The sequence below is a fragment of the Rhodococcus rhodochrous genome (genome assembly GCF_014854695.1).
Taxonomy (GTDB): Bacteria; Actinomycetota; Actinomycetes; order Mycobacteriales; family Mycobacteriaceae; genus Rhodococcus.
Window position 1 is genome coordinate 2402228 of record NZ_CP027557.1, and the last position, 57671, is coordinate 2459898.

General features: G+C 69.6%; 56 protein-coding genes (2 of these 56 running past the window's edge). 48 read left to right on the forward strand and 8 right to left on the reverse strand.

Translation table 11 applies throughout. The features are described from left to right. On the reverse strand, window positions 1–253 hold the 5' portion of the coding sequence (locus tag C6Y44_RS11325) for a hypothetical protein (RefSeq protein ID WP_120282400.1). Its footprint begins 251 nt before the window's first position; only the first 253 of its 504 coding nucleotides appear in the window; the start codon lies at window positions 251–253; the stop codon falls past the left edge of the window. A gap of 112 nt (window positions 254–365) precedes the next feature. Between C6Y44_RS11325 and C6Y44_RS11330 the strand changes: the two genes are divergently transcribed. After that, window positions 366–665 carry a protease inhibitor I42 family protein gene (locus tag C6Y44_RS11330; RefSeq protein ID WP_006551419.1) on the forward strand — a complete coding sequence of 100 codons (300 nt, stop codon included), beginning with the start codon at window positions 366–368 and terminating at the stop codon, window positions 663–665. A 33-nt stretch (window positions 666–698) separates the two neighbouring features. On the opposite strand, the gene ypfJ is transcribed toward C6Y44_RS11330, so the two are convergent. Beyond that, a complete protein-coding gene (gene ypfJ, locus C6Y44_RS11335) occupies window positions 699–1616 on the reverse strand; it encodes a KPN_02809 family neutral zinc metallopeptidase (RefSeq protein WP_159418472.1) in 918 nt (305 codons plus the stop codon). 139 nt (window positions 1617–1755) lie between these two features. On the opposite strand from ypfJ, the gene aspS reads away from it, so the two are divergent. The 3 genes from aspS to C6Y44_RS11350 all read left to right on the forward strand — a co-directional run bounded on the left by aspS (window position 1756) and on the right by C6Y44_RS11350 (window position 5362). Then, window positions 1756–3543: an aspartate--tRNA ligase gene (gene aspS, locus C6Y44_RS11340; protein WP_159418471.1), complete on the forward strand. Its 1788-nt coding sequence runs from the start codon at window positions 1756–1758 to the stop codon at window positions 3541–3543. Between the two features lie 181 nt (window positions 3544–3724). Beyond that, window positions 3725–3994 carry a DUF4235 domain-containing protein gene (locus C6Y44_RS11345; protein ID WP_006551422.1) on the forward strand — a complete coding sequence of 90 codons (270 nt, stop codon included), beginning with the start codon at window positions 3725–3727 and terminating at the stop codon, window positions 3992–3994. A 204-nt stretch (window positions 3995–4198) separates the two neighbouring features. Then, on the forward strand, window positions 4199–5362 hold the full coding sequence (locus C6Y44_RS11350; protein ID WP_060653204.1) for a hypothetical protein: 1164 nt from the start codon (window positions 4199–4201) through the stop codon (window positions 5360–5362). A 31-nt stretch (window positions 5363–5393) separates the two neighbouring features. Here the strand turns inward: C6Y44_RS11350 and C6Y44_RS11355 are convergent, their stop codons facing one another. Continuing rightward, window positions 5394–7031 carry an alkaline phosphatase D family protein gene (locus C6Y44_RS11355; RefSeq protein WP_159418470.1) on the reverse strand — a complete coding sequence of 546 codons (1638 nt, stop codon included), beginning with the start codon at window positions 7029–7031 and terminating at the stop codon, window positions 5394–5396. Between the two features lie 95 nt (window positions 7032–7126). Here C6Y44_RS11355 and C6Y44_RS11360 point away from each other — a divergent pair, with 95 nt between their 5' ends. The 8 genes from C6Y44_RS11360 (at window position 7127) to C6Y44_RS11395 (ending at window position 17686) form a co-directional block, all read left to right on the forward strand. Further along, window positions 7127–8539: a replication-associated recombination protein A gene (locus tag C6Y44_RS11360; protein WP_159418469.1), complete on the forward strand. Its 1413-nt coding sequence runs from the start codon at window positions 7127–7129 to the stop codon at window positions 8537–8539. Window positions 8540–8677: 138 nt separating this feature from the next. After that, on the forward strand, window positions 8678–11344 hold the full coding sequence (gene alaS, locus C6Y44_RS11365; protein WP_159418468.1) for an alanine--tRNA ligase: 2667 nt from the start codon (window positions 8678–8680) through the stop codon (window positions 11342–11344). Between the two features lie 2 nt (window positions 11345–11346). Further along, entirely contained in the window at window positions 11347–11865 is a 519-nt protein-coding gene (ruvX, locus tag C6Y44_RS11370) for a Holliday junction resolvase RuvX (RefSeq protein WP_026061030.1), read from the forward strand. Then, complete coding sequence (locus C6Y44_RS11375) at window positions 11862–13763, forward strand: endolytic transglycosylase MltG (RefSeq protein ID WP_159418467.1); 1902 nt, start codon at window positions 11862–11864, stop codon at window positions 13761–13763. The genes ruvX and C6Y44_RS11375 overlap by 4 nt, the downstream gene beginning before the upstream one ends. Continuing rightward, window positions 13753–14607, forward strand: a complete 855-nt coding sequence (locus tag C6Y44_RS11380; protein ID WP_159418466.1) for a shikimate dehydrogenase — start codon at window positions 13753–13755, stop codon at window positions 14605–14607. The genes C6Y44_RS11375 and C6Y44_RS11380 overlap by 11 nt, the downstream gene beginning before the upstream one ends. Window positions 14608–14769: 162 nt before the next feature. After that, window positions 14770–15921, forward strand: coding sequence for a thiolase family protein (locus C6Y44_RS11385; RefSeq protein ID WP_159418465.1), 1152 nt, complete (start codon window positions 14770–14772; stop codon window positions 15919–15921). Window positions 15922–16068: 147 nt separating this feature from the next. After that, complete coding sequence (locus tag C6Y44_RS11390) at window positions 16069–16425, forward strand: YciI family protein (protein ID WP_120282408.1); 357 nt, start codon at window positions 16069–16071, stop codon at window positions 16423–16425. Window positions 16426–16438: 13 nt separating this feature from the next. Further along, window positions 16439–17686, forward strand: coding sequence for an RNA polymerase sigma factor (locus C6Y44_RS11395; protein ID WP_159418464.1), 1248 nt, complete (start codon window positions 16439–16441; stop codon window positions 17684–17686). On the opposite strand, the gene C6Y44_RS11400 is transcribed toward C6Y44_RS11395, so the two are convergent. After that, window positions 17679–18059 carry a DUF1622 domain-containing protein gene (locus C6Y44_RS11400; RefSeq protein WP_060653210.1) on the reverse strand — a complete coding sequence of 127 codons (381 nt, stop codon included), beginning with the start codon at window positions 18057–18059 and terminating at the stop codon, window positions 17679–17681. The genes C6Y44_RS11395 and C6Y44_RS11400 overlap by 8 nt on opposite strands. Window positions 18060–18211: 152 nt before the next feature. Between C6Y44_RS11400 and C6Y44_RS11405 the strand changes: the two genes are divergently transcribed. The 4 genes from C6Y44_RS11405 to aroB are packed head-to-tail and all read left to right on the forward strand — an operon-like array spanning window position 18212 to window position 21754. After that, window positions 18212–18841, forward strand: a complete 630-nt coding sequence (locus C6Y44_RS11405; RefSeq protein WP_159418463.1) for a prepilin peptidase — start codon at window positions 18212–18214, stop codon at window positions 18839–18841. A gap of 48 nt (window positions 18842–18889) precedes the next feature. After that, on the forward strand, window positions 18890–20077 hold the full coding sequence (aroC, locus tag C6Y44_RS11410) for a chorismate synthase (RefSeq protein ID WP_159418462.1): 1188 nt from the start codon (window positions 18890–18892) through the stop codon (window positions 20075–20077). A gap of 4 nt (window positions 20078–20081) precedes the next feature. Then, window positions 20082–20648, forward strand: coding sequence for a shikimate kinase (locus tag C6Y44_RS11415; protein ID WP_159418461.1), 567 nt, complete (start codon window positions 20082–20084; stop codon window positions 20646–20648). Next, window positions 20645–21754 carry a 3-dehydroquinate synthase gene (aroB, locus tag C6Y44_RS11420; RefSeq protein ID WP_159418460.1) on the forward strand — a complete coding sequence of 370 codons (1110 nt, stop codon included), beginning with the start codon at window positions 20645–20647 and terminating at the stop codon, window positions 21752–21754. Before C6Y44_RS11415 ends, aroB begins: the two co-directional genes overlap by 4 nt. A gap of 25 nt (window positions 21755–21779) precedes the next feature. Here the strand turns inward: aroB and C6Y44_RS11425 are convergent, their stop codons facing one another. Together C6Y44_RS11425 and C6Y44_RS11430 are read right to left on the reverse strand one after the other, a co-directional pair. After that, a complete protein-coding gene (locus C6Y44_RS11425) occupies window positions 21780–22382 on the reverse strand; it encodes a TIGR03086 family metal-binding protein (RefSeq protein WP_120282414.1) in 603 nt (200 codons plus the stop codon). A 116-nt stretch (window positions 22383–22498) separates the two neighbouring features. Beyond that, the gene (locus C6Y44_RS11430; protein ID WP_120282415.1) at window positions 22499–23101 is read right to left on the reverse strand and encodes a B-4DMT family transporter; all 603 of its coding nucleotides are present in this window, start codon (window positions 23099–23101) and stop codon (window positions 22499–22501) included. A gap of 75 nt (window positions 23102–23176) precedes the next feature. Here C6Y44_RS11430 and C6Y44_RS11435 point away from each other — a divergent pair, with 75 nt between their 5' ends. The 16 genes from C6Y44_RS11435 to C6Y44_RS11510 all read left to right on the forward strand — a co-directional run bounded on the left by C6Y44_RS11435 (window position 23177) and on the right by C6Y44_RS11510 (window position 40898). After that, window positions 23177–24274, forward strand: a complete 1098-nt coding sequence (locus tag C6Y44_RS11435) for a M24 family metallopeptidase (protein WP_120282416.1) — start codon at window positions 23177–23179, stop codon at window positions 24272–24274. Between the two features lie 34 nt (window positions 24275–24308). Then, on the forward strand, window positions 24309–24872 hold the full coding sequence (gene efp, locus C6Y44_RS11440) for an elongation factor P (RefSeq protein WP_120282417.1): 564 nt from the start codon (window positions 24309–24311) through the stop codon (window positions 24870–24872). Further along, on the forward strand, window positions 24873–25382 hold the full coding sequence (nusB, locus tag C6Y44_RS11445; protein WP_120282418.1) for a transcription antitermination factor NusB: 510 nt from the start codon (window positions 24873–24875) through the stop codon (window positions 25380–25382). 208 nt (window positions 25383–25590) lie between these two features. Then, entirely contained in the window at window positions 25591–26208 is a 618-nt protein-coding gene (gene pyrR / locus C6Y44_RS11450; protein WP_024100783.1) for a bifunctional pyr operon transcriptional regulator/uracil phosphoribosyltransferase PyrR, read from the forward strand. Then, on the forward strand, window positions 26205–27146 hold the full coding sequence (locus tag C6Y44_RS11455) for an aspartate carbamoyltransferase catalytic subunit (RefSeq protein ID WP_033096598.1): 942 nt from the start codon (window positions 26205–26207) through the stop codon (window positions 27144–27146). Before pyrR ends, C6Y44_RS11455 begins: the two co-directional genes overlap by 4 nt. Before the next feature lie 44 nt (window positions 27147–27190). Beyond that, window positions 27191–28504, forward strand: a complete 1314-nt coding sequence (locus C6Y44_RS11460; protein WP_159419243.1) for a dihydroorotase — start codon at window positions 27191–27193, stop codon at window positions 28502–28504. A gap of 8 nt (window positions 28505–28512) precedes the next feature. After that, on the forward strand, window positions 28513–29004 hold the full coding sequence (locus C6Y44_RS11465) for a PH-like domain-containing protein (RefSeq protein WP_039587126.1): 492 nt from the start codon (window positions 28513–28515) through the stop codon (window positions 29002–29004). A 117-nt stretch (window positions 29005–29121) separates the two neighbouring features. Beyond that, a complete protein-coding gene (gene carA, locus C6Y44_RS11470; RefSeq protein ID WP_039587127.1) occupies window positions 29122–30306 on the forward strand; it encodes a glutamine-hydrolyzing carbamoyl-phosphate synthase small subunit in 1185 nt (394 codons plus the stop codon). After that, window positions 30306–33650 carry a carbamoyl-phosphate synthase large subunit gene (gene carB, locus C6Y44_RS11475; protein ID WP_039587129.1) on the forward strand — a complete coding sequence of 1115 codons (3345 nt, stop codon included), beginning with the start codon at window positions 30306–30308 and terminating at the stop codon, window positions 33648–33650. The genes carA and carB overlap by 1 nt, the downstream gene beginning before the upstream one ends. Next, a complete protein-coding gene (pyrF, locus tag C6Y44_RS11480; protein ID WP_064060291.1) occupies window positions 33647–34489 on the forward strand; it encodes an orotidine-5'-phosphate decarboxylase in 843 nt (280 codons plus the stop codon). The genes carB and pyrF overlap by 4 nt, the downstream gene beginning before the upstream one ends. 429 nt (window positions 34490–34918) lie before the next feature. After that, window positions 34919–35239: an integration host factor, actinobacterial type gene (gene mihF, locus C6Y44_RS11485; protein ID WP_006551450.1), complete on the forward strand. Its 321-nt coding sequence runs from the start codon at window positions 34919–34921 to the stop codon at window positions 35237–35239. A gap of 64 nt (window positions 35240–35303) precedes the next feature. Continuing rightward, a complete protein-coding gene (gene gmk / locus C6Y44_RS11490) occupies window positions 35304–35855 on the forward strand; it encodes a guanylate kinase (RefSeq protein ID WP_039587131.1) in 552 nt (183 codons plus the stop codon). 75 nt (window positions 35856–35930) lie between these two features. Beyond that, complete coding sequence (gene rpoZ / locus C6Y44_RS11495; protein WP_016691680.1) at window positions 35931–36233, forward strand: DNA-directed RNA polymerase subunit omega; 303 nt, start codon at window positions 35931–35933, stop codon at window positions 36231–36233. Continuing rightward, window positions 36230–37513, forward strand: a complete 1284-nt coding sequence (coaBC, locus tag C6Y44_RS11500) for a bifunctional phosphopantothenoylcysteine decarboxylase/phosphopantothenate--cysteine ligase CoaBC (protein WP_192378843.1) — start codon at window positions 36230–36232, stop codon at window positions 37511–37513. Before rpoZ ends, coaBC begins: the two co-directional genes overlap by 4 nt. Window positions 37514–37647: 134 nt before the next feature. Beyond that, entirely contained in the window at window positions 37648–38862 is a 1215-nt protein-coding gene (gene metK / locus C6Y44_RS11505; RefSeq protein ID WP_120282422.1) for a methionine adenosyltransferase, read from the forward strand. Window positions 38863–38879: 17 nt separating this feature from the next. Further along, window positions 38880–40898, forward strand: a complete 2019-nt coding sequence (locus tag C6Y44_RS11510; RefSeq protein WP_159418459.1) for a primosomal protein N' — start codon at window positions 38880–38882, stop codon at window positions 40896–40898. A gap of 39 nt (window positions 40899–40937) precedes the next feature. Here C6Y44_RS11510 and C6Y44_RS11515 read toward each other — a convergent pair whose 3' ends face one another. Then, window positions 40938–41714 (reverse strand): hemerythrin domain-containing protein, encoded by a 777-nt coding sequence (locus C6Y44_RS11515; protein WP_225623780.1) that lies wholly within the window; start codon window positions 41712–41714, stop codon window positions 40938–40940. Between the two features lie 210 nt (window positions 41715–41924). On the opposite strand from C6Y44_RS11515, the gene C6Y44_RS11520 reads away from it, so the two are divergent. The 9 genes from C6Y44_RS11520 (at window position 41925) to C6Y44_RS11560 (ending at window position 52113) form a co-directional block, all read left to right on the forward strand. Next, window positions 41925–42956 carry an esterase/lipase family protein gene (locus tag C6Y44_RS11520; protein WP_120282424.1) on the forward strand — a complete coding sequence of 344 codons (1032 nt, stop codon included), beginning with the start codon at window positions 41925–41927 and terminating at the stop codon, window positions 42954–42956. Window positions 42957–43166: 210 nt separating this feature from the next. Further along, a complete protein-coding gene (gene fmt / locus C6Y44_RS11525; protein WP_192378844.1) occupies window positions 43167–44090 on the forward strand; it encodes a methionyl-tRNA formyltransferase in 924 nt (307 codons plus the stop codon). After that, window positions 44087–45568, forward strand: a complete 1482-nt coding sequence (locus tag C6Y44_RS11530; protein WP_120282426.1) for an RsmB/NOP family class I SAM-dependent RNA methyltransferase — start codon at window positions 44087–44089, stop codon at window positions 45566–45568. The genes fmt and C6Y44_RS11530 overlap by 4 nt, the downstream gene beginning before the upstream one ends. A gap of 118 nt (window positions 45569–45686) precedes the next feature. Beyond that, window positions 45687–46106, forward strand: a complete 420-nt coding sequence (locus C6Y44_RS11535; protein ID WP_225623781.1) for a hypothetical protein — start codon at window positions 45687–45689, stop codon at window positions 46104–46106. Next, window positions 46096–47694, forward strand: a complete 1599-nt coding sequence (locus C6Y44_RS11540) for a sensor histidine kinase (protein WP_159418455.1) — start codon at window positions 46096–46098, stop codon at window positions 47692–47694. The genes C6Y44_RS11535 and C6Y44_RS11540 overlap by 11 nt, the downstream gene beginning before the upstream one ends. Beyond that, window positions 47691–48353: a response regulator transcription factor gene (locus C6Y44_RS11545; protein WP_060653230.1), complete on the forward strand. Its 663-nt coding sequence runs from the start codon at window positions 47691–47693 to the stop codon at window positions 48351–48353. The genes C6Y44_RS11540 and C6Y44_RS11545 overlap by 4 nt, the downstream gene beginning before the upstream one ends. Continuing rightward, window positions 48350–49852 carry an SLC13 family permease gene (locus tag C6Y44_RS11550; RefSeq protein ID WP_159418454.1) on the forward strand — a complete coding sequence of 501 codons (1503 nt, stop codon included), beginning with the start codon at window positions 48350–48352 and terminating at the stop codon, window positions 49850–49852. The genes C6Y44_RS11545 and C6Y44_RS11550 overlap by 4 nt, the downstream gene beginning before the upstream one ends. Window positions 49853–49897: 45 nt before the next feature. After that, window positions 49898–51136, forward strand: coding sequence for a glycerate kinase family protein (locus C6Y44_RS11555; RefSeq protein ID WP_120282430.1), 1239 nt, complete (start codon window positions 49898–49900; stop codon window positions 51134–51136). Window positions 51137–51183: 47 nt separating this feature from the next. Continuing rightward, on the forward strand, window positions 51184–52113 hold the full coding sequence (locus C6Y44_RS11560; protein WP_159418453.1) for a 1-phosphofructokinase family hexose kinase: 930 nt from the start codon (window positions 51184–51186) through the stop codon (window positions 52111–52113). Between the two features lie 182 nt (window positions 52114–52295). Here C6Y44_RS11560 and C6Y44_RS28085 read toward each other — a convergent pair whose 3' ends face one another. Further along, window positions 52296–52514, reverse strand: coding sequence for a hypothetical protein (locus C6Y44_RS28085; RefSeq protein ID WP_225623782.1), 219 nt, complete (start codon window positions 52512–52514; stop codon window positions 52296–52298). Window positions 52515–52676: 162 nt separating this feature from the next. On the opposite strand from C6Y44_RS28085, the gene rpe reads away from it, so the two are divergent. The 7 genes from rpe to uvrC all read left to right on the forward strand — a co-directional run. Continuing rightward, complete coding sequence (rpe, locus tag C6Y44_RS11570) at window positions 52677–53360, forward strand: ribulose-phosphate 3-epimerase (RefSeq protein WP_060653315.1); 684 nt, start codon at window positions 52677–52679, stop codon at window positions 53358–53360. After that, window positions 53357–54376 carry a bifunctional diaminohydroxyphosphoribosylaminopyrimidine deaminase/5-amino-6-(5-phosphoribosylamino)uracil reductase RibD gene (ribD, locus tag C6Y44_RS11575; RefSeq protein ID WP_120282433.1) on the forward strand — a complete coding sequence of 340 codons (1020 nt, stop codon included), beginning with the start codon at window positions 53357–53359 and terminating at the stop codon, window positions 54374–54376. Before rpe ends, ribD begins: the two co-directional genes overlap by 4 nt. Window positions 54377–54415: 39 nt before the next feature. Then, window positions 54416–55021: a riboflavin synthase gene (locus C6Y44_RS11580; protein ID WP_059381377.1), complete on the forward strand. Its 606-nt coding sequence runs from the start codon at window positions 54416–54418 to the stop codon at window positions 55019–55021. Window positions 55022–55095: 74 nt separating this feature from the next. Further along, window positions 55096–56346, forward strand: coding sequence for a bifunctional 3,4-dihydroxy-2-butanone-4-phosphate synthase/GTP cyclohydrolase II (locus tag C6Y44_RS11585; protein ID WP_159418452.1), 1251 nt, complete (start codon window positions 55096–55098; stop codon window positions 56344–56346). Beyond that, the gene (ribH, locus tag C6Y44_RS11590; RefSeq protein WP_159418451.1) at window positions 56346–56828 is read left to right on the forward strand and encodes a 6,7-dimethyl-8-ribityllumazine synthase; all 483 of its coding nucleotides are present in this window, start codon (window positions 56346–56348) and stop codon (window positions 56826–56828) included. Before C6Y44_RS11585 ends, ribH begins: the two co-directional genes overlap by 1 nt. After that, window positions 56825–57379, forward strand: a complete 555-nt coding sequence (locus C6Y44_RS11595) for a PH domain-containing protein (RefSeq protein ID WP_159418450.1) — start codon at window positions 56825–56827, stop codon at window positions 57377–57379. Before ribH ends, C6Y44_RS11595 begins: the two co-directional genes overlap by 4 nt. Window positions 57380–57388: 9 nt before the next feature. Beyond that, window positions 57389–57671, forward strand: partial view of an excinuclease ABC subunit UvrC gene (gene uvrC, locus C6Y44_RS11600; RefSeq protein WP_159418449.1) — the 5' end (the start) only. 1931 nt of this gene lie beyond the right edge of the window; 283 of the gene's 2214 nt are visible here — the first part of the coding sequence; its start codon is at window positions 57389–57391; its stop codon lies off the right edge, out of view.

Consider the following 57671-nt stretch of genomic DNA (forward strand, 5'->3'; position numbering starts at 1 on the left):
CGAAGCTCTCGTCGCCGCGCACCTGCGGGCCGATCTTGTCGACGACGACGTCGGCGATCGTCGAGACCGTCCACCTCAGCACGCCCCCGTAGAGCGGGGGAGTGATCTGTGACGGCGAGTCGGAACCGGCGCTCGACACCAGCGCCGCGACCTCTTCGGTCAGTTCGCTGTAGCCGTTCTCGTGTGCGAGAGCGAGAAGGCGTCCTCCCATCACCGCGTCGCTGCGTGTGATTCCGGCTCGTTCTTCGTGCATGCAGAACGAATGCCCCGTTTTGTGTCCCATCACACATCGCGGTTGCAACGGGTGTGCGAGCGCCGTCGTCACGAGAGTGAGGAAAATCACATTCGCGGGTTATCCTGAGGTCATGAAGCACATCGCCACTGGTCCGAAAGATGTCACGGTCGGTGTCGGGGACACGATCGAGCTGCACCTTCCCGAGAACACCTCCCGGGACTACTGCTGGTCGACGTCGAGGGTCGGAGAGGGGCTCGTCCTTCGCGACATCCGATTCCTGCCGTCGAAGAACCCGTTGCCGGGGGGGACCGGCGAGCGGGTCTTCTGTTTCAAGGCGCGCCGCGCCGGTACCTGGCCCATCTCGCTGCGCATGCGGAAGCATGCCGACCTGGTCGCCGACCGCGCGAACATGACCGTCACCGTCGCGTGACGGCGTCCCGGCGCTCGCCCTGCGGTGCGGGGCTCAGCGCAGGGCGGGCGGGTTGTCGAGATCACGCGCCGAGTAGGTGTCGCACGCGTCGACCCGGCCGGTGCGGTATCCGGCCAGGAACCAGGCCTGACGCTGCTCGGACGACCCGTGAGTCCACCCCTCCGGGTTCACCCGACCGGTGGCGGCCCGCTGGATCCGGTCGTCGCCGACGGCCGATGCGGCCGACAGCGCGTCGCGGATGTCGGTGTCGGTGAGCGGCACGAGGAAGGGCTCTCCGGTGGTCGGCTCGGGCAGCTTGTCGGCGTGGTAGGCCCACACCCCGGCGTAGCAGTCGGCCTGCAGTTCCGTACGGACGGCGCCGGATTCGGGGCCGCGCGGGTCGGCCTGTGCGCGACCGAGATCGCCGAGCTGGTTCTGCAGGTGGTGCCCGAACTCGTGCGCGACGACGTATTCCTGCGCGAGCGGACCGCCGCTGGCGCCGAACCGGGTCTCGAGTTCGTCGAAGAAGCTGGTGTCGAAGTAGGCGGTCTGATCCGCCGGGCAGTAGAACGGCCCGATGTCACTGGTGGCGTTGCCGCAACCCGTCGACGTGGCCGACGTGAAGATCTCGACCTCCGGCTGCACGTAGGCCACCCCGGTCTGGGTCGCGAACTGCTGCTCCCACACCGAGTCGAGCGACCCGACGGTGTAGAGCACCCGGCAGTCGACGTTCTCGTTCGCGGCGCTGCCACCGATCTCGCACTGTTCGAGTGCACTCTCGGCCTGCGGATCGGCGGAGGTGTCGGGCACTCCCGAGCCGAGCAGCGAGGACGGATCGCCGCCGAACAGCAACGCCAGGATGATGACGATCAGGCCGCCGGCCCCGCCACCGAGAGCGAGCTTCCCGCCGCGGCCACCGCCGCCGGTACGGACACGGCCCGCATCCATGCGTGCACCTTCTCTGAACGTCATCGCCGCCGCTTTCTCCTGTGTTCGTCGGATTCGGACAAGCTTGGCACGAACTATTCGGTACGGGTGCGCTCGGGCCGATCGTGTCTTTCGTAGGATTACAGCCGACGAACCCGTCGCTGATCGTTTCGAAAGGAATTCCGTGCTGCGCACCCATCTCGCCGGCTCGTTGCGAGCCGAGCACGCCGAGCAGACAGTCACCCTCACCGGTTGGGTTGCCCGGCGACGCGATCACGGCGGGGTCATCTTCATCGACCTGCGCGACGCATCGGGTGTCTCGCAGGTGGTCTTCCGCAGCGCCGGCGTCCTCGAGCAGGCGCACCGGCTCCGCGCGGAGTACTGCGTCCGGATCACCGGCAAGGTGGAGGTCCGCCCCGAGGGCAACCAGAACTTCGAGATCCCGACGGGCGCGATCGAGGTCGACGCCTCCGAGCTCGTGGTTCTCAACGAGGCCGCCCCGCTGCCGTTCCAGCTCGACGACCAGGTCGGTGAGGAAGCGCGCCTGAAGTACCGCTACCTGGATCTGCGTCGCGAGAAGCCCGGCAAGACCATCCGTCTGCGCAGCAAGGTCAACGCCGCGGCCCGCGCGGTGCTCGCCCACCACGAGTTCGTGGAGGTCGAGACCCCGACCCTCACGCGCTCCACCCCGGAGGGCGCGCGCGACTTCCTGGTGCCGGCCCGCCTGCAGCCCGGTAACTTCTACGCTCTGCCGCAGTCCCCGCAGCTGTTCAAGCAGCTGCTCATGGTCGGTGGCATCGAGCGCTACTACCAGATCGCCCGCTGCTACCGCGACGAGGACTTCCGCGCCGACCGTCAGCCCGAGTTCACCCAGCTCGACATCGAGATGGCGTTCGTCAACCAGGACGACGTGATCCTCCTCGCCGAGGAGGTGCTGCACGCGCTGTGGCGCCTGGTGGGCTACGAACTCGAGACCCCGATCCCGCGGATGACCTACGCCGAGGCCATGCGCCGTTTCGGCACCGACAAGCCGGATCTGCGTTTCGGCATCGAACTCGTGGAGTGCAAGGAGTTCTTCAAGGACACCACCTTCCGCGTCTTCCAGGCCGAGTACGTCGGTGCCGTCGTCATGCCCGGTGGCGCGAGCCAGCCGCGTCGTCAGCTCGACGCATGGCAGGAGTGGGCCAAGCAGCGCGGTGCCAAGGGTCTCGCCTACGTGCTCGTCGGTGAGGACGGCACGTTGAGCGGTCCGGTCGCCAAGAACCTCACCGACACCGAGCGCGAGGGTCTCGCCGCGCATGTGGGCGCTAACCCCGGCGACTGCATCTTCTTCGCCGCCGGTCCCACCAAGCAGATGCGTGCACTGCTCGGCGCCGCCCGCGACGAGATCGCCCGCAAGCTCGATCTGATCGATCCGAACGCATGGGCGTTCGTGTGGGTGGTCGACGCCCCGCTGTTCGAGCCGGCGGCCGATGCAACCGCGAGCGGCGATGTGGCCCTCGGTCATTCGGCGTGGACCGCGGTGCACCACGCGTTCACCTCGCCCAAGCCCGAGTACATCGACACCTTCGACACCGATCCGGGTTCGGCGCTGGCGTACGCCTACGACATCGTCTGCAACGGCAACGAGATCGGTGGCGGCTCGATCCGTATCCACCGCCCCGACATCCAGGAGCGGGTGTTCAAGGTGATGGGCATCTCGGAGGAGGAGGCGAACGAGAAGTTCGGCTTCCTGCTCGAGGCGTTCAAGTACGGCGCGCCCCCGCACGGCGGCATCGCCTTCGGCTGGGACCGCATCACCGCGCTGCTCGCCGGGGTGGACTCGATCCGCGAGGTCATCGCGTTCCCCAAGTCCGGTGGCGGTGTCGATCCGCTGACCGATGCTCCCGGCCCGATCACGCCGGAGCAGCGCAAGGAGACGGGCATCGACTTCGTGCCCGAGCCCGAGACCGAGGGTGCCGACAAGGCCTGATCACCCGTAGCTGTCGATGGCGCGGTGTCGCCCCTCTCCGGACGGGGGCACCGCGCCGTCGTGTGTGCCGTCCGGCGGTGTTCCCGGGTGAGGTTCGTGGGCCCGATGAGGTTTGTGAGGATCGAGCCCGGGTATTCCGTCGGTCCGGCGCCAACGGGGGCGACGGATCGAGGAGGTATCCATGGCCGACGCACGCGTGATCTTCTACAAGCCGCTCGCTCTCGCAGCCAGTGTGGGAGGTGGCATCCTCGCCGGAGCCGTCTTCAACCAGGTGTGGAAGAAGGTCGGCGGCAGTGACGAACGGCCCGAACCCCAGGATCTGTCGCAGCGCACCCGGGACGTGCTGATCGCGGCCGCCCTGCAGGGTCTGATCTTCGGTGTCGTGAAGGCTGCGGTGGATCGTGGCACCGCCCGTGGTTTTCAGAAGGTGACACACGTTTCACCGGAATGATCGTGACGTGTCCCGATCGTGATCGGCGCCCGCGGAGCGGAGCGACCGGATCGGGAACGGGGACACGCCCGGATGAACAGCGATTTCCCCTCGCAAAGCAGACAAAAGCGACCTGGTGGGCCGGGCACGGGTGAAGAAGGTCCTGCTCGATCCGAGCATTGTGGAGGACCTCGTCGTGACCGAGAACCTGTAGATTGGGCAGTGATGACCGCAACATTGGCAGACCCCGTGTCCGAGGTGGTTCACGCCGCCGAAGCGCTGCTCACCCGCCGTACCGGCGCCACGGTGACCCTGACCGATCCCGTGGATCTCGGGGGCAGTGGACGTTCGGTGGTCGTACGGGTACGAGTGGCCGCCAATCCGTTCTCGCTCCCGCGCACCCTGGTCCTCAAGCAGGTGCCGCCCTCGCGCGGTACAGGTCACGTCGACTTCCGTGGTTCCGAGACGGACGAGCAGATCGCCTTCCTCCGTGAGGCGGTCTCCTACCAGTTCACGACGGCCCTCGCGAAGGATCACCGTCCGGGCGCCGAGCTGCTCGCCTACGACTTCGACGCCCGCCTGCTGGTGCTCAGCGACCTCGGCGACGCGACCACCCTGTCGGAGGTGCTGCGCAACAGTTCCGAGGCCGCCGGGAACACCCTGATGGCCCTGGCCCAGGCACTCGGGCGCATGCATGCGGCGACCGTCGGTCGCGAGGAGGACTTCGCGGCGCTGCTGCGGCGCGCCGATGTCGCGCGGGTCGCCGACGCCGTGTCCCAGCAGGCCCTCGATGCCGTGCGGGGTGTGCCCGAACTCCTCGAGGCCGACTTCGGCCTGTCGGTGCCCGAGTCGGTGCGCGAGCGTGCCGAGCGGGCGTCCAAGCTGTTCACCGGCGGGCGTTTCCGGGCCTTCAGCCCGTCCGACCTGTGCCCCGACAACATCGTGGTCGGCGACGAGGGTGTGCAGTTCCTCGACTACGAATGGGGCGGCTTCCGCGACGCGACCCTCGACATCGCGTACGCACTCAGCTCCTTCCCGCTGTGCCTGTGCTCGGTGCCGCTGTCCGTCGATCGCATCCGTGCGATGGCCGACGCGTGGCGCGCCGAGGTCGTCGCCATGTGGCCGCAGCTGGCCTACGACGAGGTACTCGAGGAGCGGCTGCTCGACGCCCTGCTCGCGTGCATCTGGCTGAGCACGCACCTGTTCCTGCCCGAGGACCATGCGCGGATCGCCTCGGTACGCGAACACGGACTGTCGGTGCCGCGCATCCCGGCGCTCCGCGCCCGCTGGTCGCTGCTCGCCGAGTTCGCCACCGCGACAGGCCACGACGACGTCGCCGCACACGCCCGCGACGTGCTCGCTCACCTCGAGGACCGCGCCGCCGGTTAGAGCGGTCGATCGGGCAGGCGCCGACCGGCGTCTACACCAGCGGAGCGGCGGGCTCGATCTTCGTCGCGCCGTCGGCCACCCGGTATCCCGCGACGCGGTGCGCGGCCGCGTTCGGATCCGTGCGCTCGCCGATGAAGAACCACTCCATCTGCGTCGCGCCTGGAGTCACGTCGAGTACCCCGTAACCGTGCGAATCGAGTTCGACGAACCGCACGTGCCGGTTGGTCGCGGTCGCCGTCGCCTCCAGCGCGGGCGACAGGCTCCGCGGGGGCACACCCAGCAACTCGTCGATGTTCGCCGACGTCACCGACGGAACCACGAACTCCGTGGCGACTGTGCCGGCACCCGGATAGTCGGCGGCGTCCACCGGGACGTCCATCGCCCACGAGGTGTGGATGTCGCCCGTGAGGAAGACGACGTTGCGCAGTCCCGCCGCCGTGATGGTGTCGATCAACCGTCGACGGTCGGCGGTGTAACCGTCCCACTGGTCGGTGTTGAAGGGCAGACCTCCGGCCGGCACTCCGACGAGTTCGGTCAGTGCTCCGGTAGTCCGCGGATCGAGGGGCGGCAACACGATCGGCGAGAACATCACCGAATTGCCGATCAACTGCCACCGGGTGGGGGAGCTCGCCAGGCCGGCGGTGAGCCACTCCATCTGGTCCCGTCCGGTCATCGTGCGACCCGGATCGTCGACCTGCCGTCCGGCTCCGAGGACCTGCTCGGAGCGATAACTCCGCAGATCCAGCATCGACAGTTCGGCGAGCCGTCCGTACCGCAGGCGCCGGTAGAGCCGTCCGCCGTTCGGGCGAACCGGCATCCACTCGTCGTAGGCCTGCACCGATGCGGCCTTGCGGGGCGCCCAGTCGCCCTCGACGAGGGGATCGTGATTCTCCGCCCCACCCGCCCAGGCGTTGTTCGCCGACTCGTGGTCGTCCCAGATCACGATCCACGGCACCTTCGCGTGCAACGCCTGCAGGTTCGGATCGGTCTTGTACTGCGCGTGCCGGATCCGGTAGTCGGCGAGACTCACGATCTCGTGGGCGGGCTCGTGCGTCCGGACGCCCCGGCCACCGGCGACGGGGAACTTCCCGGCCGCGTACTCGTACAGATAGTCGCCGAGGTGCACCACGGCGTCGAGATCGTCGCGTGCGGCCAGGTGGCGGTAGGAGGAGAAGAAGCCGCCCTCCCAATCGGCGCACGACACGACCCCGAAGCGCAGGTGTGCGACCGCAGCATCGTGCGAGGGCGCGGTGAACGTCCTGCCGGTCGGGGAGACGGCACCGCCGGCGCGGAATCGATAGAAGTAGGTCGTGCCCGGTGTGAGCCCGCGGGCGTCGACCTTGACCGTGTGGTCGGAGACGGAACTCGCCGTCACCGTCCCACTCGCGACCACGGCGTCGAAGCTGCTGCTGCGGGCGAGTTCCCAGGTGACCGGGACGTCCGGTCCCGCACCCGAGCCGGGCGTCGCCTCCGGCGAGGGTGTCACCCGCGTCCACAGGATCACCGCGTCGGGCAACGGATCTCCCGATGCCACGCCGTGCGCGAAGACGGCGGGAGATGCCTGCGCGTGCTGCGAGGTCGAGGCGAAGGCCGCAACACCGGCGGCGAGAATCGACGACCGGAGCACGGCGCGGCGGGACACATGATCGGCGGTCGGTGTCGTGGGCACGACCAAGATCCGACCACACGGTCGGTCATCCGTCCATGCGAACGACGAACACCGCCGCCGATCGGGCGTCGGCGCGAGCTTGTAGCGTCGGATGCGTGAGTGATCTTTTCGGGGCGAACGACCCGTCTGCCGAACCGGACGCCCTGTTCGAGGCGCCACGCGAACCGGAACCCGAGGGCGAACCGCAGGTCCGCCGGCAACCCGTCGCGGCCGGCGGGGCGAACGCGCCGCTCGCTGCGCGCATGCGACCGGCGAGTCTCGACGAGGTGGTCGGGCAACAGCACCTGCTCGAACCGGGGGCGCCGTTGCGGCGGCTCGTCGAGGGATCGGGTGCGGCCTCCGTGGTGCTCTACGGTCCGCCCGGTACCGGGAAGACGACCCTGGCCTCACTGATCTCCGGAGCCACCGGACGCCGGTTCGAAGCGCTGTCCGCCCTGTCTGCGGGCGTCAAGGACGTGCGTGCCGTCATCGATCTGGCACGCCGGCGCCTCACCCACGGCGAACAGACCGTGCTGTTCATCGATGAGGTCCACCGCTTCTCCAAGACCCAGCAGGACGCGCTGCTCGCCGCCGTCGAGAACCGCATCGTGCTGCTCGTCGCCGCGACGACCGAGAATCCGTCGTTCTCCGTGGTCGCCCCGCTGCTGTCCCGCTCGCTGGTGCTGCAACTGCAGCCGCTCGGGCCCGACGACATCCGGGCACTGCTCGAACGTGCGCGCACCGACGCCCGTGGACTCGCCGGTGCGGTCGAGATCGACGACGACGCCCTCGACCACCTCGTCCGGCTCGCCGGCGGCGACGCCCGCCGTGCCCTGACGGCGCTGGAGGCCTCCGCCGACACCGCGCTCGCCGTCTCCGGTGGCGACGCGGCCGTCATCGACCTCGCGACCGTGGAGTCGAGTATCGACGAGGCCGCCGTCCGTTACGACCGCGACGGCGATCAGCACTTCGACGTCGCGAGCGCCTTCATCAAGTCGCTGCGCGGCTCCGACGTCGACGCGGCACTGCACTATCTGGCACGGATGATCGTCGCGGGGGAGGACCCGCGCTTCATCGCCCGCCGCCTCATGATCCAGGCCAGCGAGGAGGTGGGCATGGCCGATCCCACCGCTCTGCAGACGGCGGTCGCCGCAGCGCAGGTCGTGCAGCAGGTCGGGATGCCCGAAGCCCAGCTCGCGCTCGCCCAGGCCACCATCCACATCGCCACCGCCCCCAAATCGGGTTCGGTCACCGCAGCCCTCGGCGCCGCGATCGCCGACGTGAAGGCCGGTAAGGCCGGGCCGGTACCCGCTCACCTGCGCGACGGTCATTACCAGGGCGCGCAGAAGCTCGGCAACGCGATCGGCTACAAGTTCCCGCACGCGCACCCCGACGGCGTGCTCGCGCAGCAGTACGCCCCGGACGAGCTGGTCGGCGTCGACTACTACGAGCCGACCGGTCGCGGTGTGGAACGGGAGCTGTCGGCCCGCCTGCCCAAGCTGCGCCGCATCGTGCGCGGTGAGCGGTGACGTCGTCCGCCGAGTACTCACGGCGCCGTACCGAGGCCACTTTCGGCGGCGCGATAAGCTGAAGAACGGCCGATCGACAGGATCGACCGCCCGTCCCGGGTAGTTCACACCATCGCCAGACCACAAAGGACCATCGACGTGCAGACCCACGAGATCCGCAGGCGCTTTCTCGATCACTTCGTGAAGGCGGGACACACCGAGGTGCCCAGCGCGTCGCTGATCCTCGCCGATCCCAACCTGCTGTTCGTCAACGCCGGCATGGTCCCCTTCGTGCCCTACTTCCTCGGGCAGCAGACTCCGCCCTACACCCGCGCCACGTCGGTGCAGAAGTGTGTGCGCACCCTCGACATCGAGGAGGTCGGCAAGACCACCCGCCACAACACCTTCTTCCAGATGGCCGGCAACTTCTCGTTCGGCGACTACTTCAAGGAAGAGGCCATCACCTTCGCGTGGTCGCTGCTCACCGGCTCCGTCGAGGACGGCGGCTACGGAATCGACCCCGAGAAGCTGTGGGCGACGGTCTATCTCGACGACGACGAAGCGTTCTCGATCTGGCGCGACAAGGTCGGCGTGCCCGAGGAGCGCATCCAGCGTCGCGGCATGAAGGACAACTACTGGTCGATGGGCATCCCCGGCCCGTGCGGCCCGTGCTCCGAGATCTTCTACGACCGCGGCCCCGACTACGGCGTCGAAGGCGGCCCCGAGGCCGACGAGGACCGCTACATCGAGATCTGGAATCTCGTGTTCATGCAGAACGAGCGCGGTGAGGGCGGTGCCAAGGACGACTACCCGATCCTCGGCCCGCTGCCGAAGAAGAACATCGACACCGGCATGGGTGTCGAGCGCGTCGCCTTCCTGCTCCAGGGCGTCGAGAACGTCTACGAGACCGACCTGCTGCGCCCCGTCATCGACAAGGCCGCCGAACTCACCGGCGCCGTCTACGGCGCGAAACACGACGACGACGTGCGCTTCCGCGTCATCGCCGACCACGCCCGCACCGCGGCGATGCTCATCGTCGACGGCGTCAACCCCGGCAACGACGGCCGCGGCTACGTGCTGCGCCGCCTGCTCCGCCGCATCGTGCGCTCGGCGCGTCTGCTCGGCGCCGACAAGCCCACCATGCGCGAGTTCATGGCGGTCGTGCGCGACACCATGGCCCCGTCCTATCCCGAACTCGACACCGACTTCTCGCGCATCGAGACCGTCGCGGTGGGCGAGGAGACGGCCTTCCTCAAGACCCTCGGTACCGGCAGCAAGCTGTTCGAAGGCGCCGTCGAAACCGTGAAGTCGCAGGGTAGGAATGTGCTCGGCGGCACCGAGGCGTTCACCCTCCACGACACCTACGGGTTCCCGATCGACCTCACCCTCGAGATGGCGGCCGAGGCGGGCCTGACCGTCGACGAGGAAGGCTTCCGGTCGCTCATGGCCGAGCAGCGCCAGCGCGCCAAGGACGACGCCCGCGCCCGCAAGCACGCCCACGCCGACCTGACCGTCTACAAGGAACTCCTCGACCGTGGTCCGACGGAGTTCACCGGCTTCAGCGAGCTGGTGACCGAGGCGCACGTGCTCGCCGTCATCACCGGTGGCGAGCGCCTGCACGCGGCGAGCGCGGGCCAGCAGGTCGAGCTGATCCTCGACCGCAGCCCCCTCTACGCGGAGTCCGGCGGCCAGATCGCCGACATCGGCACCATCACCGGCCCCGGCCTGAAGATCAAGGTCGACGACGTCCAGAAGATCGCCAAGCAGCTGTGGACGCACAAGGTCACGGTGCTCGAGGGTCAGGTCGTCGAAGGCGACGCCGTCCTCGTGCAGGTCGATCCCGAGTGGCGCAAGGGCGCAACCCAGGGTCATTCCGGCACCCACCTGGTCCACGCCGCGTTGCGCGAGGTGCTCGGCCCCAACGCCGTGCAGGCCGGTTCGCTCAACAAGCCCGGCTACCTGCGCTTCGACTTCTCGTGGCCCGGCGCCCTGTCCGAGCAGCAGAAGCAGGACATCGAGGCCGTCACCAACGAGGCCGTCGCGGCGAACTACCCCGTCAACACCTTCGTCACCGACCTCGACAAGGCCAAGAAGATGGGTGCGATGGCCCTGTTCGGCGAGAACTACGGCGACGAGGTCCGCGTCGTCGAGATCGGTGGCCCGTTCTCGATGGAGCTGTGCGGCGGCACGCACGTGCAGCACTCCTCGCACGTCGGCACCGTCACCCTCCTCGGTGAGCAGTCCGTCGGTTCCGGCATCCGCCGCGTCGAGGCGTACGTCGGTCTCGACTCCTACCGCCACCTGGCGAAGGAACGCGCGCTGCTCGCGGGCCTGTCCTCGACCCTGAGGGTTCCCTCCGAGGAGGTGCCCGGACGTGTCGAGGCCTTGCTCGACCGGCTCAAGGCCGCGGAGAAGGAGCTCGAGAAGACCCGCGCCGCGAACGTCGCCGCCGCAGCCGGAACGTACGCGGGCAAGGCGCAGCGCGTCGGCGACGTGCTCGTCGTGGCCGAGGCAGCGCCGGAGGGTGTCGCCGGCAACGACCTGCGCACGCTGGCGTCCGACGTCCGTGGGCGGCTCGGCACCGAGCCCGCCGTGGTGCTGCTGCTCGGCAACGCCGGCGGCAAGGTGCCTTTCGTCGTGGCCACCACCAAGGCTGCGCAGGAGAAGGGCATCAAGGCAGGCGACCTCGTCGCGAGCTTCGGTCCCGCGATCGGTGGTCGCGGTGGCGGCAAGCCTGACATGGCTCAGGGCGCAGGGTCGGATCCGGCCGGTATTCCGGCCGCACTCGATGCCTTCCGTGCCCGTCTGAGCGAGCTGGCCGGCTGAGCGTGGCCGAACCGCCGCGCCCCGATCGTCCCGGAGTGGACGATCCCGGCCGTGGTCGCCGCATCGCAGTCGACGTCGGCAGCGTCCGGATCGGGGTCGCCTCCAGCGACCCCGACGGGATCCTCGCCACCCCGGTCGAGACGGTGCCGCGGTCCAAGGAACGCGGACCCGACGCACCCGATATCCGGCGCATCGTCGAGATCGTTAGGGAATACGAGGCTGTTGAGGTTATCGTCGGGCTGCCGCAGACACTGCGCGGTGAGCCCGGCAAGGCTGCGAAACTGGCGAGCGACTTCGCGCGTCGACTTCGCCGTGCCCTACCCGATGTTCCCGTGCGCCTGGCCGACGAACGTTTCACGACGGTCACTGCGGCGCGCGCCCTCCGCGAGAGCGGGGTGAGTGCGCGAGGTGCGCGGCCGGTCATCGACCAGGCTGCCGCCGTGGCCATCTTGCAGGGTTGGTTGGACGAGCGGAGTTCGGTAGTGAACGAGTCGGGGCGTGACGCAGGGGGCAGCCGGTGAGCCGGCACGGACGACACGACGACCATTCGGAGAACGCGCGGCAGGATCTGTTCGCGGATCCTTACGCCGGTGGGTACACGGAACCTCCAGTGGATCGCACCGGATCCGAGGATCCCTATCGCACCGGATCCGAGGATCCCTATCGCACCGGATCCGAGGATCCGTATCGATCCGACCCGCGGTACCGGTACGACGATCCGTACGGCAACGACTCCCACGGCCGTGATCCGTACGGCGGTGGTGCGTACGAGAGCGTCCCGGGTGGGCACCCGGAGGCCCGTCCACCCGATCCGGACGATCACGAGACCACGGTCCTGAACTTCGGACCGGGTGTATTCGACGGCCCGCCGCCCCGTCACCCCGAACAGGGTTACGGCGAGCAGGGGTACGCCGAGGAACATCAGGGGTACGTCGAGCAGGGCTATACCGAGCAGGGCTATACCGAGCAGGGCTATACCGAGCAGGGCTACGGCGACGGAGGTTACGCAGGATCCGGGTACGAGCACGACGGATCCACCGGCGCCGATCCCGGACACGCTCCGGCCGATCACCCCGAGGGTGGACATCTCGACGACGAGTACCCGGGCGGATACTCCTACGCCGCACGCGACGCGAACCGTGACGCCTACCGCGACGACGACTCCGCCGCCGACGCGGTCGCAGCGGAGGAGGTCACCGCCGAGCAGCGTGCGGTCCCCCTCGCGGTCGACGGTTCGGAACGCGCCGCACGCCGCAATCCGAAGGCGAGCGGGCGCAAGAAGCGCGGACGTGTCGTGGGCGCGCTCGCCGCCGCGGTGCTCCTGCTCGTCGTCGTGGGTGGCGGTTATCTCGCCTACGACCGGTTCCTCGGCACCGATCTTCCGCCGGACTTCACCGGACCTCCCGGACCGGCCGTCGTCGTCCAGGTCAACCCCGGCGAGACCGCCGGAGAGATCGGCAGCGAGTTCGTCGACAAGGGTGTCGTCGCGAGTTCCGCTGCCTTCTACGAAGCGGCCGTGCAGAACTCGGGGATGAATTCGCTGCAGCCCGGCTTCTACCAGGTGGCCACCAACATCCCGGCTGTCGACGCCGTCGCCGCCCTCGTCGACCCGGCCAGCCGGGTCGGTGCGCTCGTGATCTCCGAGGGGCGTCAGCTCCACGACATCCGCGACGTCAACACCGGTGCCGTCCGCAAGGGCATCTACACACTCATCGCCGAGGCGAGCTGCCACGGCGATCCGGCCGCGGAGAACTGCGTCACCTACGAGGAACTCGACGCGGCTGGTGCCACCCCGGACCTGCAGGCGCTCGGCGTTCCGGAATGGGCGCGCGACGCGGTCGCGAATGTACCCGACCGCAGGCGACAGCTCGAAGGCCTCATCGCCGCGGGCAGCTGGGATTTCGATCCGACGGCCGAACCCGTCGAGATCCTCGCCCGCCTCGTGTCGGAAAGTGCTGCCAGCTACGACGCGACGGGGATCACCGACGCGGCCGCACGCGTGGGCCTGACCCCGTACGAGATGCTCATCTCCGCATCGCTCGTCGAACGCGAGGCCCTGCCACAGGATTTCGCGAAGGTCGCCCGCGTGATCCTCAACCGCCTCGAGATCGACCAGATGCTCCAGTTCGACTCGACCGTCAACTACGAGCTCGACGAGACCGAACTCGCGACCACCGACGCCGACCGCGCGCGGGTGACCCCCTGGAACACGTATGCCATGGTCGGTCTGCCGGCGACGCCCATCTCGTCACCGAGCATCGGTGCGCTGCAGGCGATGGAGAACCCGGAACCGGGGGAATGGATCTACTTCGTGACGATCGACGACAAGGGCACCACGCTCTTCGCGAATTCCTACGAGGAGCACCTGCAGAACACCGAACTGGCACTCGCGAGCGGGATCCTCGACAGTGGCCGCTGATCCGAACGGGGGTGTCCGGAGGGCCGCGGTCCTCGGGAAACCCATCGCGCACTCGAAGTCGCCCCTGTTGCATCTCGCGGCGTACCGGGCACTCGGGCTGACCGAGTGGACCTACGAACGCATCGAATGCACCGGTGAGCAGCTGCCGGGACTCGTGTCCTCACTCGGTGAGGAATGGGTGGGTCTGTCCGTCACGATGCCCGGCAAGTTCGCGGCACTCGAGTTCGCCACCGAACGCACCGAGCGGGCCGTCAGGATCGGATCGGCCAACACCCTCGTCCGCATCGAGAGCGGGTGGCGCGCCGACTGCACCGACGTCGACGGCGTGTCCGGAGCACTGCGTTCGGTCGGCGTCGGCGATCTGTCCGGCGCGTCGGCGGTCGTCGTGGGCTCGGGTGGCACCGCCCGACCGGCGCTCGTGGGTCTCACCGACCTCGGTGTGCGCTCGGTGACCGTGGTTGCGCGGTCCGAGGAGAAGGCCCGCGCGACGTTCGATTGTCTCGACGACGACATCGAGGCCCGATGGCTGTCGTTCGACGCCCCCGAACTCGGCCGGGTCTGCGCCGAGGCCGGTGCGCTCGTGAGCACCGTGCCCGCACCCGCAGCAGCCCCGTACGCGGAGGCTCTCGCACAGGCCCCGCGCATCCTCGATGCGATCTACGACCCCTGGCCCACGCCGCTGGCGACAGCGGCCGAGGTACGCGGCGTCCGCGTCGTCAGCGGTCTGCACATGCTGCTCAACCAGGCCTTCGGGCAGGTCGAGCAGTTCACGGGTTTGCCCGCCCCGCGCGCGGAGATGGCGCGTGCCGTCGGGCTCGACCTGAATTCTCCGCACCCGGCCTGAGATCCCGCACGCTCCTCGATCCATAGATACGGGTGAGGGGTCCGATACCGAACGAGAATGGTCCGCGAGCACTTTCCGGCCCGTTCGCGAAGTAGTGTCGGACCCGTCCGACGGCCGTGACGGCTGTCACCGCTGTCGCCTGCGGGTCGAGAAGGAGCAAACATGAGTGCAGTGATCGTCCAGGCCGTGCGCACACCTGTCGGCAGGAGGAACGGCGGCCTGTCCGGCGTGCACCCGGCACAACTGTCCGCCGTCGTGCTGAACGCGCTGGTCGAGCGCGCCGACATCGATCCGGAGGTCGTCGAGGACGTCATCTGGGGTTGCGTGCAGCAGGCCGGCGAGCAGGCCATCGACATCGCCCGCACCGCGGTGCTCACAGCGGGCTGGCCGGAGTCCGTGCCCGGCGTGACCATCGACCGGCAGTGCGGCTCGAGCCAGCAGGCGCTGAACTTCGCGATCGCGAGCGTCGAAGCGGGACACTACGACGTCGTCGTCGCCGGTGGCGTCGAGGTGATGTCGCGGGTGCCCATGGGCACCTCGACCTCCGTGGGCGGGTCGCCCTACCCCGAGGCCTTCCTCGAGCGGTACGACGGGGCGCGGCCGAACCAGGGCATCGGCGCCGAGATGATCGCCGAGAAGTGGGGCCTGAGCCGCACCGACGTGGACGCCTTCTCCGCGCGCTCGCACGAACGGGCCGCCGCCGCCCAGGACGCCGGACTGTTCGCCGACCAGATCGTGCCGGTCACCACCCCGGACGGAACCGTCGTCTCGCAGGACGAGGGCATCCGCCGCGGCACCACCGTCGAGAAGCTCGCCGGCCTGAAGACCGTCTTCAAGGAGGACGGTGTCATCCACGCCGGGAACTCCTCGCAGATCTCCGACGGATCCGCCGCACTGCTGATCATGAGCGAGGAGGCCGCCGTGAAGCACGGCCTGACTCCGCTCGCGAAGATCCACACCGCCGTCGTGACCGGCTCCGACCCGGTCATCATGCTCACCGCACCCATCCCGGCGACGGAGAAGGCACTCGCGAAGTCCGGCCTGTCCGTCGACGACATCGGCGTCTTCGAGGTCAACGAGGCGTTCGCTCCGGTGCCCATGGCCTGGCAGAAGGAGATCGGCGCACCCGAGGACAAGCTCAACCCCAACGGTGGTGCGATCGCCCTCGGTCACCCGCTCGGGGGTTCCGGCGCCCGCATCCTCACTGACATGATCTTCCACATGCGCCGCAACAACCTCCGCTACGGCCTGCAGACCATGTGCGAAGGCGGCGGCCAGGCCAACGCCACCATCCTCGAACTCGTCGCGCAGTAGCCGCACCCGACACCGTCCGCTGTCCACCCGCGATACCTGAGCGGGTGGGCAGCGGATTTCTCCGCGCAGGTGTCGAATCGGCGCCCTACCGTTCGTGTAGAGGGTGAGAGGCCGGAACCGCCGGCCGCCGAGGGGAAGGACCCCGACATGGCGCAGTACCTGCTGAGCATCTACCAGCCCGACGGTGAACCGCCGTCACCGGAGTTCCTCGACCCGATCATGAAGAAGGTCGCGGCGTGGCAGAACGAGATCCGGGAGGCAGGGATCTGGGTGTTCTCCGGCGGCCTGCACCCGCCGGACACGGCGACGGTCGTGCGCACGGACGAGGGGCGCACGGTGACGACCGACGGTCCGTACATCGAGGGCAAGGAGCATCTCGGTGGCTTCGACGTCATCGACGTGCCCGACCTCGACGAGGCGCTGAAGTGGGCGCGCGGTCTCGCCGATGCCACCACACTGCCCATCGAGGTGCGGCCCCTGGAGTTCGGATCCTGCGCCGGATGACCTGCGTACCTCGATGACCGGGCCGTCCACCGCCGACATCGGTCGCATCTTCCGTGAGGAGTACGGCCGCGCGGTCGCCGTGCTCACCCGCGTCCTCGGCGACATCGACGTCGCCGAGGACGCGGTGCAGGACGCCTTCTCGACCGCCGTCGAACGATGGCCCGGGGAAGGCATCCCACCGAGCCCGGCCGGATGGATCATCACCACCGCCCGTCGCCGGGCGATCGACAGGGCACGACGGGAGGCCGCACGATCGGTCAAGCACGCCGAGGCGGACCTGCTCCACCCGACATCCGGCGTCGCGGTCGACCCCGAGGCGGTCGTCTCGCCCGAGATCCCTGACGACCGCCTCCGTCTGATCTTCACCTGTTGTCACCCGGCGCTTGCGCCTCAGGCACGAGTCGCGCTGACATTGCGCCTGCTCGGCGGGCTCACCACCACGCAGATCGCCCGGGCCTTCCTCGTGCCGGAAACGACGATGGGGCAACGGATCTCCCGCGCCAAACGAAAGATCCGCGACGCGCGCATCCCGTTTCGCATCCCGTCCCCGGACGAGTTTCCCGAACGCCTCGACGCGGTGCGGTCCGTGCTCTATCTCGTGTACACGGAGGGCCACACGGCGAGCACCGGACCCGAACTCGCCGACACGGATCTGTGTTCGGAGGCGGTGCGGCTGGCCCGCTTGCTGGCAGGGCTCGTTCCCGACGATCCCGAGACCACGGGACTTCTCGCCCTGATACTCCTCGGCGAATCCCGACGCGCCGCGCGGACAGGGCGCGGCGGCGAACTCGTCCTGCTCGCAGACCAGGACCGCTCGCGGTGGGACCGCGCGCTGATCGACGAAGGGCAGGCGCTCGTGCGGCGCACCCTGCGCTGGAACAGGCCGGGGCCCTACCAGATCCAGGCCGCGATCGCCGCGGTGCACGCCGACGCGCCCACCTTCGAGGACACCGATTGGGCGCAGATCGTCGCGCTCTACGACCTGCTGATGGCCGCGGATCCCACACCGGTCGTCGCGTTGCACCGGGCCGTCGCACTCGCCGAAGTGGAGGGTCCCGCAGCGGCTCTCGGGCTCGTCGACCGCCTCGACCTCGAGCGGTACCACGTCTTCCACGCCGTCCGGGCCGACCTGCTCGCCCGCCTCGGCCGGATCACCGAGGCGAGCGAGGCGTACACCACCGCCGCGGCGCGCACGGAGAACGCGGTCGAACGCGCACATCTCCTACGTCGCCGCGACGACCTGCGGGACGCGCTCAGGTAGCCGGTGTCGTGCCGGTCGTCGTCTCGGCCTCGGGAACCGAACGCTGCCACGGCCACCGGCCGTCGATCTCCAGCTGCAGCGACCAGCTCAGGAAGGTACGGATGAGCACGATGACCGCCAGCACACCCACCGACGTGAAGGTCGGCGTGACGGCGACGGTCTTGATGATGTCGGCGGCGACCAGGAATTCGAGGCCGAGCAGGATCGACCGGCCGAGATTGCGCCGGTACGGCTCGTAGATCTCCGAACCCGGTCCGCGCCGCCGCGCGGTCGCCGCGATCCACGTCGCCGCCACTGCGCCGATCACCATGACGCCGACTCCGACGACGTCGATGGCCGTGCCCACGTGTTCGAGCAGCGACGAAATCTCCATTCGACCAGAACCTTCCGACCGGAACCGACAGACTCCGGCAATCCTCGCAGGACGATCGCCGCACCGTGCGGCTTTGTCCACAGGTGGTGTGCCTGTCCACAGGACCGGGCAGGACACCGCGCGAACGCCCTGCCGGCGAGTGCGGACGGGGGATGCTCCGGGTCGTGGCAGGGGAGACGGTGGGTGGGCTCGCGATGGTGGTCCTCGGCGTGGGTGTGGGAGCGATCGTGCGCGTGGTGGCGGGAAGAACGGCCGGTCGTCGGCCGCCCCCGGGTTCGTGCGAGGCGGCATGCGCGGCAGCCGCACTCGTCGCGGTCTCGATCACCACGGGCGCCGCGGTCGTCGGAGCAGCGATGTTCGGATGGTGGTGCGTGTGCCTGAGCACCGTGGACCTGCTCGTGCGGCGTCTGCCGAACGTGCTGACGCTCGGGGGAGCGGGCACGATCCTCGGCGTGGCCGCGGCGACGGGGCACGGCCGGGCGGCGTTCGCCGGTGCACTTCTGCTCGCGGCACCGTTGTTGATCACCCACCTCGCGGTACCGCGATCGGTGGGAGCGGGCGACGTCAAACTCGCCCTCGGACTCGGTGCCGTCACCGGACTCGCCGGCCCCTCGGCGGTGCTCCTCGGTGCACTGCTCCCACCCGTCCTCACCGCAGGTGCGGCCCTGATTCTGCGACTCCGGGAGGCCCGCTGCGGGGAAGCGCATGCCGCTCCGCGCGTGCTTCCGCACGGACTGTCGATGTGCGCCGCCGCGGCACTGGCGGCGATCTCGACGGGTTGACCAGGGGCGGCATGTCGAGTCGGCGGACGAACATGGAAGGATGGACCTGTGCTGCGTTGGATAACTGCTGGAGAATCCCATGGTCCCGCCCTCGTCGCGATGCTCGAGGGGATGGTCGCCGGAGTCGAGGTGACGTCGAACGACATCTCGGAGCAACTTGCGCGACGGCGACTGGGGTACGGCCGCGGCGCACGCATGAAGTTCGAGGCCGACAAGGTCACCGTGATCGGTGGCGTCCGGCACGGACGCACCCTGGGCGGCCCGATCGCGATCGAGATCGGCAACACCGAATGGCCCAAGTGGGAAACCATCATGGCCGCCGACCCGGTCGATGCCGAACTGCTCGAAGGCCAGGCGCGCAACGCGCCGCTGACCCGTCCCCGCCCCGGCCACGCCGACTTCGCGGGCATGCTCAAGTACGGCTTCGACGACGCGCGTCCCGTCCTCGAGCGCGCCAGCGCCCGGGAGACCGCAGCACGCGTGGCGGCCGGCACCGTCGCCCGGAACTTCCTGCGCCAGGCGTTCGGCGCCGAGGTCGTCTCGCACGTCATCTCCATCGGCGCATCCGATCCCTATGTCGGCCCCGAACCCGGTGCCGACGATCTCGCCGCGATCGACGCGAGCCCCGTGCGCGCCTACGACAGGGCCGCCGAGGAATCCATGATCGCCGAGATCGAGGCCGCGAAGCGCGACGGCGACACCCTCGGCGGCATCGTCGAGGTCGTGGTGCACGGGCTGCCCGTGGGCCTCGGTTCGTTCGTCAGCGGTGCCGATCGCCTCGACGCGCGACTGGCCGCGGCCCTCATGGGAATCCAGGCCATCAAGGGTGTCGAGGTCGGCGACGGCTTCGAGACCGCGCGCCGACGCGGCAGCGCCGCCCACGACGAGATGAAGCCCGGTCCCGACGGTGTGCTCCGCTCGAGCAACCGTGCCGGTGGCATCGAAGGCGGCATGACCAACGGTGAGGCCCTGCGCGTGCGGGCGGCGATGAAGCCGATCTCGACCGTGCCGCGCGCCCTGTCGACGGTCGACATGACCACCGGCGACGAGGCCGTCGCGATCCACCAGCGTTCCGACGTGTGCGCGGTGCCCGCGGCGGGTGTCGTCGCCGAGGCGATGGTCGCCCTCGTCGTCGCGCAGGCCGCCCTCGAGAAGTTCGGTGGCGACTCGCTCGCCGAGACCGTGAGCAACATCGACCACTACCTGAAGGGCATCGCGGCGCGGCCGCCGCGGTGATCTCATGTCGCCTCGCGTGGTACTCATCGGCCCGCCGGGAGCGGGCAAGTCGACGATCGGTCGTCGAGTCGCGAATGCACTCGACCTGCCGTTGCTCGACACCGACGCCGAGATCGAGCGTGTGACCGGCCGGACCATCCCCGAGATCTTCTCCCAGGACGGCGAACCGGCCTTCCGGGAGATCGAGGAGGAGGTCGTCGCGCGCGCCCTCGACACCCACGACGGTGTGGTGTCCCTGGGTGGGGGAGCGATCCTCTCGGAGCGCACCCGCGCGCGACTGGCCGGACACACCGTCGTCTATCTCGAGATCAGCGTGGCGGAAGGACTGCGTCGCACCGGCGCGGTCGGCGCCGCCGGAACCAGGCCGTTGCTGGCCGGCGGTGATCCGGCCCAGAAGTACCGCGACCTCATGCGTCGCCGCCGCCCGCTGTACCGCCAGGCGGCGACCATCCGGGTGCGCACCGACGGCCGCAGCCCCGGGCGGGTCGTCCAGCAGGTGCTCGCCAAACTCGAAGCGGCGGACGCCGCGACCAGCCAGACCATCAGCGAGGATCGGAGCCCCACACCGTGACCGAACCGGTACGCATCGACGTCGAGACCGCCCAGCCCTATCCGGTGATCATCGGCCGGGGACTGCTCGGCGACGTCGTCGAAGAACTGTCCGGCACGCGGACCGTCGCGATCTTCCACCAGCCGACGCTCACCGCGACGGCCGAGGCCGTGCGGGAGGCGCTCGCCGAGACCGGCATCGACGCCCACCGCATCGAGATCCCCGACGCCGAGGACGGCAAGGAACTGGCCGTCGCCGGATTCTGCTGGGAGGTGCTCGGCCGCATCGGCCTGACCCGTTCGGACGCCGTCATCAGCCTCGGCGGCGGTGCCGCCACCGACCTCGCAGGATTCGTGGCCGCGACGTGGATGCGCGGCGTGCGGGTCTACCACATCCCCACCACGCTGCTGGCGATGGTCGACGCCGCGGTGGGCGGCAAGACCGGCATCAACACCGAGGCGGGCAAGAACCTCGTCGGTTCGTTCCACGAGCCCTCGGCGGTCTTCGTCGACCTTGCGACCCTCGAGACGGTGCCGCGCAACGAGATCGTGGCCGGACTCGCCGAGGTGATCAAGACCGGCTTCATCGCCGATCCGGTGATCCTCGACCTGATCGAGGCGAACCCCGAGGCCGCGCTCGATCCCGCCGGGACGGTGCTGCCCGAGCTGATCCGTCGATCGGTCGAGGTCAAGGCGAAGGTGGTCGCGGCCGACCTCAAGGAGTCGAGCCTGCGCGAGATCCTCAACTACGGCCACACCCTCGGCCACGCCATCGAGCGCCGCGAGCGGTACCGCTGGCGTCACGGCGCCGCCGTATCGGTGGGCCTGGTCTTCGCCGCCGAACTCGGCCGGCTCGCCGGGCGTCTCGACGACGCCACCGCCGACCGGCACCGCGCGATCCTCGAATCCGTGGGCCTGCCCACCACCTACGATCCCGATGCCTTCGCCGACCTGCTCAAGGGCATGCAGACCGACAAGAAGAACCGCGCCGGCATGCTCCGGTTCGTCGTCCTCGACGGGCTCGCGAAGCCCGGCAGGCTCGAAGGACCCGACCCGACCCTGCTCGCGGCGGCCTACTCCGAGGTCGCGCGCCAGGGCAAGGCCGACGCGGGAACCGTACTGCTCTGACCGCCGCCTGGTCGACCGCCTGGTTCTATGCGGGCGGTCTCCACGACGGGTCGCGCCCGGTGAGTCCGATCAGGCGTTCCAGCGGCGGGGCGTCGTCGCCCACCCGTACGGCCGGACCGAACAGTCCGCCCCCGTCGGCGACGCGTTCCTCGTCGGTGATGCTCTCCGCGAAGGCGGTACACGCGGCGATCTCGTCGGGCTCGCAGGAGTACTGCTGTCCCGTGGCCACGGCGAGATCCCAGCCGTGCACGACGAGTTCGTCGAGCGTGACGAGTCCGGCGACCGGCGCGGGCAGGTCGAGGCCGCCTGCGCGCGTCATGCCCTCCCAGGCCTCGCGATCGCTCCACGCTCCGCGGAGGTCGCCGAGCCGGTCGGGAACGAGACGCCGCCAGTCCGGCGTCAGTTCGCTCGTGAGTTGCGGGGGAGTGTCGGTGTACAGGCCGATGTCCTTGCGGGCCGCGGCCGTGAACGCAAGCGACAGGCCCAGCACGTGGTCGACGAGTGCACCGACGGAGGTCTCGGAACACGGTGTGGGCCCCGACAACTGTGCGTCGTCGATTCCCGTCAGGATGCGCTCCATGCGGCGGGTCGCGGGAGTCAGGTCGAGTGTCTCGGTGGTGTCGGTCATGGTCGGCTCCTCGAGGTCGGCTACCTCTACTGACCGTCACAACCCGGAAAACTGAGCACCCGCCCCCGATGTGCGGGGGCGGGTGGTCTCACTGCTGTGGTTTCGCTACTCGGGTCTCACTGTTTCGGATCGATCCTCGGGAACACCTCGGTGGGCGAGTCGTCGCTGCGCCAGGCGGGATCGGCCTGCTGCGCGGAATTCGCGGACGCCGAACCCGCCGACGCGGCCGCTCCGACGCCTGCGGGCGCGTGGTGCTCGCGGTGGACGGACCAGTCGTCGTCGCGGGCGGCCTTGCGCTCGTTCCGGCGCGCGAAGAACCGGCCCAGCGTCACCGCCGCCATCGCCGGAAGGAACACCAGGAGCACGGTGAACGCGGCACCGGAGGAGATCTCGAAGAACAGGGACGTCACGCCCACCGGGATCGGGGTGACGGTGTCGACGAGCCAGGTGAGGACCCCGCCGACCAGGCCGGTGACCGCACCGGCGGCGAGCCACCGCATCGTCAGGTCGTCGCCCTCGTCGGGTTCAGGATGGGCGCGGTGGTCGCGGATGCCGTCGAGACCGGCCCAGACGAACGCTGCGACGACCACCACGGCGAAGCCCAGCCAGCGCAGTACCGATCCCTGCAACGGCCACTGGATGAGAGCGGCACCGAGCAGGACGCGCACGACCACGTGGACCAGGGCGAGCCCGAGTCCGCGGAGCAACCAGGGTTTCATGTACCTCAGCGTAACGGGTGGCGAAGCCGACAGTGTGTCCCGTCCCACAGCTGTGATCGCGGTAGGTTGAGCGATATGTCTGCCGACCACGCCTCCCGCCGTCGAGCGCTGCGTGCGCTGCTCGCCGAACGCGAACTCGATGCGCTGCTGGTGACCGATCTGACCGGTATCCGCTACCTCACGGGCTTCACGGGATCCAACGCGGCGCTGATCGTCTCCACCGAGGACGACGAGAACGAGACACGCACCGTCATCTGCACCGACGGCCGCTACGTCACGCAGGTGGGGGAGCAGGTCCCCGACCTGCGGGCCGTGATCGCCCGATCGTCGGCCGCGCACCTCGTCACCGAGTTCGGAACAGGTTCTGCGCGTTGGGGATTCGAGAGTCACGTCGTCACGGTCGACGAACGGTCGCGGTGGGACGAGCTCGGCGTGTCCGTCCGCTTCGTTCCCGCTCCCGGGCTCGTCGAACAACTGCGGGCCGTGAAGGACGAACACGAGATCCGCCTGTTGCGCGACGCATGCGGTGCGGCCGATCGCGCACTGGCGGACCTGATCGCGGCGGGCGGTCTGCGTCCCGGGCGAACCGAGAAGGAGGTCGCCCGCGACCTCGAATGGCGCATGTTCGAGCACGGCGCCGACGGCATCTCCTTCGAGACGATCGTCGCCGCCGGTGCCAATTCGGCGATCCCGCACCATCGACCGACCGGCGCGATCCTTGCGGAGGGCGACTTCGTGAAACTCGACTTCGGGGCGCAGATCGGCGGCTACCACTCCGACATGACGCGCACCTACGTGCTGAGCCGCGTCGCGGACTGGCAGCGCGACCTGTACGAGCTGGTCCTGCGCGCGCAGCAGGCCGGACGCGAAGCGCTCGCGCCCGGTGTCGACTGCGCCGCGGTGGACGCCGCCGCGCGCACCGTGATCGCCGAGGCCGGCTACGCCGACCTGTTCCTGCACGGGCTCGGCCACGGAGTCGGCCTCGAGATCCACGAAGCGCCCGGAATCGGCGCCGCGGCGACCGGTACACTTGTCGCCGGTGCGGCGGTGACCGTCGAGCCGGGTGTGTACTTCTCGGGGCGCGGAGGCGTGCGGATCGAAGACACGCTCGTGGTGCGGGAGCATACTCCGGAGTTGCTCACGCTCACCGACAAGACATTGACCGTCGTTTGAGGGCGGTTCCTCGACCCTAGGAGACACGAACCAAGTGGCTGATACCAGTGACTTCAAGAACGGCCTCGTTCTGAAAATCGACGGACAGCTCTGGCAGATCATCGAGTTCCAGCACGTCAAGCCGGGCAAGGGCCCCGCTTTCGTGCGCACGAAGCTCAAGAATGTGACGTCGGGCAAGACCGTCGACAAGACCTGGAATGCCGGTGTCAAGGTCGAGACCGCCACCGTCGATCGCCGCGACATGACCTACCTCTACAACGACGGCACCGACTACGTCTTCATGGACGGCGAGACCTACGACCAGATCACCATCTCGCCCGAGCTGCTCGGCGACAGCGCCAAGTTCCTGCTCGAGAACATGCCCGTGCAGGTCGCGACGCACGAGGACATCCCGCTGTTCGTCGAGCTCCCGGTCACGGTCGAACTCGTCGTCCAGCACACCGATCCGGGCCTGCAGGGCGACCGCTCCACCGGCGGCACCAAGCCCGCGACCCTCGAGACCGGCGCCGAGATCCAGGTCCCGCTGTTCATCAACACCGGCGACAAGCTCAAGGTCGATTCCCGCGACGGCAGCTACCTCGGGCGAGTGAATTCCTGAGTGTCCGGTAACCAGAAGAAGCTCGGGGCCCGCCACAAGGCCCGCAAGCGCGCCGTGGACCTGCTCTTCGAGGCGGAGGCCCGCGACGTGCACCCCGTCGATCTCGCTGCCGATCGCGTCGAACTCGCGATCGACGACGATCAGGTCGCGCCGGTACCGGCATACGCGCAGACCATCATCCGCGGCGTCGCCGACAATCTCGACGAGACCGATCGGGTGATCGCCGATCACCTGCACGAATGGACGCTGGACCGTCTTCCCGCCGTCGACCGCGCGATCCTGCGCATCGCGGTGTGGGAGCTCTTCCACGCGACCGATGTGCCGCCCGTGGTGGCCGTCGACGAGGCGGTCGAGCTGGCGAAGCAGTTGTCCACCGACGATTCGCCGGCCTTCGTCAACGGGGTGCTCGGTCAGATCGTCGCCGTCGCCGACCAGGTGCGTGCAGCTGCCGCTGCCACCCTCGTCCGGCCGGCGCAGGAGTCGCAGGATCAGAGCTCGAACGAGTCCTGAATTTTCACCCTCTTCGGGTGAGCGACGACACGAGGCACCGTGAGCGGGCCCGGTGGGAGTCTTCCCGCCGGGTCCGCTCACGCATCCGGGGCCTGTGTTGCGCTTCACCCGTCATCCGTGCCGGGGCGGACGTCGACGCTGATAGGCTCGACAACTGTCAGGCATCCTTTAACGATCCGTCCAGTGAGGCGGAGAAGGAGGTCGCTGCATGGCCGTGTCCGAGGACGGGTCCACAGCTTCTACCCCCACTACGTCTTCCGGTACCGGCGTGCCGGCGCGTGAGCTGCTCTCCGCTGCCGACGTCCACCGGACGATCTCGCGCATCGCGCACCAGATCATCGAGAAGACCGCTCTCGACACCCCCGAGGACGCGCCGCGTGTCGTGCTCCTGGGCATCCCCACCCGCGGGATCACCCTCGCCCAGCGCCTCGCCGACCGCATCGAGGAATTCGCAGGCGTGCGTGTCCCGGTCGGCTCGCTCGACATCACGCTCTACCGTGACGACCTCCGCACGAAGCCGCACCGCCCGCTGGAGCGCACCTCGGTGCCCGAGGGCGGCGTCGACAACACCCTCGTCGTCCTCGTCGACGACGTCCTGTTCTCGGGACGCTCTGTCCGCGCCGCGCTCGACGCCCTGCGCGATCTCGGACGACCCCGCGCGGTGCAACTCGCGGTCCTCGTCGACCGCGGCCACCGCGAACTGCCGCTGCGGGCCGACTACGTCGGCAAGAACGTCCCCACCGCGCGCAGCGAGGATGTCCGCGTGCTGCTGACCGAACACGACGGGCGCGACGCCGTCGAGATCTCCGGAGGCAAGTCCCAGTGAAACACCTGCTCACCATCGCGGATCTGACGAAGGACTCCGCGACGGGGCTTCTCGATGAGGCCGAGCGGTTCGAGCAGGCACTGCTCGGGCGTGAGGTGCGCAAACTCCCCACGCTGCGCGGCCGCACCATCATGACCGTCTTCTACGAGAACTCCACCCGCACCCGCGTGTCCTTCGAGGTCGCCGGCAAGTGGATGAGCGCCGACGTCATCAACGTCTCGGCGTCCAGTTCGTCGGTGAAGAAGGGCGAATCGCTGCGCGACACCGCGCTGACCCTGCACGCCGCCGGCGCCGACGCGCTGGTGGTCCGTCACTCTGCCTCCGGTGCCGCGCACCGGATCGCGCAGTGGACCAACGAATCCGGCTCCGGACCGGCCGTCGTCAACGCCGGTGACGGCACCCACGAACATCCCACCCAGGCATTGCTCGACGCGCTCACCCTGCGCCAGCGTCTCGGTTCGCTCGAAGGCCGCCGGATCGGCATCGTCGGCGACGTGCTGCACAGCCGTGTCGCCCGGTCGAACGCGCTGCTGCTGAGCATGCTCGGCGCCGAGGTCGTACTCGTCGCTCCCCGCACCCTGCTGCCGGTAGGGGTGGAGACCTGGCCGGTGACGGTCGCCGATTCGCTCGAAGCCGAACTTCCCACCCTCGACGCGGTCATGATGCTGCGGGTGCAGGCCGAGCGCATGAACGGCGGGTTCTTCCCGTCCGCCCGCGAGTACTCGATCCGATACGGACTCAACGCCAAGCGCGCGGCGTTGCTGCCGGAGCACGCCGTGATCCTGCATCCCGGTCCGATGCTCCGCGGTATGGAGATCGGCTTCCCCGTCGCCGACGCCCCGCAGAGCGCTGTGCTGCAGCAGGTGAGCAACGGTGTCCACGTGCGGATGGCGGTGCTCTTCCGCCTGCTCGTGGGCACGGAAGGGAACCTGTCGTGACCCACACTTCCCATCCGGGAGACACAGGAACAGGAGTGACACAGGTGACGCCGCAGGTGCTCATCCGCAACGTCCGCCTCTACGGCGAGGGGGACCCGGTCGACGTGCTGCTCGGCGACGAGCAGATCCTCGCGATCGGCGCCGACCTCGAGGCCGACGCCGACGCGGAGATCGTCGACGGTACCGGACAGATCGTGCTCCCGGGCTTCGTCGACCTGCACACGCACCTGCGCGAACCGGGCCGCGAGGACACCGAGACCGTCGACTCGGGCTCGGCCGCCGCGGCGCGCGGCGGGTACACCGCGGTGTTCGCGATGGCCAACACCGATCCGGTCGCCGACTCGGTGGTCGTCACCGATCACGTGTGGCGCCGCGGCCGCGAGGTCGGGCTCGTCGACGTCCACCCCGTGGGTGCGGTCACCGTCGGACTCGAGGGCAAGCAGATCGCCGAGATGGGCACGATGGCCGCCGGTGTCGGTGGCGTGCGGATGTTCTCCGACGACGGCAAGTGCGTCTACGACCCGCTGCTCATGCGTCGCGCGCTCGAGTACTCGGCCTCGCTCGGTGTCCTGATCGCCCAGCACGCCGAGGAGCCGCGGCTGACCGTCGGTGCCGTCGCGCACGAGGGACCGACCGCGGCGCGTCTCGGCCTCACCGGCTGGCCCCGCGCCGCCGAGGAGTCCATCGTCGCCCGCGACGCGCTGCTCGCCCGCGACGCCGGAGCTCGTGTGCACATCTGCCACGCGTCGACGGCCGGCACCGTCGAGCTCGTCCGGTGGGCGCGCTCGCAGGGCATCTCGATCAGCGCCGAGGTCACGCCGCACCACCTGCTCCTCGACGACTCGCGTCTCGAGAGCTACGACGGCATCAACCGGGTCAATCCGCCGCTGCGCGAGAGATCCGACGTCGAAGCACTGCGCCGCGGCCTCGCGGACGGGACCATCGACTGTGTGGCCACCGACCACGCCCCGCACGCCGAACAGGACAAGTGCTGCGAGTTCTCACAGGCACGTCCGGGAATGCTCGGACTCGAGACGGCGTTGTCCGTCGTGATCGAGACGATGGTCCGGCCTGGCCTGCTGGACTGGCGCGGCGTCGCGAAGGTCATGAGCGAGCGTCCCGCGGAGATCGTGGGCCTCGACGACCAGGGCAGGCCGCTCGAGGTGGGCGAACCCGCGAACATCGTGCTCGTGGACCCGGACACCGAGTGGACGGTGCACGGTCCCGACCTCGCGAGCATCTCCCACAACACGCCCTACGAGGACATGACCCTGCCGGGCCGGGTCACCACCACCGTGTTGCGCGGACGGATCACCGCCCGCGACGGTGCGGTGTTCCCGCGCTCGACCGAAAGGTAGGAACCGACATGGATCGCTTTCTCATCACCGTCGGTTTCCTCGCGCTCTGGGTGGTGCTCGTCCTGCTGATGTGGAAGGGCTGGAAGGGACGCGCCCGACGCCAGCGGGATGCGGTCGGCGAACTGCCGACCGTGCCCGCGGAGCTGGGGGAGCGGCTCGTCGAGCCGAGCACGGGCCTGTACGTCGGCAGCACCCTCGCGCCGAGCTGGCAGGACCGCGTCGCGGTCGGCGACCTCGGACACCGCGCGAACGCGGAACTGTCGCGCTACCGATCCGGTGCGCTGCTCGAACGCGACGGTGCATCCCCGATCTGGATCCCGCAGGACTCGATCCGTGCGATCCGCACCGAGCGCGGGCTGGCCGGCAAGGTCATGTCCCAGGACGGGGTGCTGGTCATCCGCTGGGAGCTGCCCTCGGGGACCGAGATCGACACGGGCTTCCGCGGAGACGACAAGTCGATCTACCCGCTCTGGACGAACGGGAACGACGAAAAATCTTGAGACGGTGACGATCACAACGACGATGACGATCACGACGAACAACACGACGATCACGACACGCGAGATCTCAGCCCGTGCGGCCGGCTCTGGTGCGGTCGATAAGAACGGAGACAACGCATGAGCGGCAGAACATTCGGCGGCGGCACGGCTGTGCTGGTCCTCGAGGACGGACGGGTCTTCCGCGGCATCCCCTTCGGTGCGGTCGGACAGACCCTCGGCGAGGCCGTCTTCAGCACGGGCATGACCGGCTACCAGGAGACCCTCACCGATCCCAGCTACCACCGGCAGATCGTGGTGGCCACGGCACCGCAGATCGGCAACACCGGCTGGAACCACGAGGACAACGAGTCCGTCGGCCCCACCGGCGATCACGCCGAGTCCAAGATCTGGGTGGCCGGCTTCATCGTCCGCGACCCCTCGCGTCGAGTGTCGAGCTGGCGCGCCACCGGCTCGCTGCAGGACGAACTCGAGCGGCAGAACATCGTGGGTCTGGCGGGCATCGACACCCGCGCACTCGTGCGGCACCTGCGCACCCGCGGTTCGATGCGCGCCGGGATCTTCTCTGGCGACGCCCTCGCCTGGAAGGGTGACGACCTCGACATCGACGTCCTGCTCGACCGTGTGAAGAGCCAGCCCTCGATGCTCGGCGCCGACCTCGCCGGCGAGGTGAGCACCTCCTCCGGTTACGTCGTCGAACCGACCGACGGCGAGGCCCGCTTCACCGTCGCGGCCATCGACCTCGGCATCAAGACCAACACCCCGCGCATGTTCGCCCAGCGCGGCATCCGCGTGCACGTGCTGCCGTCCACCGCGACGCTGCACGACATCCTCGACCTGAAGGCCGACGGCGTCTTCCTGTCCAACGGGCCGGGCGACCCGGCGACCGCCGACGGCGCGGTGCACCTGACCAAGGAGGTGCTCGGCCAGGGTCTGCCCCTGTTCGGCATCTGCTTCGGCAACCAGATCCTCGGCCGCGCGCTCGGCCTGGGCACCTACAAGATGAAGTTCGGTCACCGCGGCATCAACATCCCGGTGGTCGAGCACGAGACCGGCCGCATCGCGATCACCGCGCAGAACCACGGGTTCGCGCTCGAAGGCGAGGCCGGCCAGGAGTTCGACACCCCGTTCGGTCGCGCGGTCGTCAGCCACACCTGCGCCAACGACGGTGCGGTCGAGGGCGTCAAGCTCCTCGACGGCCGTGCCTTCTCCGTGCAGTACCACCCCGAAGCGGCGGCCGGACCGCACGACGCCGCCTACCTGTTCGATCGTTTCACCCGCATGCTCGAGGGAGAGAAGAACTGATGCCACGCCGTACCGACCTCTCCCACGTCCTGGTCATCGGGTCCGGCCCGATCGTCATCGGACAGGCCTGTGAGTTCGACTACTCGGGCACCCAGGCGTGCCGGGTGCTCCGCGAGGAGGGCCTGCGCGTCTCCCTGGTCAACTCGAACCCGGCCACGATCATGACCGACCCCGAGTTCGCCGACTCGACCTACATCGAGCCGATCACCGCCGACTACGTCGAGAAGGTCATCGCGACCGAGCAGGCCAACGGCACCCCGATCGACGCGGTGCTCGCGACCCTCGGCGGCCAGACCGCCCTCAACACCGCTGTCGCCCTGTCCGAGCGCGGCATCCTCGACAAGTACGACGTCGAACTCATCGGCGCCGACTTCGACGCGATCCAGCGCGGCGAGGATCGGCAGAAGTTCAAGGACATCGTCGCCAAGTGCGGTGGCGAGTCCGCCCGCTCGGCCGTCTGCTACACGATGGACGAAGTCCGCGCGACCGTCGCAGAACTCGGCTTCCCGGTCGTCGTGCGCCCCTCCTTCACGATGGGTGGCCTCGGCTCCGGCATGGCCTACGACGACGCCGACCTCGAGCGCATCGCCGGCGGCGGCCTCGCGGCCTCGCCCACCGCGAACGTGCTCATCGAGGAGTCCATCCTCGGCTGGAAGGAATACGAGCTCGAGCTCATGCGCGACGGCGCCGACAACGTCGTCATCGTCTGCTCGATCGAGAACGTCGACCCGGTCGGTGTGCACACCGGCGACTCGGTGACCGTCGCTCCCGCGATGACCCTCACCGACCGCGAGTACCAGAAGATGCGCGACCTCTCGATCGCCATCCTGCGCGAGGTCGGTGTCGACACCGGCGGCTGCAACATCCAGTTCGCGATGGATCCGCGCGACGGCCGGCTCGTCGTCATCGAGATGAACCCGCGCGTGTCGCGGTCGTCGGCACTCGCGTCGAAGGCCACCGGCTACCCGATCGCGAAGATGGCCGCCAAGCTCGCCATCGGCTACACGCTCGACGAGATCGTCAACGACATCACCAAGGAGACCCCGGCCTGCTTCGAACCGAGCCTCGACTACGTCGTGGTCAAGGCCCCGCGGTTCGCCTTCGAGAAGTTCCCCGGCGCCGACGGCACTCTCACCACCACCATGAAGTCGGTCGGTGAGGCCATGTCGATCGGCCGCAACTTCTCCGAGGCCTTCGGCAAGGTGCTGCGCTCGCTCGAGACGAAGTCCGCGGGCTTCTGGACGGGCCCCGAGATCGAGGGCACTCTCGACGAGATCCTCGAGGAGATCCGCACCCCCACGGACGGCCGGTTCTACCGGATCGCCCGGGCCCTGGAGCTCGGTGCGACCGTCGAGCAGCTCTTCGACGCCACGAAGATCGACCCGTGGTTCCTCGAGCAGTTCGCGCACATCGTCGAGCTGGGCCAGGACGTCCGCAACGCCGAGCAGTTCGGTGCCACCGAGCTGCGCTACGCCAAGCACCACGGCTTCTCCGACCGGCAGATCGCGGCCCTGCGCCCGGCGCAGTTCGCCTCCGAGGACGAGGTGCGCGCCCTGCGTCAGGAGCTCGGCATCCACCCGGTCTACAAGACCGTGGACACCTGCGCCGCCGAGTTCGAGGCCAAGACGCCGTACCACTACTCGACCTACGAGCTCGACCCCGCGGCCGAGTCCGAGGTCGCGGAGCAGCGCGACAAGCCCAAGGTGCTCATCCTCGGCTCCGGCCCGAACCGCATCGGTCAGGGCATCGAGTTCGACTACTCGTGCGTCCATGCCGCGCTGACGCTGTCCGAGGCCGGCTACGAGACCGTGATGGTCAACTGCAACCCCGAGACGGTCTCGACCGACTACGACACCGCCGATCGCCTGTACTTCGAGCCGCTGACCTTCGAGGACGTCCTCGAGGTCTACCGCGCCGAGTGCGAGTCCGGCACCGTCGCCGGCGTCATCGTCCAGCTGGGCGGCCAGACCCCGCTCGGCCTGGCGCGTCGCCTGAAGGCCGCCGGGGTGCCGATCGTCGGTACCTCGCCCGAGGCCATCGACCTCGCGGAAGATCGCGGTGAGTTCGGGCGCGTGCTCGAGGAGGCCGACCTGCCGGCCGCGAAGTACGGCACGGCCACCACCTTCGAGGGTGCGCGCGAGATCGCCGCCGGCATCGGATACCCGGTGCTGGTGCGCCCGTCCTACGTGCTCGGTGGTCGCGGCATGGAGATCGTCTACGACGAGAAGGCGCTCGAGACCTACATCTCCAACGCCACCGAGATCTCCGACGACCGCCCCGTGCTCGTCGACCGCTTCCTCGACGACGCCGTCGAGATCGACGTCGACGCGCTGTGCGACGGCACCGACGTGTACATCGGCGGGATCATGGAGCACATCGAGGAGGCCGGCATCCACTCCGGCGACTCGGCCTGTGCACTGCCGCCGATCACTCTGGGCCGCGCCGACATCGAGAACGTGCGCCGCTCGACGGCCGCGCTCGCGAAGGGCATCGGCGTCAAGGGCCTGCTCAACGTCCAGTACGCGCTCAAGGACGACATCCTCTACGTCCTCGAGGCGAACCCCCGTGCCTCCCGAACGGTGCCGTTCGTGTCGAAGGCGACCGCGGTGCAGCTCGCCAAGGCCTGCGCCCGGGTGATGCTCGGCGAGTCCATCGCCGAGCTGCGTGCCGCGGGCATCCTCCCGGCCGAGGGCGACGGCAGCGACATTCCGCTCGACGCACCGGTCGCGGTGAAGGAAGCGGTGCTGCCCTTCAACCGGTTCCGGCGTGCCGACGGCACGGGCATCGACACCCTGCTCAGCCCGGAGATGAAGTCCACCGGTGAGGTCATGGGCCTCGACGACGACTTCGGAACCGCGTTCGCGAAGAGCCAGACCGCCGCCTACGGTTCCCTGCCGACCTCCGGCACGGTCTTCGTCTCGCTCGCGAACAAGGACAAGCGGTCGATGATCTTCCCGGTCAAGCACCTCGCCGACCTGGGCTTCCACATCATGGCCACCGTGGGAACAGCAGAAGTGCTGCGCCGCAACGGTGTTCCGTGCGAGCAGGTCTACAAGGTCTCCGGCGAGGACAAGCCGGAAGGCGCACTCGACGTCGTCGACCGTATCCGCGCCGGCGATGTGGACATGGTCATCAACACCCCTTGGGGCAACGCCGGTCCGCGCGTGGACGGTTACGAGATCCGCAGCGCGGCGGTCGCCGCGAACATCCCGTGCGTCACCACGGTGCAGGGTGCCTCCGCGGCCGTGCAGGGTATCGAGGCGGCACTGCGCGGCGAGATCGGAGTCAGCTCGATCCAGCGGATGCACGCGCGGCTGCGCGGCGTGCCCGCCGAACAGGCGTGACGCCCTTCGGGCAGCGACTCGCGGACGCTCTCGGGCGCCGCGGGCCGCTGTGCGTGGGCATCGACCCGCATCCGGGGCTCCTCACCGCGTGGGGGCTCGCCGACGACGTCGACGGCCTGGCTCGGTTCGGTGAACTGTGCGTCGAGGCCTTCGGCGACACCGTCGCGGTCGTCAAGCCGCAGGTGGCGTTCTTCGAGGCCTACGGCTCCGCCGGTCTCGCGGTTCTCGAACGCACCATCGCGCACCTGGGGGAGGCGGGGGCGCTCGTCCTCGCCGACGCCAAGCGCGGTGACATCGGCTCCACGATGGACGCCTATGCACGCACCTGGCTGTCGGACGGCTCTCCGCTGTGCTCGGACGCGGTGACCGTCTCCCCGTATCTGGGTTTCGGTTCGCTCGCCCCGGCGCTCGATCTGGCCGCCGGAACGGGCCGCGGGGTGTTCGTGCTCGCGGCGACCTCCAATCCCGAGGGTGCCCAGTTCCAACGCGCGCGGCTGGACGACGGGCGCACTGTCGCGCAGGCCGTGGTGGACGAGTGCGCTGCTCGCAACAGCGCTGCCCCCACGGACGGGGCCGCAGGGCTCGGCTCCGTGGGTGTGGTGGTCGGTGCGACCCTCACCGAGGCACCGGACCTGTCCGACCTCCACGGGCCCATCCTGATGCCCGGAGTGGGGGCCCAGGGCGGCACCGCCGACGACGTGCGACGACTCGCAGGCGACCACCTGCGGGCGGTCGTGCCCAACGTCTCACGCGACGTGCTGCGGGCCGGCCCGTCCGTCGCCGACCTGCGGGCCGCCGTCGCCCGCACCCTGGACGGCTTCGCCTTCCTGACGAACTGAGACGTTCGACTCTCGTGCCCGGATCGCCACGCGCGATCCGGGCACGAGTCGTACATATCGCTCGTATGCACTCTGACCTGCGCTCGGAGTGGCGCGACACGCGGAATGGGAAAAAAATTTCTCGGCCCGCCGAAGCGCCGGAGCAGCGGGTCGGTGAGCCGGGGAGCCGCCCGACCCGATGTGGCCCGCTCTGTCGCATCGAATACCCGGTGACCTGCGGTTTTTCACTGTTCGAGCAGTTCGTGGCGATGTCTCGACGCCGATCGGAGGGTGCGAGATCCACTGCGGAAACGGCGTGCACTACCGCACGGATTTTCGAGCGGATCGCCGGGGGGTGGGTTCGCATTCGTCGGTGGTCGTGAGTACGGTCGCTATCGCCGCTGGTTACAGCGGTGAAGACTCGAAAGCCAACGATGAGACGGAGGAACCGTGGCCCTTCCCCAGCTGACCGATGAGCAGCGCGCCGCTGCTCTGGAGAAGGCGGCTGCTGCCCGTCGTGCCCGGGCTGAGCTCAAGGAGCGCCTCAAGCGCGGCGGCACCGACCTCAAGCAGGTGCTCAAGGACGCCGAGAACGACGAGATCCTCGGCAAGATGAAGGTGTCGGCTCTGCTCGAGGCCCTGCCGAAGGTCGGCAAGGTCAAGGCGCAGGAAATCATGACCGAGCTGGAGATCGCCCCGACCCGCCGTCTGCGCGGCCTCGGCGACCGTCAGCGCAAGGCCCTGCTCGCCAGGTTCGATTTCGACGCCTGAGCACGTGGTAGCTGACGCACGACCCGTGACGGACAGCGCACCCGCAACGCGGAGGGGCCGGCTGGTGGTACTGGCCGGACCCTCCGCGGTGGGTAAGTCGACCGTCGTACGCCTTCTGCGGAGCCGGATCCCGGATCTGCACTTCAGTGTCTCGGCCACCACCCGGGACCCGCGACCGGGCGAGGTGGACGGAGTGGACTACCACTTCGTCGGCCGCGCCGAGTTCGACCGGATGATCGAAGCCGGCGAACTGCTCGAATGGGCCGACATCCACGGCGGCCTGCAGCGATCGGGCACGCCGGCCAAGCCGGTGCTCGACGCACTCGCCGAGGGACATCCGGTGCTCGTGGAGGTCGACCTCGCGGGTGCGCGGGCCGTCCGTGCAGCGATGCAGGACGCAGTCCTCGCCTTCCTCGCCCCGCCCAGTTGGGAGGTGCTCGTCGAGCGCCTCACCGGCCGAGGCACCGAAACCGACGAGGTCGTCGCTCGCAGGCTCGATACCGCCCGCAGCGAACTGGCCGCGCAGGACGAGTTCGATGTCGTGATCATCAACGACGATGTCGACCGGGCCTGCGATGAATTGGTATCCTTGTTGGTTGGACCCGGAGCCGACTGACCGTCCGCGCCTCGAGCGCGTCCGGCTGCCGGTTCCGGCGCCCTCCCATCCCGCGACATCTCAGGAGAACACCGAGTGAGCAGCATCCAGGCAGCCGCGACCGACCTCGAGGGCAACACCCTTCCGGTCTACGACACCCCCACGGGTATCACCAACCCGCCTATCGACGAGCTGCTCGAGCGCGCCTCCTCGAAGTACGCGCTGGTGATCTACGCCGCCAAGCGGGCACGCCAGATCAACGACTACTACAACCAGCTCGGCGACGGCATCCTCGAGTACGTCGGCCCCCTCGTGGAGCCGGGTCTGCAGGAGAAGCCGCTGTCGATCGCCATGCGCGAGATCCACTCGGATCTGCTCGAGCACACCGAAGGCGAGTGAGCAACCCCGCTTCGAGCGGCGAGGCCGGATCCGTGCAGCGCCGCCGCATCGTCGTCGGTGTCGCCGGTGGCATCGCCGCCTACAAGTCCTGCGCACTGATCCGTGCCTTCACCGAGAACGGACACCACGTGCGGGTCGTCCCGACGGAGTCCGCCCTCGAATTCGTCGGGCGCGCCACCTTCGAGGCGCTCTCCGGCAATCCCGTGCAGACCGGGGTGTTCGCCGAGGTGCCGCAGGTGCAGCACGTCCGGCTCGGGCAGGAGGCCGACCTCGTCGTCATCGCTCCGGCCACCGCCGACCTCATGGCACGGGCGGTCGCGGGTCGCGCCGACGACCTCCTCACGGCCACCCTGCTCACCGCGCGGTGCCCCGTGATGTTCGTGCCCGCGATGCACACCGAGATGTGGGAGCATCCCGCGACCGTCGACAACGTCGCGACGCTGCGTCGCCGCGGTGCCGTGGTCGTCGAACCGGCCTCGGGTCGGCTGACAGGCAAGGACACCGGTGCCGGGCGCATGCCCGAACCCGACGAGATCTTCAATCTGGCCTCCTTGCTGCTCGAGCGGGCCGACGCGCTGCCCCGCGACCTCGTCGGTCGCCGCATCGTCGTGTCCGCCGGCGGTACCCGCGAGCCCCTCGACCCGGTGCGCTTCCTCGGCAACCGGTCGTCCGGCAAGCAGGGCTACGCGCTCGCCCGTCTCGCCGCCCAACGCGGCGCCGACGTCACGCTCGTCGCCGGCAGCATCGCGGGGCTCGACGACCCGGCCGCGGTCGATGTCGTGCGGGTCCAGACGGCCGCGCAGATGCAGGACGCCGTCGCCAAGCACGCCTCGGGTGCGGACGCGGTCATCATGTCCGCGGCCGTCGCCGATTTCCGGCCCTCCACCTTCGCGACCAGCAAGATCAAGAAGGGTGAGGGCGAGCCCGACTCCATCGCGCTGACGAAGAACGACGACATCCTCGCCGGTCTCGTTCGGGCGCGTGCCGAAGGCGGCCTGTCCGCCGAGACGGTCATCGTCGGGTTCGCGGCGGAGACCGGCGACGAACACGGCGACGTGCTCACCTACGCCCGCGAGAAGCTCGCCCGCAAGGGATGCGATCTGCTCGTCGTCAACGCCGTCGGCGAAGGCAAGGCGTTCGAGGTCGACGACAACAACGGCTGGTTGCTGTCCGCGGACGGTTCGGAAACCGCCCTCGCCCACGGCTCGAAGGCCCTCATGGCCAGCCGCGTGCTCGACGCACTGGGACCTCTGCTGGCGGAACGCAGCAGAATCGGGTGATTTCAATACTCGCGCCGACGCCTGCGGAGCAGTAGCGTCGGCACTGCGATCGGGTCTCTCCGGCCCGATCGGGGAGCGCATGCTCCATACGGTTTGTCCGTCCAGCGCTTGGCGCACAGTCGAGAGGGAGTTTCGTGAGCAAGACCGGCGGTCGTCTTTTCACCAGTGAGTCCGTGACCGAAGGGCATCCGGACAAGATCTGTGACGCGATCAGCGACTCGGTTCTCGACGCGCTCCTCACCGAGGATCCTCGTGCCCGGGTAGCTGTGGAAACCCTCGTCACCACGGGCCAGGTGCACGTGGTCGGTGAGGTCACCACCTCGGCGTACGCCGACATCCCCAAGATCGTCCGCGATCGGGTGCTCGAGATCGGCTACGACTCGTCGTCGAAAGGCTTCGACGGCAACTCCTGCGGTGTCAACATCGCGATCGGCGCGCAGTCGCCCGAGATCGCCGGCGGCGTCGACGTCTCGCACGAGGCGCGCAGCGGTGTGCTCACCGACGACGAGGTCGCCCGCCAGGGCGCCGGCGACCAGGGCCTGATGTTCGGCTACGCGTGCTCCGACACGCCCGAACTCATGCCGTTGCCGATCTCCCTCGCACATCGCCTGTCGCGCCGGCTCACCGAGGTCCGCAAGTCTGCGGTCCTGCCGTACCTGCGTCCCGACGGCAAGACCCAGGTCACCATCGAGTACGACGGCGACAAGCCCGTCCGTCTCGACACGATCGTCATCTCGACGCAGCACGCCGCCGATATCGATCTGAACAACCTGCTCACGCCGGATCTGCGCACCCACGTCGTCGATGCGGTGCTCGCCGACCCGAACCTGGCCGACCTCGACACGGCCGACGTGCGTCTGCTGGTCAACCCGTCCGGATCGTTCGTCCTCGGCGGCCCGATGGGCGACGCCGGCCTCACCGGCCGCAAGATCATCGTCGACACCTACGGTGGCATGGCCCGTCACGGTGGTGGCGCGTTCTCCGGCAAGGACCCGTCGAAGGTCGACCGTTCGGCCGCCTACGCGATGCGCTGGGTCGCCAAGACCGCCGTCGCCGCCGGTCTCGCCGACCGCATCGAGGTGCAGGTCGCCTACGCGATCGGCAAGGCGGCTCCGGTGGGTCTGTTCGTCGAGACCTTCGGCACCGAGAAGACCGACCCGGCCCGCATCCAGCAGGCCATCGGTGAGGTCTTCGACCTGCGTCCGGGCGCGATCATCCGCGACCTGGACCTGCTGCGCCCGATCTACGCGCAGACCGCTGCGTACGGCCACTTCGGCCGTACCGACATCGAGCTGCCGTGGGAGAACACCGACCGCGCCGACAAGCTGCGCGCGGCCGCCGGTCTGTAGATTCCGATCGGGCCCGGGTGGCTGCTGATTTCGACGCCGCCGAGGTCGATCCGGTCGCGCGGGTTCTCCCGCTGCTACCGGTTCCGCACCTCGACCGGGAGTTCGACTACCTGATCCCGCGCGACCTGGACGCGGACGCCCGCCCGGGCGTCCGCGTCCGCGTCCGCTTCGCCGGACGTCTGGTCGACGGTTTCCTGCTCGCACGCGCCGCGACGAGCGATCACACCGGCAAGCTCGGCCGGCTCGACCGGGTCGTCTCGTCCGAACAGGTCCTCACGCCCGAGATCGCTGCTCTGGCAGAGGAAGTCGCGACCCGCTATGCCGGGACCCGGGCCGACGTGCTGCGTCTGGCGGTACCTCCGCGACACGCACGTGTCGAAGCCGAGACACCGCGCACACCGGAACCACCGCCTGTTCCGGAGATCGATCCCGCCGCGTGGGGCCGGTACCGGCACGGCGAGAACTTCCTCGAAGCGCTCGGCGGCGGCCGCGCCCCGCGCGCGGCCTGGCAGGCGCTGCCCGGTGAGGACTGGCCCCGACGGCTCGCCGAACTCGCCGCGCTGACCCTCGCCTCGGGGAAGGCGGCCGTGCTCGTCGTTCCCGATCAGCGCGACCTCGACCGTCTCGTGAAGGCGTGTGCAGACGTCGCCGGCGCCGATCACGTCGTCGGCCTCGCCGCCGGCCTCGGGCCGGCCGAGCGGTATCGGCGCTGGCTCGCGGCGCTGCGCGGATCCGCGCGCATCGTCGTCGGGACCCGGGCAGCGGCCTTCGCCCCGACCCCCGATCTCGGGCTCCTCGTGGTGTGGGACGACGGCGACGACCTGCACTGCGAACCACGGTCCCCGTATCCGCACGCCCGCGAAGTGGCTGCTCTGCGCGCCCACGCCGTCGGTGCCGCCATCGTGATCGCCGGGCACGCCCGTACCGCGGAGACCCAGGCGCTCGTCGACGCCGGCTGGGCACACGATCTCGTGGCACCCCGCGACGTCGTACGGTCGTGCGCGCCGAAGGTCACGGCCCTCGCCGACAGCGACCACGCACTCGCACGGGATCCGGCCGCGCGTGCCGCGCGACTGCCTGCCATCGCGTTCGCCGCCGCCCGATCCGCCCTCGCGGCCGACCGTCCGGTGCTCGTGCAGGTACCGCGGCGCGGATACGTGCCCGCGCTCGCGTGCGGAAAGTGCCGGGCACCCGCCCGGTGCCGGCACTGCAACGGTCCGCTCGCACTGCCCACGGCGGCCGGTCCCGACGGCGCCGCGATCCCGGCATGCCGCTGGTGCGGTGTCGCCGATGCGCGCCACCGTTGCCACGCGTGCGGCGCGCGCTCGTTGCGGGCCGTGGTGGTCGGGGCGGCTCGCACCGCCGAAGAACTGGGCCGCGCCTTCCCCGGTGTGCCGGTCGTGACCTCCGGCGGCAACGACGTCAAGCACACCGTGCCCGGTTCGGCGTCGCTCGTCGTCTCCACTGTGGGTGCCGAACCCGTCGCCGAGGGCGGTTACGGGGCGGCGCTGCTCCTGGACGGGTGGGCGCTGCTCGGCCGGGCCGATCTGCGCGCTACCGAGGAGACGATGCGCCGCTGGCTCACCGCGTCGGCGCTCGTGCGGTCGTTCGCCGACGGGGGACAGGTCGTGGTCGTCGCCGATTCCGGCATCCCCACCGTGCAAGCTCTTGTGCGCTGGGATCCCGTGGGACACGCCCAGTCCGAGGTCTCCGAACGAGCCGAGGTCGGTTTTCCGCCCGCGGTCCACATGGCCGCGATCGACGGGGCGTCCGCGGCTGTCGCCGAACTCCTCGAAGCCACACATCTGCCCGAGGGAGCCGAGCTGCTCGGGCCCGTGCCGCTCCCGCCGGGTCAACGACTGCCGTTCGGGTCCGAGGGACCGGAACCGGAGAACGTGCACCGGATGATCGTGCGGGTCGCACGCGAGCGCGGTCGCGCACTCGGTCGCGCCCTGCGCGACGCCCAGGCCACCCGCACGGCGCGTCGCGCGGACGGTCCGCTGCGGGTCCAGGTGGATCCGCCGCGTATCGGCTGAACCGGCCGAGGTGAGCGGGTGCGGATCGCCACCGCCCGGCTAGGCCGCTTTCGGAATCGGTTGCGACGGAATCGATGCGGCGTCCGTGCCCTTCCACAGGGCCGCGAAGTCGTGGCGATGGCGTATGCCGAGGATGTGCAGCAGGACGAAGCGCGGTACGGGCGGTACGAGATGCACGACGTGATCGCGCGAGGAGTCGTCGAGACCGTCGATGAGCCAGTTCCCTTCCTTGCCGAGCTGCTGCATCCCTTTCGGTTTGATGTTGAACTCGTCGTCCCACGCCCGCCACTGCGCATCGGTGATACTGGTCGAGACCAGCGGCATCATCTCCCGCTCCTCGCGTTCGAGATGGGGTAGTAGCACCTCGGACAGGCGGGACAGTGCTGCACCGAGTGCCTCCCCGGAACCGGGGCGGTCGGCGCGGAAATCCCGGGCGGCGTCCTCGACGGCGGCGATCGCAGGCTCGATGGTGCGGTGGTCGGCGTTCATTCTCTCCACGAGCGGCGCCGCGTCGGGATTGCACTGCACCACGCGCGGATAGAGCCCACGGTCCTCGGACTCGTGGTGATGGTGCAGGAAATCCATCATCCACAACACGTGATCGGCGAGAGCCACTCGGTGAGTCTCCTGCCATGTCTTCGTCGAGGTGGCGACCTCGATGCGGAGGAGGTCGCGGCGGAGGGCGGAATGCACGATTCCCATGATTCGGGTATCGGCAGGTCCGTCGGGATCGGTGATCATGACGACTCCCGTGAATCGACGAGCAACGAGACCTGCGGAGCGCAGGCGGGGATCTGCGAGGACGGTGCGGGGCACCGTGTTCGCACCGTGGAGTTTCCGTCGACGGAGGCTGTTCCCAGTGTCGATCCGGCACGGACCGAGCGCAAGACCGCCCGCTGCTGTCCTACATATGTACGACAGCGACACGCGTTGCCGGAGATATTATTTGTCACAGTAACGGAGCCGGTGATTGTGACCGATCTCTTCCGTAGGTGCCGGGGAGGCACAGGAGGAGAGGGCGGACGAATGGGTGCCGGGCGGAGTGTCGGTGGTGTCGTCGGAGCGTGTGTCGTCGCGATGCTGACTGTGGGTACGGCGGCACTGACTGCGGGCGCAGCGGCGGCGCAGCCGCTCCCGTCCGACGACGGACCGATCCTCGGTCTCGGGGAGGGGTCGTACAGCAGCGTGCCCGTCCCGGCGGGACCGGTGGCCACCGGGCACGCCGAAGCGGCCGAATACGCCGAGAACAACCCCGATGTCGCCCCCGCCGGTAGCAACGACTTCGCGTGTGTTCCGTCCGAGGAGCACCCTCGTCCGGTGGTGCTCGCGCACGGCACCGATTCCAACGCCTACTCCGACTTCGCTGCTCTCTCACCGCTGCTCGCCGCGTCAGGCTGGTGCGTGTTCGCCCTGAACTACGGGTTCGCCGACGGTGCCGAGGACTACGGCACGGGCGACATCCGGGTCTCCGCAGCACAGTTCGGTGAGTTCGTCACCGAGGTTCTCGACGCCACCGGTGCGGTGGAGGTCGATGTCGTCGGTTACTCGCAGGGAGCCACCGTGGCCCGCTACTACATCAACGAGCTCGGAGGTGCCGAGGTCGTCGACCGGTGGGTCGGGATCGCGTCGCCGAGCTACGGCGGCACCTTCTACGGCATCGGGGCCGCCTTCGCCGCGCTGCCCGGAGCGACCGACATCGTCGAGGGCGAGTTCTCCGTCGCCCTCGTGCAGCAGCTTCAGGGGTCGGAACTGCTCACCGAGCTCAACACACCCACCGACACCGTGCCCGGTGTGCGCTACACGACCATCGGCAGCGAGGTCGACGAGGTCATCCAGCCCGCCGGCAATGTCGCACTCCATGGTGAGGGCGCCGTCAACCACGTGATCCAGGAGCTGTGCCCGCAGGATCTGACCGGTCACTTCAACATGGTCTACGACCCGTTCTCGCTGCAGCTCGCGCGGCATGCACTCGATCCCGACCGGTACGCGATCGGGGAGTGCACCCCTGTCGCGCTCGGCACCGGCATCCCCGAACTGATCCTCCAGTCCAACACCTGAACGCAGACACCCGAGTTCCGAGACCTGAGCTCCACGCTCTCCGGTGTCGGCCTCCGCGAGGTGACCGCCCGGCGCGGTGATGCAGGTCGCACGACGTCGACTCCCTAGACTGTGAGAGGTCATCGCCGTCGAGAACTGGAGCAGCATCCGTGACATCCCCGCACAGTCCACACGCAGCGCCTCCCACCTCCTGCCCGGCGGTGCTCTGACATGCGCGTGGTCTTCGCGGGAACGCCGGAACCCGCCGTCCCGTCGCTGCTCCGCCTCATCGAGTCGTCGCGCCACGAGGTCGTCGCGGTGGTCACCCGCCCCGACACCACCGCCGGTCGCGGCCGGAAGGTCGTGCGATCCGCTGTGGGGCAGATCGCCGACGAACACGGCATCGAGGTCCTCACGCCGCGCTCGCCGCGCGACCCCGAGTTCGTCGCGCGACTGACCGAACTCGCACCCGACTGCTGCCCCGTGGTGGCCTACGGCGCCCTGATCCCGCAGGACGTCCTGGACATCCCTGTGCACGGATGGGTGAACCTCCACTTCTCGTTGTTGCCCGCCTGGCGCGGCGCGGCGCCCGTGCAGGCGGCGATCGCTGCCGGTGACGAGATCACCGGAGCGAGCACCTTCCGGCTCGAGGCCGGACTCGACACCGGTCCGGTCTACGGCGTCGTCACCGAGACGATCCGTCCCACCGACACTGCCGGCGACCTGCTCGGCCGCCTCGCCGAGGCCGGTGCGACGCTGCTCGAATCCACCCTCGACGGTCTCGAGGACGGCATCCTCACGCCTGCGCCGCAGCCGGCCGACGGTGTCTCACACGCGCCCAAGGTCACCGTCGAGGCAGCCCAGGTGCAGTGGACCCTCCCCGCACACGTCGTCGACCGGCGAATTCGCGCCGTCACCCCCGCTCCGGGTGCGTGGACGATGATCGGCGACCTGCGCGTGAAGATCGGTCCCGTGACGGTGACCGACGAGACCCTCGAGCCCGGTGAGCTCGACATCCGCAAGGACGGCGTGCTCGTCGGTACCGCTACCACTGCCGTCCGGCTCGGGACGGTGCAACCGCCCGGGAAGAAGGCGATGGCAGCCACGGACTGGGCGCGCGGCGCCCGTCTCGACCCGAAGGTGCGTGCGCGATGAGCGAATCCGGCAGGCCCCCGCGGGGCAAGCGCAATCCCGGAGGACGGAACCCCGCAGGTCGCGGTGGACGGAACGGCGGAGGGAAGCCGAACCGCAATCCGGCGTCCGAACACGCCCGCCGACCGTCGAAGCCACCCGCCGACCCCGCACGCGTCGCCGCGCGGGACGTACTGCGCGCCGTGCGCGAACGGGACGCCTACGCCAATCTCGTTCTCCCGTCGCTGCTCCGGGAGCGGCATCTCGACGCGCGCGACGCTGCCCTGGCCACCGAGCTCACCTACGGCGCGGCCCGCGCCCGAGGCCTGCTGGACGCCGTGATCGCCGATGCCGCGAACCGTCCCGTCGACGAGATCGACGGCGCGTTGCTCGACGTACTGCGTCTGGGGGCCTACCAGTTGCTGCGCACGCGCGTCGCCCCGCACGCCGCCGTCGCCACGAGCGTCGACCTAGTCCGGGCCGAATTCGAATCGGGCCGAGCAGGTTTCGTCAACGCGGTGCTTCGTCGTGTGGGTGAGCGTTCGGAGGAGGAGTGGATCACGCTGCTCGCCCCCGATCCGGACCGCGACCCGGTGGGTCACCTGGCCTTCCGGTACGCCCACCCTCTGTGGATCGCGCAGGCGTTCGCCCACGCGCTCGGATCGGACGCCTCCGAACTCGCCGACGTCCTCGCCGCCGACGACGCGCGCCCGATCGTCCACCTCGTCGCTCGCCCGGGGGTCATCACCGCGGAGGAACTCGCGCTCGTCACCGGAGGTGAGATCGGACCGTGGTCGCCCTATGCGGTGCACCTCGAGCACGGTGATCCCGGCCGCCTCGAACCCGTCCGGGAGGGTATGGCCGCGGTCCAGGACGAAGGTAGTCAGCTCGTCGCACGTGCCCTCACCCTCGCGCCCCTCGTCGGCGAGGATCGGGGCCGCTGGCTCGATCTGTGCGCGGGACCGGGTGGAAAGGCGGCACTGCTCGGCGCCATCGCCGCGATCGACGGGTTCGCCGTGGACGCGGTCGAACCGGTCGAACATCGCGCGGAGCTGGTCCGCAAGACCGCCCGCGACCTGCCGGTGACCGTGCACGTCGCCGACGGTCGCGAGCCCGGACTCGAACCGGGCTACGACCGGATCCTCGTGGACGCGCCCTGCACGGGACTCGGCGCGTTGCGTCGGCGTCCCGAGGCGCGGTGGCGCAGGCAACCCGGCGACGTCGCCGAACTGGTGCGATTGCAGAAGGAACTGCTCGCATCGGCGATCGGGCTGCTGCGTCCCGGGGGTGTGGTGCTCTATTCGACGTGTTCGCCGCACGTCTCGGAGACGGTCGCCGTCGTGTCCGACGCGGTGCGCCGCCACGGTGTCGAACAGCTCGACACGCGCGAACTCGTCCCCGGCGTGCCGCAGATCGGGGAGGGGCCGGGAGTCCAGCTCTGGCCGCACCGTCACGGCACCGACGCCATGTTCATGGCTGCGCTGCGTAAACCCGAGCGCTGACCGTGCTGCGCTGATCGCGACGGCCGGACACGGATCGTCGTGTCCGGCGTCGGGAAGATGAAAGTCTTCTCATCCGGTCTTCACGATCGATTCACTCCGGTGCAGGATGCTGTTCCCCATGCCGGTGATGAAACGCATGCTCGTGATCGCAGCGCTGCTGCTGATCCCGGCGGCCCTCGCGTGGGGGAGCCAGGTCCTGACACGACCGGCGGGCTCGCCCGAGATCGGTGACGCATCGGTCACCGTCTCCGTCGTGCCGACCACGACCGAGTCCGCGGCGCCGTCCCCCGGGGTCGAAGCCTCCGAGGTACGACCCGAACCCGAGCCGGAGTCGGCGCCCGCACCGTCGGTCCCCGACACGCAGACACCCCCGCCCGCCGTGGTTCCGGCCCCGGTTCCCGATCCGGGTTGGTCCGACGTCGCACGCCAGCCCCTGCCGACCCCTCAGGTCGACTGGGACGACGACTGGGACGACGACGACTTGGGCGACGACGACTGGGACGACGACGGCGACAGCGGGGACGACGATGACGACTGAGTCGGGGAAACAGGCCGGCACGCAGCGCACCGGTCACCTCCGCATCCCTCACCCCGGTCGCGGATCCGCGCTCCCTGCCCGATGGCGCATCCTCAGCTGGATCCTGCTGACCACGGCCGTCGCGCTCGTCGCCGTCGTCGTCACCGCGCGAGTGCTGCTCCTCAACCACGTCGACCGCGACGCGAACGCCGACATCACCCAGGAGATCGACGAATTCCGGGCGTTCGCCGCCGAAGGCGTCGACCCCACCACGACGTTGCCGTTCACCTCCGTGGAGCGGATGCTCGAGGTCTATCTCAACCGCCAGCACACCTCGGAGGGCGAGGTGATCGTCGGCGTCGTCGACGGTTCGTTGCTCTTCGACCGCCGTATCGCGGTGGACCGGCCCGACCTGCCGGCGAACCTCACCGAGGACGGTGTGCTGTTCGAGCGCATCCTCAACGCCCCCACAGGCTCGGGCGTCCACGAGGTGGACGGTGGACAGATGCGCTGGGCCCGCGCCGACGTCACCTCCGGAGACGACCGGGGCGCGCTGATCGTCGCCGTGTTCACCGCCGAGCAACGCGCGAAGGTCGCCGACACCGCCCGCACCATCGGGCTGGTCGCGATCGGCGGCCTCGGTCTCACGGCGATCATCGGCTGGCTGGTCGCAGGGCAGATCCTCGCCCCGATCCGCCAGGTGCGCGAGGTGGCCGCCGCCATCGGCGAGAAGGATCTGACGAGTCGGGTGCCCGTGCACGGACGCGACGACATCGCCGCCCTGGCCCAGACTTTCAACTCGATGCTCGACCGCCTCGAACAGGCCTACACCACGCAGCAGCAGTTCGTCGACGACGCCGGCCACGAACTGCGGACACCGATCACCGTGATCCGCGGGCACCTCGAACTCATGGATCTCGGTCACGCCGACGACGCGACACGCGAGGAGACGATCCGGCTCGTCGAGGACGAACTCGACCGGATGGCGCGGATCGTCACCGACCTGCTCGTCCTCGCCAAGGCCGAACGCCCCGACTTCGTGCAGCGACGACCGGTCGACGTCACCGACCTCATGCTCGACGTCGAGGCCAAGGCGCAGATGCTCGGCACCCGCGACTGGCAGCTCATGGAGATCGCCGAGGGCACGGCCGACATCGACGCCCAACGCGTCACCCAGGCCGTGCTGCAGTACGCGACCAATGCCGTCACCCACACCCGACCCGGGGACGTCATCCAGCTCGGATCCGCCTTCGTCGAACACGACGGTATCGAGCACCTCCGGATCTGGGTCCGGGACACCGGACCCGGGGTCGCACCGGACGACGCGGCACGCATCTTCGAACGCTTCCGCCGCGGACGCACCGTCCCCGGCGACCGGCACGGACCCGCCGCCGAACGAGGCGGGGCGGGTCTCGGACTCGCCATCGTCCGCGCCATCGCCGACGCGCACCACGGCTCGGCCTGGGTCGAGAGCACGGTCGGACACGGCGCGACGTTCGGCATCGACCTCCCCGTACGAGACCCCGCAGGAACCACCGGCACGACCGACACGACCTGCACGGCCGGTTCGCCCGGTACAGCCGAGACTCGAAGGACCGCATCACAGTGAGCAGAATCCTCATCGCCGAAGACGACACCCGCATCACCGCCTTTCTCGAGAAGGGGCTGCGCGCAGCGGGATACACCACCACCGACGCCACCGACGGCGAGACCGCACTGATGCTCGCTCGCAGCGGTGCCTTCGACCTGGTGATCCTCGACATCGGGTTGCCCCGCATGGACGGCTTCACCGTCCTCGAGAGGCTGCGCGGTGAAGGTGTGCGAACCCCGGTGATCGTGCTGACCGCGCGGGACAGCGTCACCGATACCGTCGCGGGACTCGAAGGCGGTGCCAACGACTATGTGAGCAAACCGTTCCAGTTCGCCGAACTGCTCGCCCGCATCCGGTTGCGCATCGGCGACAGCAGCTCGGCGGCCGATCCGGCAGCGGTGATCCGCGACGGCGACATGGCTCTGGACCTGCGGGCTCGACGCGCCGAGATCGCCGGGGAGAGCGTCGATCTCACCAGCCGCGAATTCGCCCTGTTCGAAGTGTTCCTGCGTCACCGCGGGCAGGTGCTCTCCCGCGAACAGATCCTCGGGCACGTGTGGGGTTACGACTTCGATCCCGCGTCCAACGTCGTCGACGTCTACGTGCGCGCGCTGCGCAACAAGATCGGGGGAGACCGGGTCGAGACGATCCGCGGCGCGGGGTACCGGTTGCGATGACCTTCCACGCCACCGTTCCGCCGAGCGTCGTTGCGCCGCAGCCGCGCCCGCCGCGCAGACACGCGATCCCGGCGCCCGGCCGGATCGTCGCGGTCGGGATCCTCGCCGGCACCGTCGGTCTCCTCGTGTATCTCACGCGCACCGACCCAGACCTGACGACTCCGGCCGCCGTCACCATGATCGTGTTCGCCGTGGCCGTCTGGCTGTGGGTGTTCACGAAAATCGACGACACCTATGTGGCGCTCGGCGCTGCCGCGGCCCTCACGGTCGTCGGTGTCATCGACGCGGAGGCACTGTTCGCGACCCTCGGCGACGACGTCGTGTGGCTCCTGTTGTCCGCCTTCGTGATCGCCTCCGGTGTGGCGTCGTCGGGTCTGGCGACGCGCGGCGCGGCCTTCCTGGTGACGGGGGCGCGCAGCCCGCGGGCGCTCGTGCACCTGGTGACGGCGGCACTGATCGTCACCGCTTTCGCGGTGCCGTCGACCTCCGGTCGTGCCGCACTGGTGCTCCCGGTGTTCGTGGCGCTCGCGACGGTCCTCGCCGACCGGCCACGACTGGTGCGGGCACTCGCGTTGCTCTTCCCCACGGTGATCCTGCTGTCGGCGGTGGCGTCGCTGCTCGGCGCCGGTGCGCACCTGATCACCTCGCAGATCCTCGTCACCGCGACCGGCACCGGATTCGACTTCGCGACCTGGATGATCCTCGGCCTGCCGCTGGCGATCGTCTCGTCGCACGCCGCCGCCGAGCTGGTGCTGCTGCTGTTCACCTCCGCCGACGATCGGCGCGGACGCCTCACCGTCACCGCCGCCGACATCGGCGCGCAGACCGACACCCCGGTCTCCGGGCCGCTCTCCGTCGCCGAATCCCGCGCCGCCCTTCTGCTGGTCGTGGTGATGGTGCTGTGGTGCACCGAACCCGTCCACGGCATCCACCCGGCGGTGGTGGCACTGCTCGGTGCGCTCGTCGCGACCTCCCCGCGGTACGGTTCCGTGCGCCTCGCGCCCGCACTGAAGACCGTGCCGTGGCCCCTGCTGCTGTTCATGGCGGCGACGCTGTCGATCGGTACCGCGCTGACGACGAGCGGCGCGGCGGACTGGCTCGCATCGACGGCCTTCGGCCCACTCACCTCGCGCGGAGAGAGTGCCGGACCACTGTTCGTGATCGTCGTGGTCGTGATCTCCACCGCGGCCCACCTGGTCATCCAGTCGCGCTCGGCCCGCTCCGCCGTTCTCGTTCCCGTCGTGGTGGCACTCGCCCCGAGCGTCGGTGTCGATCCGCTCGCCGCGGCCTTTGTCTCGACGGCCGCCGCAGGCTTCTGCCACACCCTGCCGTCGTCGGCCAAGCCCGTGACGCTGTTCGCGGACGTGCCCGGCACCCCCACCTACTCGACCTCGGATCTGCTGCGCCTGGCGGCGTGGCTCGGTCCGCTCCTCGCCACGCTGGTCCTGCTGTTCGCGTGGTTCGTCTGGCCGCTGCTCGGCCTGTCGCTGTTCGTCTGATCCCTGTTCCGTCCCCAGTTGTCCCGTTCCACGATCGGAGTCGTCATGGCGTTGAAGGTTCCTCATCGCGTGCTCGTCGCGCCCAGCGGTTTCAAGGAGAGTCTCGACGCGCCAGGCGTCGCTGCCGCGATCGGTGCGGGAGTCCGCCGGGCGCTACCGTGCGCCGCCGTCGACCTCGTGCCCGTTCCCGACGGTGGGGAGGGCACCGCCGAGATCCTCGCCGAGGCCACCGGCGGCTCGCTCGTCCCGGTCACCGTGACCGGTCCCGTCGGCGAGCCGGTGCGGGCGAGCTGGGCGCGTCTCGGCGGTGCCACCCGCGGGACGGCGGTCGTCGAGATGGCCTCGGCTGCCGGCCTTCGGCTCGTGCCCGCCGATCGCCGTGATCCCGGTGCCACCACCACCCGCGGGGTCGGTGAACTCATTGCCGCGGCACTCGACGACGGCATCCGCCGCATCGTGATCGGCTGCGGCGACTCGGGCACCAGTGACGGCGGAGCCGGGGCCCTGCGAGCACTCGGCGCCCGGATCCTCGACGCCGACGGCGACGAACTACCCGACGGCGGACGGCACCTCGCGCGCGCCGCGCATCTCGATCTCGACGGTCTGCACCCGGCGCTCGCCGACACCGAGATCGTGCTGGCCTGCAACGTCCACAACGTCCTGTGCGGTCCGACCGGCGTCGCTCGGGTCTTCGGCCCGCAGAAGGGTGCGACACCCGCGCAGGTCGAGGAGCTGTCCGCTGCTCTGGAGCGCTGGGCGAAGGTGCTCGAGCGGGACGGGCGGGCACACGGGCTGGATGTGCGGTTCGGGGCGGGCACCGGCGCCTCCGGCGGCCTCGGTGCCGGTCTGGCCGCGGGCATCGGCGCCCGGATCGCCTCCCGGTTCGACGTGCTGCTCGATAGTGGCCTGTCTGGTATCGATCTCGACTCCCTGATCGCGCGTGCCGACCTGATCATCACCGCCGAGGGCAGCATCGACTTCCAGACCCCGCGCGGCAAGGTACCTGCGGAGGTCGCCCGCCGCGCCCAGCGTGCGGGCGTTCCGGTGCTCGCCATCGCCGGATCGCTCGGCGAGGGGGCGCGCGATGTCCACGACGTCGGGATCGGCGCGATCGCGTCGATCATCCCCGTCCCGATGCGCCTCGAGGACGCCGTCGCCAACGGTCACGACCTGCTCGTCGACGCCGCGGCGCGGTCCATGCGCCTGCTGATGCTCGGCTCCGCCGTGGCGAGTCGCAGCAAGGGCCGGGCGAAGAAGCGCAAGCACCGAGCGCCGGCGGCGTGACCAGAAGTTCCGCGCGCCGGCGGGTGGGTCCGAATAGGGTTCCGGTCATGCCCGAGATCGTCACCCTGACCATGAACCCGGCACTCGACGTCACGACCTTCACCGACGCGGTGGTGCCCACACGCAAGCTCCGCTGCGACGAGCCGTTCTACGACGCCGGCGGGGGAGGAGTGAACGTCGCGAAGGTCGCGCGCGTACTCGGTGCCTCGGCCGCCGCCGTCTATCCGGCCGGTGGTGCGCGGGGTGAACAGATGAGCGGTCTGCTCGACGACGACGATGTCGAGGAGCACATCGTCCCCATCGCCGGGTCCACCCGCGAGTGCTTCACGGCGATCGACCGCCGCAGCGGTCAGGAATACCGTTTCGTCACACCCGGTCCCGAGCTGACGGACGAGGAGCAGGAACGCTGCCTCGCAACACTCGAGAAGGTCGCCGAAGGCGCGAAGTACGTGGTGGCGAGCGGCAGCTTCCCGCCCGGTGTACCCGGCACCTTCGTCCGGCGCATCGCCGCGGCGGCGCACGAGGCCGGCGCGCGATTCGTCCTCGACTCGTCGGGCGATGCGCTGACCAGTATCGATTCGGGTGTCTACCTCGTCAAACCGAGCCTGGACGAGTTGTGCGAGTGGACCGGGCGGGAGTTGGCCACCGACGACGAGCAGATCACGGCCGCGCGCGAACTCGTCACCTCCGGTGTCACGGAGATCGTGGTCGTCTCGCTCGGCGCCGACGGGGCGATCATGGTGACCGCCGACGAGGCCGTGCGGGTGCCGGCCCTGGCGGCCAAGGTGCGCAGCGCCGTCGGAGCCGGCGACAGCATGGTCGCCGGACTCGTCGTCGGACTGCTGCAGGAACGATCGTTACGGGACGCGCTCGCCCTCGGGATCGCCTGCGGCACAGCGGCCCTGCTCACCGCCGGAAGCCACGTCTGCCGCCGCGAGGACATCGATCGTTTCGACGCCCTCGCCCGCGGGGTCTGACGACCCGCCGTTCACACCGCGCGGGACCGTGGATCCCGCAGGGTGTGAACGGCTTCGGTGAGTGTCGAGTGGATGTACCCGAGCTCCGGACTCGCAACGTCCGACCGGTCCGCCGACTCGTCCGTCGCTGCGTCGTCCGTCCACGCGGATGTGTCGGCGCCGGGATCGTGCCGCTGGATCCATCAGAGATTGCCGGACGGATCCGGGAACCGGGCGACGACATCGCCGAAGAAAGCCGTCGGCCGTGTGACGATCTCCGCGCCGTGCTGCGTGGCACGTTCGAGGACGGCGACGAGGAAGTCGACGAGTTCGGCTGCGCGGTCGGAGATCAGGAAGGTGTCGACGGTGTCCGATCCGTCCGGTCGGGGAGGGAGGGATTCGCGGTGATGGAGAGCGGTCACGATGATCCTTTCGATCGGGTGACTGCCACAGCCTTCCGGGCATAACGGCCACGTGATGGCACCAATGCGCCCGAGAGCGGACATTCCCGGCGGGTTCGGCTGCGGACCGCCGGTCCGACGCAGGTCCGACCCGGTGGAGGGCGCCGACTAGACTCGTCGGTTGTGGCCCACCCGATGATCGCTCCGTCCATCCTGTCCGCGGATTTCGCTCGTCTCGCCGACGAGGCGCAGGCCGTCGCCGGTGCCGACTGGCTCCACGTCGACGTCATGGACGCCCATTTCGTTCCGAACCTGACGCTCGGTCTCCCGGTCGTCGAGTCGCTGCTGAAGGCGACCGACATCCCGCTCGACTGTCACCTCATGATCGAGAATCCCGGCCGATGGGCACCGCCCTACGCCGAGGCCGGTGCCCACAACGTCACCTTCCACGCCGAGGCGACCGACGACCCGGTCGCCGTGGCCCGCGACATCCGCGCGGCCGGCGGCAAGGCCGGGCTGTCCGTCAAGCCCGGCACCCCCATCGAGCCCTATCTCGAGATCCTGAAGGAATTCGACACGTTGCTCGTGATGAGCGTCGAGCCGGGCTTCGGTGGTCAGTCCTTCATCCCGGACGTCCTCGACAAGGCCCGCCAGGTGCGCCGCCTCGTCGACTCGGGTGAACTGCGTCTGCTCGTCGAGATCGACGGCGGCATCAACACCGACACCATCGAAGCCGCCGCGGAAGCCGGTGTGGACTGCTTCGTTGCCGGGTCCGCCGTCTACGGCGCCGCCGATCCCGGTGAGGCGGTCCGCAAGCTGCGGGCGCAGGCCGGGGCCGCGTCCCCGCACCTGACGCTCGCGCCGTGACCGCACCCGAGGTCGCCGAAGCCCTCCAGTTCGCGCTCGATGCCTCGGAGGCCGTACGGGGTACGACCAGCCCCAACCCGCCTGTCGGCGCGGTGATCCTCGACGCGGACGGCGCGGTGGCAGGTGTCGGGGCCACCGCACCACCCGGAGGTCCGCACGCGGAGGTCCGGGCACTCGAGGCAGCGGGCGAACGCGCGCGCGGCGGCACCGCCGTCGTCACCCTCGAACCGTGCAACCACACCGGCCGCACCGGCCCGTGCGCGCAGGCCCTCATCGAGGCGGGGATCGCGACGGTGTACTACTCCGTCGCCGACCCGAATCCCGTCGCCGGGGGAGGCGCCGACACCCTCCGCGCCGCGGGCATCACCGTGCATCCCGGTCTCGGTGCCGAGGCCGTCGCCCGCGGCCCGCTGCGGGCATGGTTGCACCGGCAGCGCACCGGCCGGCCGCACGTGACGTGGAAGTACGCCGCGTCGATGGACGGTCGCAGCGCGGCGGCAGACGGCACGAGCAAGTGGATCTCCGGTCCCGAATCGCGTGCGCGCGTGCACGACCAGCGGAGCCGGCTCGACGCGATCATCGTCGGAACCGGCACCGTCCTCGCCGACGACCCGTGGCTGACCGCCCGTCTGCCCGACGGTGAACTCGCGCCGCACCAGCCGCTGCGGGTTGTCGTCGGTATGCGTGAGATTCCCACCTCTGCAAGGGTTCTCGACGACGCGGCGCCGACGCTGGTGCTGCGCACCCACGACATCGGGGAGGTGCTCGACGCGCTCGGCGATCGACCCGACGTGCTGCTCGAGGGCGGCCCCCGGCTCGCGGGCGCGTTCCTCGCAGCGGGCTGCGTCGACCGCATCCAGGCATATCTGGCGCCCGTCGTGCTCGGAGCCGGTGAGGCCGCCGTCGAGGACACCGGCGTGGGCACGATCTCCGACGCGCTACGGTTCCGCCGGGAACGGGTCGAGACCGTCGGCTCGGACATTCTGTTGACACTCGTCCCGGACCGGGACAACTGAATCGGACCCGGTCGCGGATCGGGAGCTAAGGAGCGGAACATGTTCACCGGCATCGTCGAGGAACTCGGTGAGATCGTCGCGAAGGAGGACCTCGCCGACGCGGCACGCTTCACCGTGCGCGGACCGCTGGTCACCTCCGACGCCAAGCACGGCGATTCGATCGCGGTCAACGGGGTGTGCCTGACGGTCGTCGACGTGCTCGACGGTGGGTCCTTCACCGCCGATGTGATGCAGGAGACGCTGAACCGGTCATCGCTCGGACAGCTCACCCTCGGCAGCTCCGTCAACCTCGAACGCGCCGCCGCACTGAACAGCCGCCTCGGCGGCCACCTCGTGCAGGGTCACGTCGACGCCACCGGCGCCGTCGTCTCCCGCACACCCTCGGAGAACTGGACGGTGGTGCGTATCTCGCTCCCGGCCGAAATCTCCCGCTACGTCGTCGAAAAGGGCTCGATCACCGTCGACGGTGTCTCGCTGACGGTCTCGGGTCTCGGAGGGGAACGCGGACAGGAGTGGTTCGAGATCTCGCTCATCCCGACCACCCTGTCGCTGACGACGCTCGGCACCGCCGAGCCGGGCACCCTCGTCAACCTCGAGGTCGACGTGATCGCCAAGTACGTGGAGCGCCTGCAGAACGCGCGCTGACGCGTCGTACTGTGGAGATCGACAGTGGACGCGGAGCACGAGTCGTCCGGATACGAGAGTTGGAGTCCAGGGAAGTGACGAGGTTCGACACCATCGAGCGCGCGGTCGCCGACATCGCCGCCGGTAAGGCGGTCGTCGTGGTCGACGACGAAGACCGTGAAAACGAGGGCGACCTCATCTTCGCCGCGGAGAAGGCAACGCCGGAACTCGTGGCGTTCATGGTCCGCTACACATCCGGGTACCTGTGCGTGCCCTTGGACGGCGAGGACTGCGACCGTCTCGGTCTGCCTCCCATGTACAGCGTCAACCAGGACAAGCACGGCACCGCCTACACGGTCACCGTCGACGCGAAGGAAGGCATCGGCACGGGTATCTCCGCGTCCGACCGCGCCGCCACCATGCGGCTGCTCGCCGACCCGAACTCCACCGCCCAGGACTTCACGCGTCCCGGTCACGTGGTGCCGCTGCGCGCCAAGGAGGGTGGCGTCCTGCGCCGGCCCGGACACACCGAAGCCGCCGTCGACCTCGCGCGCATGGCCGACCTGCGCCCGGCCGGCGTCATCTGCGAGATCGTCTCGCAGAAGGACGAAGGCGAGATGGCCCGAACCGACGAACTGCGCGTCTTCGCCGACGAGCACGAACTCGCCCTGATCTCGATCGCGGATCTCATCGCGTGGCGCCGCAAGCACGAGAAGCACGTCGTGCGCGTCGCCGAGGCCCGCATCCCCACCCGGCACGGCGACTTCACGGCCGTCGGCTACCAGAGCGTCTACGACGAGGTCGAACACGTCGCGCTCGTCCGCGGCGACATCGCCGGCCCGGACGGCGACGGCTCCGACGTGCTCGTGCGCGTGCACTCCGAATGCCTGACCGGCGACGTCTTCGGGTCGCTGCGCTGCGACTGCGGTCCGCAGCTCGACGCAGCCCTCGAGATGGTGGCCGAGGAAGGCCGCGGCGTCGTGCTCTACATGCGCGGCCACGAGGGACGCGGCATCGGCCTGATGCACAAGCTGCAGGCCTACCAGCTGCAGGACTCCGGTTCCGACACCGTCGACGCCAACCTGCAGCTCGGCCTTCCCGCCGACGCCCGCGACTACGGCATCGGCGCTCAGATCCTCGTCGACCTCGGTATCTCGTCGATGCGGCTGCTGACCAACAACCCGGCCAAGCGCGTCGGTCTCGACGGCTACGGCCTGCAGATCACCGAGCGTGTCCCGATGCCGTTGCGCGCGAACCGCGAGAACATCTCGTACCTGCGCACCAAGCGCGATCGTATGGGCCACGACCTGATCGGTCTCGACGAGTTCGACGAGGGAGACGCCTGATGAGCGGCGAAGGCCTGCCCGACCTGCAGCTCGCCGACGCCGCGGGGCTGAGCCTCGCGATCGTCGCCGGTCGCTGGCACACCGAGATCTCCGACGCCCTCATCGCCGGCGCACAGCGTGTCGCCGAGCAGGCGGGTATCACCGACGTCACCGTCGAGCGGGTCGCCGGAGCGATCGAACTTCCCGTCGTCGCGCAGCAGCTCGCCCGCACCCACGACGCAGTCGTCGCTCTCGGCGTGGTGATCCGCGGCGGCACGCCGCACTTCGAGTACGTGTGCGACGCCGTGACCTACGGTCTCACCCGGATCGCGCTCGACGAGGGCACCCCGGTGGGCAACGGTGTCCTCACCACCGACACCGAACAGCAGGCCCGCGACCGCGCCGGTCTGCCCGGCTCCGCGGAGGACAAGGGTGGCCAGGCCTGCGCGGCCGCGCTCGACACCGCCGTGACACTGCGGCGGCTGCGGAAGGCGGCGCGTTGACCCGCGACGAGACCGGCTGGGATCTCGAGGTACGCCCGGAGAAGATGCGGCGCTGGGTCGTCGTGGCGGCGGTCGTCGTCATGGCCGTCCACATCTTCGCGGCGCTCGTGCTGCGCGGGGGCGGCGACACCGGCGTGAACCTGCGGGTCGTCGACCAGATCGCGATCCTCGCCATCGGCGTCGTGCTCACCGGAGGCGTCCTGCTGTTCACCCGGCCGCGGCTGCGGGCGGGTGCGGACGGCGTCTCCGTCCGCAACGTGGTCGCCGAACGACACATCCCGTGGACCGACGTGCGCGGGCTGTTCTTCGACCACGGCGCCCCCTGGGCCCGCCTCGAGCTGCCGTTCGACGAGTACGTGCCCGTCGTTGCCATCCAGGCGCGCGACGGGGAACGCGCCGTGGACGCGCTCGAGCGTTTCCGCGAACTGGAGTCCCGCTACACCGGCGGCGCCGTCAGTGACGACAACGACCGCGGAGCCATCAGACGCAATGACGACGGCGGAGCCGTCAGACGCAATGACGACGGCGGAGCCGTCAGGGGCGACGACTAGCCTGGACCTGTGCCCGACCCCTCGACCTATCGCCCAGCCCCCGGTTCCATTCCCACGGAGCCGGGGGTCTACAAGTTCCGCGACCCGCACGGCCGGGTCGTCTACGTCGGCAAGGCGAAGAACCTCCGGTCCCGCCTGAACTCGTACTTCGCCGACATCGCCTCGCTGCATCCGCGCACCCGTCAGATGGTGACCACCGCGGGTCGGGTCGAGTGGACGGTGGTGCGCACCGAGGTCGAGGCACTCCAGCTCGAGTACAACTGGATCAAGGAGTTCGACCCCCGGTTCAACG

Excerpts from the sequence above, each read along its gene's own strand:
- C6Y44_RS11560 (WP_159418453.1), top strand. The coding sequence starts at position 51,184 with ATGCCCGAGATCGTCACCCTGACCATGAACCCGGCACTCGACGTCACG.
- C6Y44_RS11435 (WP_120282416.1), top strand. The coding sequence starts at position 23,177 with ATGTCTGCCGACCACGCCTCCCGCCGTCGAGCGCTGCGTGCGCTGCTC.
- C6Y44_RS11405 (WP_159418463.1), top strand. The coding sequence starts at position 18,212 with ATGCTCCGGGTCGTGGCAGGGGAGACGGTGGGTGGGCTCGCGATGGTG.
- carB (WP_039587129.1), top strand. The coding sequence starts at position 30,306 with ATGCCACGCCGTACCGACCTCTCCCACGTCCTGGTCATCGGGTCCGGC.
- ribH (WP_159418451.1), top strand. The coding sequence starts at position 56,346 with ATGAGCGGCGAAGGCCTGCCCGACCTGCAGCTCGCCGACGCCGCGGGG.
- C6Y44_RS11540 (WP_159418455.1), top strand. The coding sequence starts at position 46,096 with ATGACGACTGAGTCGGGGAAACAGGCCGGCACGCAGCGCACCGGTCAC.
- ypfJ (WP_159418472.1), bottom strand. The coding sequence starts at position 1,616 with ATGACGTTCAGAGAAGGTGCACGCATGGATGCGGGCCGTGTCCGTACC.
- fmt (WP_192378844.1), top strand. The coding sequence starts at position 43,167 with ATGCGCGTGGTCTTCGCGGGAACGCCGGAACCCGCCGTCCCGTCGCTG.
- C6Y44_RS11555 (WP_120282430.1), top strand. The coding sequence starts at position 49,898 with ATGGCGTTGAAGGTTCCTCATCGCGTGCTCGTCGCGCCCAGCGGTTTC.
- C6Y44_RS11425 (WP_120282414.1), bottom strand. The coding sequence starts at position 22,382 with ATGACCGACACCACCGAGACACTCGACCTGACTCCCGCGACCCGCCGC.
- C6Y44_RS11580 (WP_059381377.1), top strand. The coding sequence starts at position 54,416 with ATGTTCACCGGCATCGTCGAGGAACTCGGTGAGATCGTCGCGAAGGAG.
- C6Y44_RS11550 (WP_159418454.1), top strand. The coding sequence starts at position 48,350 with ATGACCTTCCACGCCACCGTTCCGCCGAGCGTCGTTGCGCCGCAGCCG.
- C6Y44_RS11385 (WP_159418465.1), top strand. The coding sequence starts at position 14,770 with ATGAGTGCAGTGATCGTCCAGGCCGTGCGCACACCTGTCGGCAGGAGG.
- C6Y44_RS11330 (WP_006551419.1), top strand. The coding sequence starts at position 366 with ATGAAGCACATCGCCACTGGTCCGAAAGATGTCACGGTCGGTGTCGGG.
- pyrR (WP_024100783.1), top strand. The coding sequence starts at position 25,591 with ATGGCCGTGTCCGAGGACGGGTCCACAGCTTCTACCCCCACTACGTCT.
- C6Y44_RS11430 (WP_120282415.1), bottom strand. The coding sequence starts at position 23,101 with ATGAAACCCTGGTTGCTCCGCGGACTCGGGCTCGCCCTGGTCCACGTG.
- C6Y44_RS11350 (WP_060653204.1), top strand. The coding sequence starts at position 4,199 with ATGACCGCAACATTGGCAGACCCCGTGTCCGAGGTGGTTCACGCCGCC.
- C6Y44_RS11400 (WP_060653210.1), bottom strand. The coding sequence starts at position 18,059 with ATGGAGATTTCGTCGCTGCTCGAACACGTGGGCACGGCCATCGACGTC.
- C6Y44_RS11530 (WP_120282426.1), top strand. The coding sequence starts at position 44,087 with ATGAGCGAATCCGGCAGGCCCCCGCGGGGCAAGCGCAATCCCGGAGGA.
- C6Y44_RS11395 (WP_159418464.1), top strand. The coding sequence starts at position 16,439 with ATGACCGGGCCGTCCACCGCCGACATCGGTCGCATCTTCCGTGAGGAG.
- carA (WP_039587127.1), top strand. The coding sequence starts at position 29,122 with ATGAGCGGCAGAACATTCGGCGGCGGCACGGCTGTGCTGGTCCTCGAG.
- C6Y44_RS11535 (WP_225623781.1), top strand. The coding sequence starts at position 45,687 with ATGCCGGTGATGAAACGCATGCTCGTGATCGCAGCGCTGCTGCTGATC.
- C6Y44_RS11390 (WP_120282408.1), top strand. The coding sequence starts at position 16,069 with ATGGCGCAGTACCTGCTGAGCATCTACCAGCCCGACGGTGAACCGCCG.
- C6Y44_RS11465 (WP_039587126.1), top strand. The coding sequence starts at position 28,513 with ATGGATCGCTTTCTCATCACCGTCGGTTTCCTCGCGCTCTGGGTGGTG.
- C6Y44_RS11520 (WP_120282424.1), top strand. The coding sequence starts at position 41,925 with ATGGGTGCCGGGCGGAGTGTCGGTGGTGTCGTCGGAGCGTGTGTCGTC.
- C6Y44_RS11415 (WP_159418461.1), top strand. The coding sequence starts at position 20,082 with ATGTCGCCTCGCGTGGTACTCATCGGCCCGCCGGGAGCGGGCAAGTCG.
- C6Y44_RS11345 (WP_006551422.1), top strand. The coding sequence starts at position 3,725 with ATGGCCGACGCACGCGTGATCTTCTACAAGCCGCTCGCTCTCGCAGCC.